This is a genomic window from Leclercia sp. UBA5958, assembly GCF_002430365.1.
Taxonomy (GTDB): Bacteria; Pseudomonadota; Gammaproteobacteria; order Enterobacterales; family Enterobacteriaceae; genus Enterobacter; species Enterobacter pneumoniae.
Genome location: NZ_DJCE01000012.1, coordinates 57,672 through 114,164, shown reverse-complemented (window position 1 = coordinate 114,164; position 56,493 = coordinate 57,672). Strand labels below are relative to the sequence as shown.

Genomic DNA, 56,493 nt, shown 5'->3' with positions numbered 1-56,493 from the left:
TGCGCCCCGTTGCCCGGATAGCTCAGTCGGTAGAGCAGGGGATTGAAAATCCCCGTGTCCTTGGTTCGATTCCGAGTCCGGGCACCACTATTTAGAAGAACCCGCCTATGGCGGGTTTTTTGCTTTCTGAAAGCGGACTCTCCCCTTCGGAACCAGTGCGACAGGCACGCGATTCCACGCTTTCTACATAAGTCCCTGGCAAGCCATCACGAAATACCCATCCTCCCCTCATTCTGCGCTTGCTATAATTCAGCCACACTCACCCGCAGGCTTCCTTATGAATACATACCGTCTAACGCGCGACTGGCGATTGCCCACGGCAGGGTTGCTGGCCTTGATAGTCCTCTTTGCTGGCTTCACGCTGCACACTCACTGGAACGGCTTTATCCAGTGGTGCCTCGCCACCCAAATCACGCTGCATCGTTATCTGGTGATGTATCTGCTGCAACTGAATAACCATCAGTTCAGCGGCGGGCTATGGCTACTGACGGGGGCCTTTTTTTATGGCGTGCTGCACGCTATCGGCCCGGGGCATGGCAAATTTATCGTCACCACCTGGCTCAGCATCAATACCGAGAGCCAGCGGGCATCTCGCGTGGTGCCGTTTCTCGGGAGCCTGATGCAGGGCGTCAGCGCCATTCTGTTTGTGTTCATCCTCGCCGTCGGCCTGAATATGGCGTCTGGCGATCTGAGCACCAGCCGCTGGTACGTCGAGAAAATCAGCGCCGTGATGATCGGTTCATTCGGTGCCTTCATCATCTATCAGGCGCTAAAAAGCCTGCGGCCCCGCAAAATGACCCTCTTTGCCATCAAACCGCTGCACGAACACAGTGACCAGTGCGGATGCGGCCATCACGGCGTAGGGGCCGGGATGACGCAAGGCGACTGGAAAACGCGTCTGGGTGTGATTCTGGCGATTGGTGCGCGGCCCTGCAGCGGCGCCATCATGATTTTACTGTTCTCGAATGCGCTGGGGATTGTCAGTTGGGGAATGGCGGCGGTCATGACCATGTCGCTTGGTACCGCGTTATCCATTATGGGCCTGTCCCTCGCGGTACGTTATGCCCGTGAGCGCACCGTGGCGCTGTTTGATAGCCCTGCGTCGTTGCGCTGGCTGGCGCCCGCAGCCAGGATAGCCGGAGGCGTGGTGCTTATTCTGTTTGCCGTCGTGCTCTTTTTAACGGTGATCCCCATCAGCGCGGACGGCGACTTTATCGCCGCTGGCTGCTAATAAAAAACCCGGCTTGCGCCGGGTTTTTTATTACTCATTAATTCTCGGATGTTGATCAACAAGGCGAGAACGTTTTTTCTGTAACGCCTCGATTTCGGCGTCAATATCTTCAATCTTCTGCTCGACGTTATCGTAATGTTCGCGCAGGATCTCTTTCGCTTCCGCAATATCCGATGCCGCCGGTGTCGCGCCTTTCAGAGGACGGTTCGCCGTCTCCTTCATGGTCAGACCGGTCGCCAGACCAATGACCGCAATCACCATCAGGTAGTAGGCAGGCATCATCAGGTTCTGCGTGCTCTCTACCAGCGAGGCCGCCAGGGTCGGCGTCAGGCCGGCAATCAGCACTGAAATGTTAAACGCTGCCGCCAGTGCGCTATAACGAATATGCGTCGGGAACATCGCCGGCAGAGTGGATGCCATCACGCCAATAAAGCAGTTCAGGATCACCGCCAGCATCAGCAGACCGGCGAAAATCAGCCCCAGCACGTTACTGTTGATCAGGATAAAGGCCGGAATCGAGAGCGCGAACAGAGCAACGCTGCCGAGAATAATGAACGGTCGACGACCGAAACGGTCACTCAGCAGGCCCATAATCGGCTGCACAAACAACATCCCCACCATGATGGCGATGATAATGAGTACGCCGTGATCTTCCGAGTAGTGCAGGTTATGCGACAGATAGCTCGGCATGTAGGTCAACAGCATGTAGTAGGTCACGTTGGTGGAGATCACCAGACCAATACAGGTCAGCAGGCTACGCCAGTGTTTAGTGGCAATCTCTTTAAACGAGACTTTAGGCCCTTCCTGCAATCCTTCGCGATCGCCCTGCTCCAGCTTTTCGACATGCTGCTGGAAAGCCGGAGTCTCTTCAAGCGCGTGACGCAGATAGAGACCAATCACCCCGAGCGGCAGCGCCAGGAAGAACGGGATACGCCAGCCCCACTCCAGGAAGTTCGCTTCACCCACCACGGTGGAAATCAGGACCACGACACCCGCACCCAGCACAAAGCCTGCGATGGAGCCAAAGTCCAGCCAGCTTCCCATAAAACCACGCTTACGGTCCGGCGAATACTCAGCCACAAAGATTGACGCGCCGGTGTACTCACCACCGACCGAGAAGCCCTGGGCCATCTTACACAGCAGCAGCAGGATGGGCGCCCAGATACCAATACTGGCGTACGACGGTATCAAGCCAATACAGAAGGTACTGACGGACATGATAACAATAGTAATCGCGAGTATTTTCTGGCGACCATATTTATCGCCAAGCATCCCGAAGAACAGACCACCCAGCGGGCGGATTAAGAAGGGAACGGAGAACGTACCTAACGCTGCAATCATCTGCAGGCTAGGATCGGCGCCGGGGAAGAACACTTTACCTAACGCGTAGGCCACAAAGCCATACACGCCAAAATCGAACCATTCCATTGCGTTACCGAGCGAAGCCGCGGTTATCGCTTTGCGCAATTTACCGTCGTCAATGATAGTGACGTCACGCAGGGTGATGGGTTTAACCTTTTTCCTTTTAAGCATTGCTAACCTCGTAGACTAAGCCCTGTCCTTACCACAGTGCTTTAAGAGCACCTTGTGGACCCGGGAAGCGCATCGTGCGCATTCTCCTCTTTCAAGCGTAGCAGGTTTACTTACACTGACGTTCAAAGTCAGTACAACCGAACCTGTTGACGCCTGTCTGGGCAGTTAATGACCTCCTTACCCTACCAGCGTTTATATTTGTGATCAACTTCACATATATATTTAGCGACCTTAAGCCTACGTAATGAAAGGTCAATTTTCTCAATTGAGATACGTCTCAACCCCCACCTCTTAAATATCATTCCTTAAGTTATTATTCACACGAAAACAAAAAATAAACGACATTTCTTCACATCCAATTTACAGCAATTTTAATAATCAAAAGGGCGCCGATCGGTTTCCGAAAAATATGTGATCCAGATAACTAAAACACTGTTTTATTTTCATTGAATCGCCATTCCATCGATCGCATCATAAGTCTGGTCAACAGGGTTTAAATGCTTTCAGTCGAAGGCCAAAACCCAAACCGAATTATGTTTGCTGTATGAATAACGGATTGCCAGGCGCACAAAGCCCTCAATGCGTTGAATTCATTAAATTATTGGTTTCTAACTTGTCCGCCGGCGATGCGTGATGAGATGCGAGGGTACACGATGAAAATTAAAGCCGCGATTGAGCGCATTCCCGGTGGGATGATGTTGGTTCCGCTGGTGCTGGGTGCCATTTTAAATACCTTAGCGCCTAACACCGGGGCTTATTTCGGTGGATTCACTAAAGGTATGATTACCGGTACGGTGCCGATCCTGGCGGTATGGTTCTTCTGTATCGGTGCTTCCATTAATTTACGTGCAACCGGAACGGTATTACGTAAGTCCGGCACGCTGGTACTGACTAAAATTGCCGTTGCATGGATTGTGGCGATGCTCTGCGCGATGTTCATCCCAGAGAATGGGATCCAGACGGGCTTCTTTGCGGGTCTCTCCGTACTTGCCATCGTCTCTGCCATGGACATGACCAACGGCGGTCTCTACGCCAGTCTGATGAACCAGTATGGCACCAAAGAGGAGTCCGGTGCTTTCGTTCTGATGTCGCTGGAGTCCGGCCCGCTGATGACCATGCTGATCCTCGGCTCTGCAGGTCTGGCCTCGTTTGAAGCGCACCATTTTGTTGGCGCCATCCTGCCATTCCTGATCGGTTTCGCCCTCGGTAACCTGGACCACGACCTGCGTGACTTCTTCAGCAAAGCAACGCCGGTACTGATTCCCTTCTTCGGTTTCGCCCTGGGTAACACCATCAACCTGAACGTGATCCTTCAGACCGGCCTGCTGGGTATCGTGCTGGGCGTGGCGGTGATCATCATCACCGGTATTCCGCTGATTATTGCCGACCGCGTCATTGGCGGTGGCAACGGGACTGCGGGGGTGGCGGCATCATCCGCCGCGGGCGCTGCGGTGGCTAACCCGGTCATCATCGCGCAGATTAACCCGGCCTTTGAACCGGTTGCCGCATCCGCTACCGCACTGGTTGCGGCCAGCGTGATCGTCACCGCGATTCTGGTGCCAATCATCACTGCACTGTACGCCAGACGCTTCGGTAACATCCCGGCGCCGGAAGCTGAAGAACAAAGAGTGGAATCGCTGCACCACTAAGTGACTGACCCTCTCCCACGGGAGAGGGTTTTTACTCTGCGAAGACCTCTTCTACCATGGCTTTCGCCAGTCTTGTCGCCGAACAGAGTCTCGGCATCCCCAGCGCCACGTTTTGCCAGCTTTGCGTCACCGACCAGCAGACCGGATGACGGTCCACATCACACCAGTCGCCCAGCCAGCCCAGCATATCTTTATGATCGATCAGACCCGGAGACGCCGGTGTGGCAAGCCATTGATGGTAAAAATGGCGCGTGGCTGGTGCCGCATTAATGCCCAGCGCCAGGTAGTTCGCCACCTGATTTTGCAGCTCATCTTTCAGCATGGCGCTCACGTCGGCATTGGCCAGCCGGCAGGCGTCGCCAAACGCTCCCCAGCGCAACTCTTCCAGCGCCACATAACCGCGCCCGGCCAGGGACCAGCCGTCGTAATGGCCGGCCCGCCAGCGGGTAAAGATCTGTTCGGTATGCTCACCGGCCTGCACCGTTAAGCCGCGCTGGCCTAACGCTTTGACTTTCCAGACTGCACGCTGCTGGAAATGAGAAGAGAGGGTATCGTACTGCTGCAACAAGCCTGGCGGGGGCGCATTGCGCAGACCCGTGTGCTGGCGTAATGCGTCCAGTTTCTGTGTCATGCGGGTAAGCGCAAGATGGCCGGGATCAAACATGCCCGCCAGTTTCTCTGCCAGCCCAAGCCGCAGCGCAGCATTTTCGCTGAACATTCCCGCCATCGCCCATGGACGAAGCTGAGTCTGCGTCATGATCTCCTGGGTTAAACGTTCACGAAACTGCTGTTGCTGTGGCACGAGCGGGGTTTGACGCGTGGCATCCACCCCTTGCACCAAATCGACCATAAATTTGGGATGGATACACTCCAGCGTCCGCCCGGGACCGTCCAGTAGTTGTTTTGTCATGGTTGCTCTGCCGCGAATAGAGTTTGAATATCATCGCGTAACAGTCGGGTATCTTCCTGAATCCACGTCGCGGTGGAGATACACTGTGAAAGCAGCTGAGTGAGCGACCGGGTAGCATGCTCATTCTGCTGGCGCACCGCGAGGCTATCACGCAAGCTTTCTTGTAATCCTGCAAGACATAGCGAAAATTCCGCAAAGAAAGTCGCCATGCCTGCCGTAACAGAGACATCGACCTGCGCGGCCAAAGCTTTACGGATTTGTGCACAAAACTGCTCAATATGGTGATTAATTTTGTCATGCAGCTCAGCCACGTTGATCACGTAACGGGTATGTGTCACGACGTAGTCATCCCAACCCCAGCCAGGATTATTCAGCCAGCGAGAGACCGTTTCACGCACGCTACTCGTGCCTGCCACCTGGCTCGCAGGAAGGTTCTCACGGGCAATCACGTCGTTAAACAGGCCGCGGGTATTAAAGTTAAGCTGGCTGGCCTGGAAGGCCGGGAAGCTGATCCGCGCCCGGAAACCGGCGTGGCTTAACTCTTCTTTGATACGTGTCTCAATGGGGCGCATGGCATCATTCAGCGAGCGCGCCAGGGTGGATTCAAGCTGATCGAAACGCAGAGCCAGTTCACGGCTGATACGCTCTTGCGCCGCCAGCAGAATCATTTCGCATGAGGAGCGGATTTTACTGAGCACAATCTGCGCCTGGCCTTCATCTTCCAGCACCAGTAGCTCCGCGGCTGCAGGATCATCACTACGCAAACGCAGGTCATAGCCGGTTAGATCGCGCAGATTATCGCTGCTGAAGACCTGACTTATCGCCTGCTGGATTTGCCCCTTCTGCTCGTTAATAAACCCCTCTGCCGTGCAGAGCGCCTCTTCGACTTCATGCCTCACCTCATCGCTGACCGACTCCTGACGACGCTGTAACAGGGCCATGTCCTCTTCCAGACGGGTGATATTGAGCTGTAGCTCATCAAAGGCTACCGTCAGCCCCTGATAGCGAAAATCGAGATATTCACGGGCATTTTGCGCGTAGTTTAATAACTTATGCGATGCAGAACGCAGGGCATACAGCGAAGCATTAGCATAAGCGGCATAAATCAGCTTGCGGATCGGCTGTTCAAACAGGGAATCTTCCCACAGCAGATCGGCAGAGTGACGAACATGCTCAATGTCGTCGAGATCGGCGGTGCGCCAGCGGCGGCCAAGCGCCGCTTCGGCAAAATCCTGTACCCAGCGCTGGCTCTGGTGATCCGGCAATTTACCGCGTTGATCCAGTTCGTGACGCGCACGGTTTGCCAGATATCCCCACATGGAAGAGACCGGGTAAATCTGCCCCGGAGAGATATACCCTTTCATCAGGGTGCCGGAGATCATTGCCCGCACCTGCTCTTCGTCATCGCTATTACGATCTTTCTGATCGAATTTATTGACCAGCGCATAGAGCGGCACTGATCTCCCTGCCGCCGAAATGGCCTGACGCACCTCTTCGTCGGAGATCGACTTAAGTTGGGTGTAATCCATCACCGCCAGCACCGCCGAGGCGCGGGAGATCTGTTCTGCCAGCATCTTCTGCAGATGCGGTTGCCCGGCCTCGTTCGGCCCGGGGGTATCAAGAAGTGTTAAGTGTCCGAGATGCGCATCCAGCCCGGCCAGATGAACAAACTCCACCTCAATCACCGGAATGTGTTCGATAGCTGCATATTCAGAGAAGGGAAAGTCGGTTTCCAGCGCCTGGGAAAGGCGCACCAGATCATTTAAGTTTTTCAGACAATAGAAGATGGGCTGGGCGCCAAGATAACGTTTTTCAAACGCCTCCCCTTTTTCAATACGCCCCAGCAGGGCATTCATGTCTTTATCAATTTCCAGCTGTTGCGCCAGCTTGCCGCGATCGCAATTACTCAGCTTTATTTGCAGTTGCTTAATTAAGGTATCGATCGGCGCGACGTGCGAAAAGTTCAGCACTGGCTCCTTCTGGCCCGGCGTATGACGAATAAGCGTGGGGAGGGCCGTCATCGGGCGGTTGCGGTTTGGCAACACCTCCGTACCGACGATGGCATTGATGGTGGTCGATTTCCCGGCCTTCATGGTGCCAACAATCGCCAGCACCATCTCCAGCCGGGTAATTTTGCGCAGTTCATTGTTCAGCATCGACTGCTGGGCGTCTAAACCCCGGGCGCTGAAATGCAGCGGCAAGACATTATTGCTTTCACCCGTCAACGCCGTGGTAGTACTGTCCATTATCGCGACAGGCATCGCTTTTAAGGTTTCAAGGTTTTGCAAAGAGAGTTGCAGTAGCCGTTCCGCTTCCTGGCTCAATTCAAATATTGTTTGTGTGTGCATGCAATAACTTCCCTTAACGCAAATTTCTTAATTTTATTAAACCGAATAATTTTAATAATGAAGGATCGGTTTTATTGATTACATGTGGAAAATATCCCCACTAAAATATAAGCGATTGATGCTGTTGAAATTTTATATTTAAAAAATGCATTAACAACGGAGCGAGCCCCTCGGTCAGGGAAACCGAAAGAGTAAGAGCGTAGCTCAAATTTAAGAAAGGTCAGGATATATCATTATTATTTCCCCTACCCAAAATGAGAGGGAGGAGAGCCCTACCCAAACAAAGTGTGGGTAGTTCGGGAAATCTAAAAAATAGCAAAGCTGCTCTTACCTTATCCGAAATGGCAGTACGTAGCAATTTGCCGCAATAAAATTCTGATTAATTCAATCATGGCCGTTACTCCGTTGGATGTGGGAGTTAGCATCGCTTAATTGACTGACAGAAAATGTCATCCGCCATACTTTTTTTAAATTTCTTGATAAAAACAATGTCACCGACAACAGTAAGGTTTTACGTTATACTTGCCGCCTTTTTCGACAATACGTCGGTTTTTGGCGGGCACACTCCCGCCGCTTCGCACTATTTCAGGAGTCCATCATGCAGCTACCTCATTGCCCGAAATGCAATTCCGAGTACACCTACGAAGACAACGGTCTGTTTATTTGCCCGGAATGCGCCCACGAGTGGAACGATGCCGAACCGGCACCAGACAGTGACGCACTGATCGTGAAAGATGCGAACGGCAACCTGCTGGCCGATGGCGATAACGTTACCGTAATTAAAGATCTGAAAGTAAAAGGCAGCTCTTCCATGCTGAAAATCGGCACCAAAGTGAAGGGCATCCGTCTGGTTGAAGGCGATCACAACATTGACTGCAAAATCGACGGCTTTGGCCCTATGAAATTGAAATCTGAGTTCGTCAAAAAGAACTGATTTCTCCGCCCGGTGAGGCTTCGCTTACCGGGCGGACGAAAACGACACGTAACGGGCTTCTCTTACCTGAGGTAACGATTATGCCGTTACGTCCCTCCCTCTCCTTCGCCGGCACTTGTGCAGAGGCAATCGCCTGTCATCGCCATCGCTTCAACTCTTCAAACTCCCGCAACCAGTACTTAACCTAAATGTCACATTGATCCGCCAGCATGAGGCCACATTTATCGTGAGGCCCGACACATGCACACTGTCATTCGCGTCGAAAAACTGAGTAAGTCTTTTAACCATAATAAGGCGCTGCATGCCGTTGATCTGACCGTCCAGCAGGGCGAAATGGTGGCGCTGCTGGGGCCTTCCGGTTCAGGAAAGTCGACCCTGCTGCGCCATTTAAGCGGCCTCATTGCCTGCGATAAAACGCCGGAAAGCCACGTCGAGCTGCTGGGTAACACCGTCCAGCGCGCCGGCCGCCTGGCGCGTGACATCCGTAAAAGTCGCGCCCAGACAGGCTACATCTTCCAGCAGTTCAACCTGGTGAACCGCCTGACGGTGCTGGAGAACGTGCTGATTGGCGCGCTCGGCAGCACCCCGTTCTGGCGCACCTGTCTGCGCTGGTTCTCCCCTTCCCAGAAACAAGAAGCCCTGCAGGCGCTGACCCGCGTCGGCATGACCCACTTCGCCCACCAGCGCGTCTCCACCCTCTCCGGTGGACAACAGCAGCGCGTCGCCATTGCCCGTGCCCTGATGCAGAAAGCGAAAATCATTCTGGCCGACGAACCCATCGCCTCGCTGGACCCCGAGTCGGCGCGCATCGTGATGGAGACCCTGCGCGACATCAACCAGAACGACGGCATCACCGTGGTGGTCACGCTGCATCAGGTGGACTATGCCCTGCGCTACTGCGAGCGCATCGTCGCCCTGCGTCAGGGACATATCTTCTTTGATGGCGCAAGCCATCAGTTCGATAACGAACGCTTTGACCATCTCTACCGCAGCATTAACCGCGTCGAAGAGCGCACGCAGGCTGCTTAATTCACCCGATCCGAGGAAAGTACATGAGCTACAAAACCGTTGCCGCGCTGGCCTTCACCAGCCTGTTCAGCATCAGCACCCTGTTAAGCCCGGCGTATGCCGAGGAGCAGGAGAAAGCGCTGAACTTTGGCATTATTTCGACGGAATCACAGCAGAACCTGAAACCTCAGTGGGAACCGTTCCTGAAAGATATGGAAACCAAACTGGGGATCAAAGTGAACGCCTTCTTCGCCCCGGACTACGCGGGCATCATCCAGGGGATGCGCTTTAACAAAGTCGACATCGCCTGGTACGGCAACCTCTCCGCGATGGAAGCGGTAGACCGCGCCAACGGCCAGGTCTTTGCGCAGACCGTGGCGGCAGATGGCTCTCCGGGCTACTGGAGCGTGCTGATCGTGAACAAAGACAGCCCGATCAATAACCTCAACGACATGCTCGCCAAACGTAAAGAGCTGACCTTTGGCAACGGCGATCCGAACTCCACTTCCGGGTTCCTGGTGCCGGGCTATTACGTCTTCGCCAAAAACAATATTTCCACCAACGAATTCAAACGCACCGTCAACGCCGGGCACGAAACCAACGCCCTGGCCGTGGCCAACAAGCAGGTGGACGTGGCAACTAACAACACCGAAAACCTCGACAAGCTGAAGACCTCCGCGCCGGACAAGCTGAAAGAACTGAAGGTGATCTGGAAATCACCGCTGATCCCGGGCGACCCGATCGTATGGCGTAAAAACCTCTCAGAAAGCACCAAGGACAAGGTGTACGACTTCTTTATGGCCTACGGCAAAACGCCGGAAGAGAAAGCCGTTCTGGAGAAGCTGGGCTGGGCACCGTTCCGCGCCTCAAGCGACCTGCAGCTGGTCCCGATTCGCCAGCTGGCGCTGTTTAAACAGATGCAGGGCGTGAAGGACAACAAGGGTCTGAAGGAGGAAGAGAAGAGCAGCAAATTGTCTGAAATTCAGGCACAGCTGGACGATCTCGACCGCCTGACCGCCGCGCTCGGCGCGATGACCAGCGTGAATAAAGCGGTGCAATAAATCTTTTCTCCTTCTCCCTGTGGGAGAGGGTAAAAACCGCACCGGACAGTCCCCTCTCCCTTGAGGGAGAGGGTTAGGGTGAGGGGGAAATGCACACGCTGATGCCCTCACCCCGGCCNNCTCCCACAGGGAGAGGGAGAACAGATTAAGGAGTCGCCATGCAAACCATCACTCTCCCACCGCCAAAGCGCAGCTGGTTCTCGCTGATCAGCTGGGCCATCCTGCTGGCGGTGCTTGTTATCTCCTGGAAGGGCGCGGAAATGGACCCGCTGCTGCTGGTGAAAGATTCCGGCAACATGGCCACCTTCGCCGCCGACTTCTTCCCGCCGGACTTCAGCCAGTGGCAGGACTACCTCGGCGAAATGGCCATCACCCTGCAAATCGCCGTCTGGGGCACCGCCCTCGCGGTCATCCTCTCCATCCCGTTTGGCCTGATGAGCGCCGAAAACATCGTGCCATGGTGGGTGTACCAGCCGATGCGCCGCCTGATGGACGCCTGCCGCGCCATTAACGAAATGGTCTTCGCCATGCTGTTCGTGGTCGCCGTCGGTCTCGGCCCCTTTGCCGGCGTAATGGCGCTGTTTATTCACACCACCGGCGTGCTCTCCAAGCTGCTCTCCGAGGCGGTGGAAGCCATCGAGCCTGGCCCGGTCGAAGGCATCCGCGCCACCGGCGCCAACAAAATTGAAGAGATTCTGTATGGCGTGTTGCCGCAGGTGATGCCGCTGTTGATCTCCTACTCCCTCTACCGCTTTGAATCCAACGTTCGCTCGGCCACCGTGGTCGGCATGGTTGGCGCAGGCGGTATCGGCGTCACCCTGTGGGAAGCGATTCGTGGTTTCCAGTTCCAGCAAACCTGCGCCCTGATGGTACTCATCATCATCGCCGTCAGCCTGCTGGATTTCCTCTCTCAACGTTTGCGTAAGCACTTCATCTGAGAAGCGAGGCTTTGATTTCTATGCACTTATCCAGACATCCGACCAGCTACCCAACCCGTTGGCAAGAGATTGCGGCAAAGCTCGAAGTGGAACTTCGCACCCACTACCGCTGCGGGGACTATCTGCCCGCCGAGCAGCAGCTTGCCGACCGCTACGAAGTGAATCGCCACACCCTGCGCCGCGCCATTGACCAACTGGTGGAGCGCGGATGGGTACAGCGCCGCCAGGGCGTCGGCGTGCTGGTGCTGATGCGCCCGTTCGACTACCCGCTTAACGCGCAGGCGCGCTTTAGCCAGAACCTGCTCGACCAGGGCAGCCACCCCACCAGCGAAAAACTGCTCTCAGTATTACGTCCGGCCTCCAGCCACGTGGCGGACGCACTGGGCATTACCGAGGGTGAAAACGTTGTACACCTGCGCACCCTGCGCCGGGTCAACGGCGTGGCGGTGTGCCAGATCGACCATTACTTTGCCGACCTCTCCCTCTGGCCGGTGCTGCAACATTTCGCCAGCGGCTCGCTGCATGACTTTCTGCAGGAGGCCACGGGCATCGCGCTCAAGCGCACCCAGACGCGCATCAGCGCCCGCCGCGCGCAGGCAAAAGAGAGCAAGGTGCTGGAGATCCCCAACATGGCCCCGCTGCTCTGCGTGCGCACCCTCAACCACCGTGACGGCGAGATCAACGCGACGGAGTACTCCGTCAGCCTGACCCGCGCCGACATGATTGAATTCACCATGGAGCACTGAATGCACTTCGATACCGCCACCCGTCAGCACTGGATGCGCGTCCTGGCACATAGCGACCCCGGGGCGTTGCAGGCGCGCGTCTCTGCCCTTGCCCTCACGCCGACCTATGAACTGATCCGCGCACCGGAGAGTGGCCTGGTGCAGATCCAGGCGCGCATGGGCGGCACAGGAGAACGCTTTTTTGCCGGTGACGCCACCCTCACCCGTGCTGTTGTGCGCCTGTCCAGCGGTACTCTGGGTTACAGCTATCAGCTGGGGCGTAACAAACATCATGCCGAGCAGTGCGCCGTTATCGACGCCCTGCTGCAAGAACAACCCTATTTCCAGTCATTGATGGAAACCTTGATTACCCCGCTGGAAGCTGACCGCGCCGCACGCCTTGCTGCGCGTCAGGCTGAAATTAACACCAGCCGGGTCGACTTCTTTACGCTCGTTCGCGGAGATAACGCATGACGCTTCAACCCGCTTTTACCCTCGCCGTCCAGGATGCCCAACAAAGTTTTCGTCGCCTGCTGAAAGCCATGAGCGAGCCGGGCGTCATCGTCTCGCTGCATCAGCTTGCGCAGGGCTGGTTGCCGCTGAACCTCGCCACCACCAGCGTGCTACTGACGCTGGCCGACAACGATACCCCGGTGTGGCTCTCCGGTGCGCTGACCAACGATATCGCCTGTCAGAACCTGCGTTTTCACACCAACGCGCCACTGGTTGAACAGCCCCAGCAGGCGGTCTTCGCCGTGGCCGACGAGCAGATCAGCCACGAGCAGCTCAACGCCCTGAGCGAAGGCACTGCCGTGGCGCCAGAGGCCAGCGCCACGTTGATTTTGCAGGTCACCAGCCTGAGCGGTGGCCGCATGCTGCGCCTGACCGGGGCAGGCATTGCCGAGGAGCGCATGGTCGCCCCTCAGCTGCCGGAGTGCATTATTCATGAGCTGACCGAGCGTCCGCACCCGTTCCCGCTGGGCATCGACCTGATCCTCACCTGCGGCGAGCGCCTGCTGGCCATCCCGCGAACCACCCACGTGGAGGTGTGCTGATGTACGTTGCCGTCAAGGGGGGCGAGAAGGCGATTGCCGCCGCCCACATGCTGCAAGAGCAGAGACGACGGGGTGATGAACAGCTTCCCGAGCTGAGCGTCGCCCAGATAGAACAGCAGTTAAACCTCGCTGTCGATCGGGTGATGACCGAAGGGGGCATCGCAGATCGCGAACTGGCGGCGCTGGCGCTGAAGCAGGCCAGCGGCGATAACGTCGAAGCGATTTTTCTGCTGCGCGCCTACCGCACCACGCTGGCGAAACTGGCGGTAAGCGAGCCGGTGAGTACCCCGGAGATGCGTCTGGAACGCCGCATTTCGGCCGTTTATAAAGATATTCCCGGCGGCCAGTTGCTTGGCCCTACCTACGACTATACCCACCGCCTGCTCGATTTCACCCTGCTGGCGAACGGCGACGCACCGTCGCTTGCCACCTCCGATGCCGCGCAGGAAGCCTCTCCGCACGTCTTTAGCCTGCTGGCGAAGCAGGGCCTCGCAAAAGCGGAAGAAGATTCCGGCACGGTGCCTGACGACATTACCCGCACGCCGCCGGTCTATCCGTGCTCACGATCGTCGCGCCTGCAGCAGCTGATGCGCGGCGACGAAGGGTATCTGCTGGCGCTGGCCTACTCCACTCAGCGCGGCTACGGGCGCAACCACCCGTTCGCGGCGGAGATCCGCAGCGGTTACCTCGACATCGAAATCGTGCCGGAAGAGCTCGGTTTTGCGGTGAACATCGGCGAACTGCTGGTCACTGAGTGTGAAATGGTTAACGGCTTTGTCGCACCGGAAAACGACGACCCGCACTTTACCCGTGGCTACGGGCTGGTGTTCGGCTTGAGCGAGCGCAAGGCAATGGCAATGGCGCTGGTTGACCGCGCCCTGCAGGCACCGGACTACGGTGAGCACGCCGCCGGCCCGGCGCAGGACGAAGAGTTCGTGCTGGCCCACGCGGATAACGTCGAAGCCGCAGGCTTTGTCTCGCACCTCAAGCTGCCCCATTACGTCGACTTCCAGGCCGAACTGGAACTGCTGAAACGCCTGCAACGGGAGCGCAGAAATGGCTAACTTAAGCGGCTATAACTTTGCCTATCTGGATGAGCAAACCAAACGCATGATCCGCCGCGCCATCCTGAAAGCCGTGGCCATTCCGGGCTATCAGGTGCCGTTCGGCGGCCGCGAAATGCCGATGCCCTACGGCTGGGGGACCGGCGGCATTCAGCTCACCGCCAGCGTGATTGGCGAAGCGGACGTGCTAAAAGTTATCGACCAGGGGGCGGACGACACCACCAATGCGGTGTCGATTCGCAACTTCTTCAAGCGCGTCACGGGCGTGAACACCACTGAAAAAACCGAAGACGCGACGCTGATCCAGACCCGTCACCGCATCCCAGAAACCCCGCTCACCGAAGATCAGATTCTGATTTTCCAGGTGCCGATCCCGGAGCCGCTGCGCTTTATCGAGCCGCGTGAAACCGAAACCCGCACCATGCACGCGCTGGAAGAGTACGGCGTGATGCAGGTGAAGCTGTACGAAGATATCGCCCGCTTCGGCCATATCGCCACCACCTACGCCTACCCGGTGAAGGTGAACGGGCGCTACGTGATGGACCCGTCGCCGATCCCGAAATTCGATAACCCGAAGATGGACATGATGCCCGCCCTGCAGCTGTTTGGCGCCGGGCGCGAAAAACGCATCTATGCCGTCCCGCCGTATACCCGCGTGGAGAGTCTCGATTTTGACGACCACCCGTTTACGGTGCAGGCCTGGGACGAGCCGTGCGCTATCTGCGGCTCGCAGCACAGCTATCTGGATGAAGTGGTGCTGGACGACACCGGTAAACGGATGTTTGTCTGCTCCGACACCGACTACTGCCGCCAACAGAGCGAGGCGAAAAGCCAATGAAACCGCTGCTTTCGGTTAACAACCTGACCCACCTTTACGCGCCGGGCAAAGGCTTTAGCGACGTGTCATTTGAACTCTGGCCAGGGGAAGTGCTGGGGATTGTCGGCGAGTCCGGCTCCGGCAAAACCACCTTGCTGAAATCGATCTCCGCGCGCCTGACGCCGCACAACGGCGACATTCTCTACGAAGGCGCCTCGCTGTACGGCATGAGCGAGGCCGAGCGCCGCCGCCTGCTGCGCACCGAGTGGGGCGTGGTGCATCAGCACCCGATGGACGGCCTGCGCCGTCAGGTTTCGGCGGGGGGCAATATCGGCGAACGGCTGATGGCGACCGGCGCGCGCCACTACAGCAACATCCGCGCTACGGCGCAGCACTGGCTGGAGGAGGTGGAGATCCCCGCCTCGCGCATCGACGACCTGCCCACCACCTTTTCCGGTGGGATGCAGCAACGGTTACAGATCGCCCGCAATCTGGTGACCCATCCGAAGCTGGTGTTTATGGATGAGCCTACGGGCGGGCTGGACGTCTCGGTACAGGCGCGCCTTCTCGACCTGCTGCGCGGCCTGGTGGTGGAGCTGAACCTGGCGGTGGTGATTGTCACCCACGATCTGGGTGTTGCGCGCCTGCTGGCGGACCGTCTGTTGGTGATGAAACAGGGTCAGGTGGTGGAAAGTGGGTTAACCGACCGCGTACTTGACGATCCCCATCATCCGTACACCCAGCTGCTGGTGTCATCGGTATTGCAGAACTAAGAGGCCAACATGATCCGCGTAGAAAACGTGAGTAAGACCTTTGTGCTCCACCAGCAAAGCGGCGTGCGCCTGCCGGTACTGCAACACGCCTCGCTGGAGGTCAGCAACGGCGAATGCGTGGTGCTGCACGGCCACTCCGGCAGCGGAAAATCGACCCTGCTGCGCTCCCTGTATGCCAACTACCTGCCGGACGAAGGCCACATTCATATTCGCCATCACAACGAGTGGGTGGATCTGGTGCAGGCTCCGGCGCGCAAAGTGCTGGAGGTGCGTCGCTCAACGATCGGCTGGGTCAGCCAGTTCCTGCGGGTGATCCCGCGGATCTCAGCCCTGGATGTGGTGATACAGCCCCTGCTGGATCTGGGCGTGCCGCGTGAAACCTGCGCCGCTAAAGCCGCCAGCCTGCTAACGCGCCTGAACGTGCCGGAGCGCCTGTGGCACCTTGCCCCCTCGACCTTTTCCGGCGGCGAACAGCAGCGCGTCAACATTGCCCGGGGGTTTATCGTCGATTATCCCATTTTGTTGCTCGACGAACCCACCGCCTCGCTCGACAACAAAAACAGCGCAGCGGTAATTGAACTGATCGAACAGGCCAAAGCGCGCGGCGCAGCGATCGTCGGGATCTTCCACGACGACGCCGTACGCGATCGCGTCGCAGACAGATTGCACCCGATGGGGACCCACGCATGATTATTAATAACGTCAAACTGGTGCTGGAAAATGAGGTCGTTGATGGCTCGGTTGAACTTCAGGAGGGCATCATCCGCGCCTTTGCCGAAACCCAGAGCCGCTCCCCGGAGGCGATGGATGGCGACGGCGGCTGGCTGCTGCCGGGGCTGATTGAGCTGCATACCGATAATCTGGATAAATTTTTCACCCCGCGCCCGAAAGTCGACTGGCCCGCCCATTCGGCGATGAGCAGCCACGACGCATTGATGGTCGCCAGCGGCATCACCACGGTGCTGGACGCGGTGGCAATTGGCGACGTGCGCGACGGTGGCGATCGTCTTGAGAATCTGGAGAAGATGATCAACGCCGTGGAAGAGACCCAGAAACGCGGCCTGAACCGTGCCGAGCACCGTCTGCATCTGCGCTGCGAACTGCCGCACCACACCACCCTGCCGCTCTTTGAAAAGCTGGTAGAGCGCGAGCCGGTTTCGCTGGTCTCGCTGATGGATCACTCGCCCGGCCAGCGTCAGTTCGCCAATATTGAAAAATACCGTGAGTACTACCAGGGCAAATATTCTCTGAACAACGAAGAGATGGCCCGCTACGAAGAAGAGCAGCTTCAGCTTGCAGCACGGTGGTCTCAGCCGAATCGCCTCGCCATAGCCGCATTGTGCCGGGATCGTCACATCGCGTTGGCCAGCCACGACGACGCCACGCCCGAGCATGTACGCGAATCTCATCAACTTGGCAGCGTGATCGCCGAATTTCCTACCACGTTTGCAGCAGCAGACGCCTCGCGCCAGCACGGCATGAATGTGCTGATGGGGGCACCTAACATCGTGCGCGGCGGCTCGCACTCCGGCAACGTGGCGGCCAGCAAACTGGCATCCCTTGGCCTGCTGGATATTCTCTCTTCCGATTACTACCCGGCGAGCCTGCTGGACGCGGCTTTTCGCGTGGCGGATGACGAAGGCAATAGTTTCACCTTGTCTCAGGCCATTCGCCTGGTGACAAAAAACCCGGCAACGGCGCTCAATCTTCACGATCGGGGCGACATTGCCGAGGGCAAACGGGCGGATCTGGTGCTGGCGCATCGCAAAGGCGAGCACATCCATATCGACCACGTCTGGCGTCAGGGTAAACGGGTGTTCTGATGGGACGACTTATCTGGTTAATGGGCCCCTCGGGCTCCGGTAAAGACAGCTTATTGTCGGCGTTACGGCAGCAAGAACATACCCAACTGCTGGTGGCGCATCGCTACATTACTCGCGCGGCCAACGCCGGGAGTGAAAATCATATTGCCCTCAGCGAGCAGGAATTTTTTACCCGCGCCGGGCAAAATCTGCTGGCGCTGAGCTGGCACGCCAACGGCTTCTATTACGGGGTCGGAATTGAGATTGACCTGTGGCTGCATGCCGGGTTTGACGTGCTGGTCAATGGCTCACGCGCCCACCTGCCGCAGGCTCGTGCCCGCTATGAAGCGGCGCTGATGCCCGTCTGCCTGCAGGTGTCGCCAGAGATTCTGCGTAGCCGACTGCAAAGCCGGGGACGCGAGTCGGATCATGAGATAGAGCAGCGACTGGCGCGCGCGGCGCGCTATACCCCAGCGGACTGCCATCTCCTCAATAACGACGGAAGTTTGCTACAGTCAGTCGGTACCTTCTTATCGCTTATCCGTCAAAAGGAGAAACTGCATGCCTGACTGCCATCTTCGCCCCGCCGCCGCCGACGACGCCCAGACGGTTTACGCCCTGATCTGCGAACTGAAGCAGGCCGAGTTCGATCACCAGGCGTTTCACGCCGGTTTTCTTGCCAATCTTCAGGATCACAATATGCGCTATCAACTGGCCGAACTGGACGGGCATGTCATCGGCATGATCGGCCTGCATATGCAGTTTCATCTGCATCACGCCCGCTGGATCGGCGAGATCCAGGAGCTGGTGGTGATGCCGCAGGCGCGCGGCCTGAAGGTGGGCAGTCAGCTGCTGGCCTGGGCCGAGGAGGTTGCCCGCCAGGCGGGAGCGGAACTGACAGAGCTCTCCACCAGCGTGAAGCGCACCGACGCTCACCGTTTTTACCTTCGTGAAGGCTATACGCAGAGCCATTTTCGCTTCACCAAACCGCTGTAGAGAGGGTGAGTGATGAGTTTGACGATTACGTTGACAGGCACCGGTGGTGCCCAGCTGGTACCGGTGTTTGGTTGCGACTGCATGGCGTGTCGTCGGGCGCGCTTGCAAGAGGAGTACCGCCGCCGTCCCTGTAGCGCGGTGGTCAAATTCAACGACGCAGTGACCTTGCTGGATGCGGGGATCCCGCAGCTGATGGATGACTGGCCCGCGGGCAGCTTCCAGCAATTTCTCCTCACCCATTACCATATGGATCACGTTCAGGGGCTGTTCCCGCTTCGCTGGGGCGTGGGCGCGACCATACCGGTCTACGGCCCGCCGGACGACGCGGGCTGCGACGATTTGTTTAAACACCCTGGACTGCTGGATTTTAGCCATACGCTTGAGCCCTTTGTGGTTTTTGAACTCCAGGGGCTGCGGGTCACGCCCCTGCCGCTTAACCACTCAAAACTCACGTTTGGCTACCTGCTGGAGAGCGCCCATAGCCGCGTAGCGTGGCTTTCGGATACCAGCACGCTGCCCGAGAAAACGGTCAAGTTCTTACTCAATAACCAACCGCAGGTGATTATCATCGACTGCAGCCACGCACCGCGCGATGAAGCGCCGCGCAACCACTGCGATTTAAATACCGTGATTGCGCTAAATGAGGTCATTGGCTGTCCGCAGGTGATCCTCACCCACATTAGTCATCAATTCGACGTGTGGATGATGGATAACCCGCTACCGGAAGGGTTTGAAGCAGGGTATGACGGGATGGTGCTGGCGCTGGACTAGTTTTCTCCCTCTCCCCGTACGAGAGGGTTGGAACGGTTTTCCTCCCTCTCCCCGTGGGAGAGGGTCGGGGTGAGGGCATCAGACCGCACAATGTCACCGGTCATAATCCTCTTCCAGCCTGCGCTCATCATCCTCTAAGCGACGCCTGTCATCATCAAGCTGGCGCTGACGCTCATCCAGGCGCTGGCGACGATCCTCTAGCTGCCTGCGGCGCTCGTCATACTGACGGCTGTCGCTACGCCGTCTCTGATCATAACGATCGTCGTCATCATTGTTGCGGTTGCTATTAGGGTTATAGGCGTCGTTGATCGCCTGCTGAATATTGCCAATGGCGTCATCAACAATATCGGCATGCGCCAGCTGACTGGTGAAAGACAGCAGGCAAAATATCAGGGCGGTAGAGTAACGTTTCATAGAGCCAGTCTCGCAAAGGGGCTGGCTTTACGGTAATGAAAGGCCGATAACGCGAGTAGCGGAGGAATCTCAATTCAGCGTCACCTTCCGCAGCGCCTGTGCCAGTTGAGCGCGGGTAAAAGGTTTACGCAACAGCTCCACGTCGGGCAGCGCAGGGTTATGGGCTGGGCGCAGATCCTGGCCGCTCATCAGCAGCAGCGGCAGGTGGGGGAAATGGACGCGAACATGGTTGATCACCTCTGCGCCGCTTAACGCGCCAGGCAGCATTAAATCACTGATAAAGATCTCAATATCCGGCGAGGCCTCCAGCATCTGCAGTGCCTGCTGGCCGGTTTCAGCCTCCAGGGTCAGATAACCCAGTTGATGCAGCTGTTCGCACAACGTCTGACGCACATCGGCTTCGTCCTCCAGCACCAGTACCAGCTGGTCACTGTGCGGTGCCGCTTCAGCATGCGTCGTTTCGCTGTGGATCGCTGCCTGCTGGGTAGCCCGTGGCAGCTGCAGCCTGACGACGGTGCCCTGGCCCGGCGCACTCTCGATCTCGACCCGCCCGCCAGACTGACGCACAAAGCCATAGACCATCGACAACCCCAGCCCGCTGCCGCTCCCGGTCTGTTTGGTGGTGAAGAAGGGCTCAAATACCTGGGCTTTGATCGCCTGTGACATGCCGCAGCCATGATCGATAACCTCCAGCGCCACCATGTCCTGTCGCCGCCCGTCGCTACGGGTCACGCGCTGGTTCCAGGTGCGGATCTTAATCACGCCACTCTGCCCCTCCATCGCATCGCGTGCGTTCATCCCCAGATTGATGATGGCGTTTTCCAGCTGACTGACGTCGATCCACGCCGGCCATGCCGGGCTCTGGGCTTCGATGTCCAGCGAAAGCGTGGCGGGCAGCGAGTGGCGCATCAGCTCCCCCAGGTTTTCCAGCATCGGTTTCATCTCTATCGCCCGTGGATGCAGCGACTGCTTACGCGAAAAGGCCAGCAAGCGCTGCGTGAGGAGCGCCCCGCGCTCCGCCGCTTTCAGGGCGCGCCCCACCCGTGACGCCTCTGGCGATGCAGGGTCAATCAGCTCCAGGCTGCCAATAATCACCGCCAACAGATTGTTAAAATCATGCGCCAGTCCGCCCGTCAGTTGCCCGACGGCCTTCATCTTCTGGCTATGCAGCAGCGCCTCTTCCAGCCCCTGACGTTCGATACGGTCAATCTCCATCTGGCCACTCTTCTCCTTCAGCAACCGGGTCGTGTGCTGCAGAGAGGCGGTATTTCGGGCAAAGACGCTGAACGAACGCGCCAGTTCCCCCAGTTCATCCCGGCGTTGCAGACCGGGTACCGACACCTCCTGCTCACCATGAGCAAGGCGTGACATCGCCCGGGAGATCGCCGTCAGGTTCGACCCCAGATTGCGATAGATGTACCAGCCGGCAAAACCGGTGATCACCAGCGCCAGCAGGGCAAACGCCGTGATAAACAGGCTGATTGAGCGCAGCTCCTGGTGGCTCTGGCGAGTACGCAGTTCGGAGGCCGCCGCCACCTGCTCCACATAGAGATTAATGTCGCTGTTCAATATCGCTACCAGCGCCTTGATGTGGAACATATACCAGCTAATGGCCAGATCGCTCTCCTCCAGTTGCCTGGATAAGGGAGCCAGTCTGCGTAACTCGGCGTTAAAGTCCGGCAGCACGAAATTAACCAGAGGCTGTGCGGCGGTGTGCGGCAGCGAGGCCATCACCGCTTCCAGTTGCTGTATGGTCGCCCGGGGAGAGGGGGTTTCGATGGCCGCGATCAGTAACCGCGCCATCTCGCTCAGTAACTGCCCATCCGGCTGGTTACCGCCAAAGCGGCGGTTAATATCCTGCAGGTGTCGTAAATAACTCTGGCTCTGCCAGAGTGCGCTCAGTAACGCATTGCGCTCCAGATGGCGGCGCTGGCCGCGCTCCAGCATCCCGGTGACGCTTTGCTGCAACGCATTGCTGCGCTCAATAATTCGCGCCACCAGCGCAGGCTCTTTGCGGGCCAGCGGCGCCGCTGCCAGCGTCTCCAGCGAGCGGCGCAGCGCCGTTTGCGTCTGCTTCAGCCGTTCCGCTTCGCTTTTGTACTCCAGCGCGCCTACCACCTGCGATAAACGTACTGCGGAGGTGGTCACATTCGCCGTCTCCCGCGCCAGATTCATGCTGCCGGTCATGTCGTCCAGCGTCTGCTGCTGCACCTGTTCCTGAATCTGGCTGGCGTGGCGAAACCCGAGTATCGCCACCCCGCTTACCATCAGCGTTACCGCGACGACCAGTAGATTGAAGATCAGCAGGCGGCCGCGGGCGCTGGCAAAAAACGAGGGGCGGCGTGATGACATAGGGTTAGGTTCCTCGGCGTTTTTTGTCCCCTCACCCCGGCCCTCTCCCCAGAGGGGCGAGGGGGAAAGGCATGCACCGTGCGGTCCCCTCTCCCCTGCGGGGAGAGGGTTAGGGTGAGGGGAAATGTGATCCACATTACTTATTCATAACTATGACAAATATGAATGGCTTCTGACATTTTGCATTTATCAGGGTGTGATGAAGTGCGGATATCTACCCCCTCAGGAGAGCCGCCATGAGCAGGACCCCGGTCTTAGAGATGCGCAACATTGCCAAAACCTTTGGCAACTTCCATGCGCTTAAGGGTGTGGATCTGACGGTTTTCCCCGGCGAAATCCATGCCCTGATGGGCGAAAACGGCGCCGGGAAGAGCACGCTGATGAAGATCCTCGCAGGCGCCTATACCGCCACCAGCGGTGAGATCCTGATTGATGGTCAGCCGTTTCATATCAAAGGGCCGAAGGATGCGCTGGCCGCAGGCATTACCCTGATCTACCAGGAGATGCAGCTGGCCCCCAACCTCACCGTGGCGGAAAACATCTTCCTCGGTAGCGAACTGTCACGCGGCGGGTTAGTGCAGCGCAAAGAGATGGCCGCCCAGGCGCAGGCGGTAATTGACCGTCTCGGCGCCCAGTTCAAGGCCACCGACCTGGTGATGAGGCTGACCATCGCCGAGCAGCAGCAGGTGGAGATTGCCCGCGCCCTGCACCGCAATAGCCGCATCCTGGTGATGGACGAACCCACCGCCGCCCTCTCCTCACGCGAAACTCACCGCCTGTTCGAACTCATTATGCGCCTGCGCGATGAAGGGATGGCGATCATCTACATCAGCCACCGCATGGCAGAGGTGTACGAGCTTTCCGACCGCGTCAGCGTGCTGCGCGACGGGCAATACGTAGGTAGCCTGACCCGCGACAGGCTTAACGCCCCGGAGCTGGTGCGCATGATGGTGGGCCGGCCTCTCAGCGATCTGTTTAACAAAGAGCGGGATATCCCTCTCGGCAGCCCGCGGCTCAACATTCATCACCTGACCGACAGCGGCAAAGTACAGCCGTGCAGCCTGCAGGTAAGATCCGGAGAAATCGTGGGACTGGCCGGGCTTGTCGGGGCGGGGCGTTCCGAGCTGGCGCAGCTGATCTTCGGGGTGCGCAAGGCCACCGGCGGCATGATTGAGGTGGACGGCGAGCCGGTGGTCATTCACTCCCCTCGCGCGGCCATCGACCATGGCATCGGCTTTTTAACCGAAAACCGCAAAGAACAGGGGCTGTTCCTGGAACTGGCAGCCCAGGAGAACATCACCATGGCGACGCTCGAGCGCGATGCCAGTTGGGGAATGTTAAACCGCAAAAAAGCCCAGTCGATCTCGGACGATGCCATCGCCCTGCTCAATATCCGCGTCCCCCACTCACAGGTGCGGGCGGGTGGCCTGTCGGGCGGCAATCAGCAAAAACTGCTTATCTCCCGCTGGGTCGCTATCGGCCCGCGCATTTTGATCCTCGATGAACCTACGCGCGGTGTGGACGTCGGCGCCAAAAGTGAGATCTACCGGATCATGAACCAGATGGCCCGCAAAGGGGTGGCGATCCTGATGATCTCCAGCGAACTACCCGAGGTGGTGGGAATGAGCGATCGGGTGTATGTCATGCGTGAAGGCAGCATTGCGGGTGAGTTGCACGGCGGGGATATCACGCAAGAAAACATCATGACGCTGGCAACCGGCGTTAACGACTCTCATCAACGGGCGGTATAACCATGACGCACTCCAACACTCCGCAGCAGGTGGCCAAATCGGCCTCCGCCAAAAAAATGCTAATGGGCGATCTGATGCAAACCATCGGCATTTTGCCGATTTTGATTCTGATCGTGGCGGTATTTGGTTTTATCGCCCCCAACTTCTTTACCGAGAGTAATCTGCTGAATATTACCCGCCAGGCGTCGATCAACATCGTGCTGGCAGCGGGAATGACCTTCATTATTTTGACCGGCGGCATTGACCTCTCGGTGGGCTCGATTCTGGGTACCACCGCGGTAGCGGCGATGGTGGTCTCGCTAATCCCGGAGTTCGCCATGTTGTCGGTGCCGGCGGCGCTGATGCTCGGCATGGTGCTGGGGCTGTTTAACGGCGCGCTGGTGGCCTTCGCCGGACTGCCGCCCTTTATTGTCACCCTGGGTACCTATACCGCGCTGCGCGGAGCGGCCTATCTGCTGGCCGACGGTACGACGGTGATCAACTCCAATATCAACTTCGAATGGATCGGCAATAACTATCTCGGCCCGGTGCCCTGGCTGGTGGTGATCGCGCTGGCGGTGATCGTCGTCTGCTGGTTTATTTTGCGCCGCACCACCCTGGGGGTACACATCTACGCAGTCGGCGGCAACATGCAGGCGGCGCGCTTAACCGGCATCAAGGTATGGATGGTGCTGTTGTTTGTCTACGGCATGAGCGGCCTGCTCTCTGGCCTGGGTGGCGTGATGAGCGCTTCCCGCCTCTACAGCGCCAACGGCAACCTGGGCACCGGCTATGAGCTGGACGCCATCGCGGCGGTGATCCTCGGCGGAACCAGCTTTGTGGGGGGCATTGGCACCATCACCGGCACTCTGGTGGGGGCGCTGATTATCGCCACGCTTAATAACGGCATGACCCTGATGGGGGTCTCTTATTTCTGGCAACTGGTGATCAAAGGGGCGGTGATCATCATTGCAGTGCTGATCGATAAATACCGTACCCGACACCATCAAAGTGCATAACAACAATACCCTACGAATCGAGGAAAAAAGTATGCGTTTAAAACCTCTTGTTACCGCGCTCTGTGCCGGCGCACTGCTTGCCGCAACGCCGTTTGTGCAGGCGAAAGAACTGAAGTCCATCGGCGTGACGGTAGGTGACCTCGCCAACCCGTTCTTTGTACAGATCACCAAAGGCGCCGAGCTGGAAGCGCGCAAACTGGCGGGGGATAACGTGAAAGTGACGCTGGTCTCCAGCGGCTACGACCTCGGTCAACAGGTGTCGCAGATTGATAACTTTATTGCGGCGAAGGTCGACATGATCATTCTCAACGCCGCAGATTCTAAGGGTATCGGCCCGGCGGTGAAGCGGGCAAAGGAGGCGGGCATTATTGTGGTCGCGGTTGACGTGGCGGCAGAAGGTGCCGACGCGACCATCACCTCCGATAACACCCAGGCGGGGGAGATGGCCTGCAAATACATTACTGATCGCCTGAAAGGCAAAGGCAATGTGGTGATCATCAACGGGCCGCCGGTCTCTGCGGTACAAAACCGCGTGGAAGGCTGCCAGACCGAGTTCAAGCGTCATCCGGATATCAAAGTGCTTTCCGATAACCAGAACGCCAAAGGGAGCCGCGAAGGCGGGCTGGAGGTGATGACCTCCCTGCTGGCGGCTAATCCGAAGATTGATGGGGTCTTCGCGATAAACGATCCTACGGCGATCGGCGCCGATCTGGCAGCAAAACAGGCACAGCGTAAGGAGTTCTTTATCGTGGGGGTGGATGGCAGCCCGGATGCGGAAGAGGCGCTGAAGCGGGAGAACTCGCTGTTCGTGGCAACCCCGGCGCAGGACCCGCAGGTGATGGCGGCCAAAGCGGTCGAGATTGGCTATGACATCCTGCAGGGCAAACCGGCACCAAAAGAGCCGGTGCTGATCCCGGTCACGATGATTGATAAGAACAGTGTGGGTAATTACAAAGGCTGGACGGTGAAGTAACCGTTGTGCGGCCTGTTTCCCCTCACCCTCTCCCGCCTGAAGGCCGCGGGAGCTTTCCTCCCTCTCCCTTGAGGGAGAGGGTCGGGGTGAGGGGGACAGCACATCATTCAAGGAGTCCCCATGAAACGCTCCGACATAAACGAAATCCTCGGCCACACGCGGCAATTTTTCTCTATGCACAATGTGCATTTACCCCCTTTCGCCAGCTTTCCCCCCACCCAGTGGCAACAGCTGGATCGCCACGCCTGGCGTGAAGTATTTGACCTGAAACTGGGCTGGGACGTGACAACCTTTGGCAGCAATAACTTTTACGCCCAAGGGCTGACGCTGTTTACCCTGCGCAACGGTTCACCCAACGGCGTGCCTTATGAGAAGTGCTACGCCGAAAAAATCATGCACGTCCGCGACGGGCAAGTTACCCCCATGCACTTCCACTGGCGAAAACGCGAAGACATCGTTAACCGCGGTGGGGGAAATTTAATTATCGAGCTGTGGAATGCGGACGGGCACGAAGAGACCGAAAACACCGACGTGACGGTGGTTATCGACGGCAACATCCAGACTCATGCACCGGGAAGCCAGCTACGCCTGACGCCTGGCGAGAGCATCTGCCTGACGCCGGGTTTGTATCACAGCTTCTGGGGCGAGCGCGGCTTTGGCGATGTGCTGGTTGGCGAGGTGTCATCGGTCAATGACGATGAACACGATAACCACTTTTTGCAGCCATTAGCCCGCTACAACCCTGTCGAAGAGGACGAGTCCGCCGTGCTGGTGCTGTGCAACGAGTACAACCTGTTTCGCCTGTAAGGAGTGAACCATGCCATTAATCTCTCTCGCCGACGGGCTGGCTCACGCCCGTGAGCATCGCTATGCCCTGGGGGCGTTTAACGTTCTCGACTCCCATTTCCTGCGGGCGCTGTTTGCCGCCGCCAGGCAAGAAAACTCCCCGTTTATTATCAACATCGCCGAAGTGCATTTTAAGTATCTCTCCCTCGACTCGCTGGTGGAAGCGGTAAGGTTCGAAGCTGCCCGACATGATATCCCTGTGGTACTTAACCTCGATCATGGCCTCCATTTTGAGGCGGTAGTGCGGGCATTGCGCTTAGGATTCAGTTCGGTGATGTTCGACGGCTCCACCCTCAGCTACGAGGAGAATATTCGCCAGACCCGCGAAGTGGTGAAAATGTGCCATGCGGTTGGGGTGTCGGTAGAGGCCGAACTGGGAGCCGTGGGAGGCGATGAAGGGGGCGCGATCTACGGTCAAGCGGATGAAGCATTCTTTACCGATCCGCGGCTCGCCCGTGATTTCGTCGATCAAACCGGTATCGATGCCCTGGCGGTGGCGATCGGCAATGCGCACGGCAAATACAAAGGTGAGCCGAAGCTGGATTTCGCCCGGCTCGACGCCATTCGCCAGCAGACCGGTCTGCCGCTGGTGCTGCATGGGGGTTCCGGTATTAGCGATGCGGATTTCCGCCGTGCCATCGAACTGGGAATTCATAAAATCAATTTCTATACCGGTATGTCGCAGGCGGCGTTGACCTCGGTAGAGCAGCGGATGGCCAACCGACAGCCGATTTATGACGAGTTCGCAGAGTTGCTGCTGGGCATTGAAGAGGCGATCGCCGACACCGTGGCTGAGCAGATGCGTATCTTCGGCAGCGCGGGGCAAGCCTGATGGAACGCAAGGGCATTATCGCCGCAGGCAATATGCTGGTGGATCATGTTCACCAGGTCGTCAACTGGCCAGAGCGCGGCTGGCTGGCAGAGATCACCCACAGCGAGCGCGCCACCGGAGGCGCTCCGCTCAACGTCCTTCTTACGCTGGCAAAAATGCACACAGGCCTGCCTTTGCAGGCGGTGGGGCTGATTGGCGAAGATAACGACGGCGATTACATTATGGCGATGCTCGACCAGTATCACGTCAACCGCCAGCGGGTAGAGCGTACCAGCTTTGCCCCCACATCCATGTCGCAGGTAATGACCGACCCTAGCGGCCAGCGCACCTTTTTCCACTCTCCCGGCGCCAATCGTCTGCTGGATCTTCCGGCCTTCGAGCGGCTGGACGACAGCCTGAAAATCTTTCACCTCGGTTATCTGTTGCTGCTGGATAGCCTGGACATGCCGGACGCGTCGTTCGGTACCCGCGGGGCTCGCCTGCTGGCGCAAATGCGCGATCGGGGCTTCAAAACCTCCCTCGACCTGGTCTCCCGCAAGGGCGACCCACGCTATCAGCCGCTGGTGCGCCCTGCCCTGCGTCACGTTGATTATCTGGTCATTAACGAGCTGGAAGCGGGGGAGTTCAGCGGACTGGAGATGCGCGACAGCCAGGATACGCCCGATCTGGCCAATATCGCCCAGGCGGCCGCGCGGCTGCTGGCGGCAGGGGTCAACGAGCGGCTGGTAATTCACTGCCCGGAAGGCGCATGGGGGCAAGAGCCCGGTCAGGAGGGGCGCTGGATCCCCTCCTGGCGGCTGTCGCAATTAGAGATCATCGGTAGCGTGGGGGCGGGCGACGCGTTTTGCGCCGGTTTTTTATACGGTTGCCATGAGTCGCGGCCGCTGGAGGAGAGTATCCTGCTGGCCCACGCCTGCGCTCGCGCCAGCCTGCTGGCGGCCAATGCTATCGACGGTGCGAAAACGTTGCCGGAGTTACAGCAGTTTATTGATGAGCATCGTCAGGGGTTAAGCGGCGCGGTCGCCGTCCAGCACATCGGCTGAAAAGACATAGCCCAGCCCGCGGATGGTTTTAATGAGCAGCGGCTGATGTGGATTTACCTCAATTTTGCGCCGCAGACGCATAATCAGCACATCGATGGTGCGGTCAAACACGTCGGCGCTTTCGCTATGCGTCAGCTCCAGCAGCTGTTCACGGCTCAGCACACGGCGGGCGTTTTGCGTCAGCGCCAGCAGCAGGCTGTACTCTCCCTGGGTAAGCGGCACTACGCTGCGCTGGGCGTCGCTCAGTTCGCAGCGTTGGGTATCCAGCGTCCAGCCGTTAAAGCTGATACCGCCGTGACGAACGGCGACCGGCTCGGCGGCCAGCGCCCCGGTACGACGTAACACCGCTTTGACCCGGGCCACCACCACCCGGGGATTGAAAGGCTTACCGATGTAGTCGTCGGCCCCCATCTCCAGCCCCACCACCACATCCGATTCGCTGCCTAAGCCGGTAAGCATGATGACCGGAAGCGCCGGACGCTGTTTTTGTAGCTGCTGTAAAACCTGCAACCCGTTGATGTCAGGCAACATCATATCCAGCAGCACCAGCGCGATGGAGGCGTCGCTCTGCGCCAGGCGCAGGGCTTCATGGCCGGTATGGCACACATGCACCGTAAAGACATGCTCGTTCAGCACATCCTGCAGCAGTTCGCACACGGCGGTATCGTCATCGACGACCAGGATCGCGGGTTTCATCGCACAGTTCCGTCAGGGAGGTCACTTTCAGTCTGGCCGATTCTGCCACTGGCTCCAGCCGTTTCGACTTTTGTGTATCGAAATTTCAGGCGACATCACATCCCGCAGGGGATTTTGTCGAATGACTGTTTTCTATCAGGGTATTGACCAGGGATCCGCCGTAAAGTCAGGGTATTTCCACAATAAAAATAGGTCTTATGGGCCTGCATAATAACCATGAATTCGATTATCTGGAGCGATACCGATGAAAAACGTCATCACGGTTTGCCCCTATTGCGCCTCCGGTTGCAAGTTAACGCTGGTGGTCGATAACGGCAAAATCGTTCGGGCCGAGCCCGCACAGGGTAAGACCAATCAAGGAACGTTGTGCCTGAAGGGCTACTACGGCTGGGACTTTATTAACGATACCGGGATCCTGACCCCGCGGTTAAAAACCCCCATGATCCGCCCTGTCCGCGGCGGTAAGCTCGTCGCCGTAAGCTGGGACGAGGCGCTGGACTATGTTGCCCGGCGCCTGAGCGCCATCAAAGAACAATACGGGCCGGATGCCATCCAGACGACGGGCTCGTCTCGCGGTACCGGGAATGAAACCAACTATGTGATGCAGAAATTTGCCCGCGCCGTTATTGGCACCAATAACGTCGACTGCTGCGCGCGCGTCTGACACGGCCCCTCGGTTGCAGGTCTGCACCAGTCGGTGGGTAACGGCGCCATGAGCAATGCCATCAATGAGATCGATAATACCGATCTGGTCTTTATTTTTGGCTACAACCCGGCCGATTCACACCCGATCGTGGCGAATCACATCATTCAGGCGAAACAGAACGGCGCGAAAATTATTGTCTGCGATCCCCGGCGGATAGAGACTGCCCGCATCGCCGACCTGCATATCGCGCTGAAAAATGGTTCGAATATCGCCCTGCTCAATGCTATCGGGCAGGTGATCATTACCGAGAAATTGTATGACGCGAGCTTTATCGCCGCACGAACGGAAGGTTTCGACGAATATCGAAACGTTGTCGAAAACTATTCGCCGGAGTCGGTAGAAGCCATCACCGGCGTCAGCGCCCGGGATATCCGTCAGGCCGCGCGGATGTATGCCGGGGCAAAAACCGCCACCCTGCTGTGGGGCATGGGGGTAACGCAGTTCTGGCAAGGCGTGGAGACTGTACGTGCCCTCACCAGCCTGGCGATGCTGACGGGCAATCTCGGCAAGGCGCACGTGGGCGTTAATCCGGTACGTGGGCAAAATAATGTTCAGGGGGCCTGCGATATGGGCGCCCTGCCGGATGTCTATCCGGGCTATCAGCCGGTAACCGTCGCGGCAAATCGCGAAAAATTTGCCCGGGCCTGGGGCGTTGAGCATCTGCCCGAGCGGCCCGGCTATCGGATAAGCGAGCTGCCGCATCGCGTTGCGCAGGGTGAGGTGCGGGCCGCGTACATCATGGGCGAAGACCCCCTACAAACTGATGCCGAACTGTCGGCGGTGCGTGAAGCTTTCGCGGCGCTGGATCTGGTCATTGTGCAGGATATCTTTATGACCAAAACGGCCGCCGCCGCCGACGTCATACTGCCGTCTACGTCCTGGGGCGAACATGAAGGGGTCTACACCGCAGCAGATCGGGGATTCCAGCGTTTTTTCAAGGCGGTGGAGCCCCAGTGGGATTTGAAAACGGACTGGCAGATCATCAGCGAGATCGCGACCCGAATGGGTTATCCCATGCACTATAACAACACGCAGCAGATCTGGGATGAACTGCGCTATCTCTGCCCCAACTTTACCTGCGCCACCTACGAAAAAATGGGCGAGCTGGGGTATATCCAGTGGCCGTGCCGGGATGAGTCCGCCCACGATCAAGGAACCTCCTGGCTCTTTGCCGAATCCTTCGATACCCCGAACGGGCTGGCACAGTTCTACACCTGCGACTGGTCGGCACCGATAGATACGCTGAGCGCTGCGTATCCGATGGTGCTCTCTACCGTACGCGAGGTAGGCCATTACTCCTGCCGCTCCATGACCGGTAACTGCGCCGCCCTCTCTGCCCTGGCGGATGAACCCGGCTATGTGCAGATCAATACCGCCGATGCCGCCCGGTTAGGCATTGAAGATGAGGCGCTGGTCTGGGTGCAATCGCGCAAAGGACGCGTAATGACCCGGGCGCAGGTCAGCGAACGGCCAAACCGAGGCGCGGTATATATGACCTATCAATGGTGGATTGGGGCCTGCAACGAACTGGTGACGGAAAACCTGAGCCCGATAACAAAAACGCCGGAATATAAATATTGTGCCGTAAGGGTTGAGCCGATTGCCGATCAGGCGGCGGCCGAACGCGATGTACAAGAGGAATATAAGCAGCTTAAAAACCGACTTCGTGAAAGCGCTGCGGGATAGTTTATTTATCCCGCTTTTATAATATTCACAGAAACTCATTTCTGTGAATATTATTATGCGGCCTTCCTTCCAGAAAAATGTAATTAACCCGATATGTATTTACATCTTTGCTTTTTATTTCATACGAATAAGAATAACGGCGGGTGCTTAAGGCTTTCTGTCTTAAGCCGTGTTGAGAGACAGAAAGTGAAAAGCCCCGGTAATGTTTCCATTAACCGAGGCTACCTTCTCTCAACTCCCAACAAATTGAAGGTAGCCTCTTATTCTTTTATTTGCAAGGAGTAAAAGGCATGACGCCATTAAAGTATGTGTTGGGCATCCTGGTAATTATTTGCCTGACAATTGTGTTATTCACCTTTATTAATCGCGGTGCATTATGCGAACTCACAATAAAGAGTGGGCAACATGAAGTGGCGGCTAAATTAGCCTGCGGTGCAGGCTAACTTCAGCGGGCGGGGTTTCCCGCCCGATTGTGGGATGTTGTGCCTTAACGCACCCTTTTTTTTCTTCTCGTACCCCGCTTATACTGCGCGCAATCTCCTTAAAAGAAATGAACAGATGAAACATCTTCTCTACCTGCTGCTGCTCTCCTCTTCCCTGGCCTGCGCCGATGAGATTGGTAGCCAGTACCAGGCTCAGGCCGAGGCGGGCGACAGTCGCGCCCAGTATCTTCTTGCAGAGACCTGGTACAGCTCCGGTAACGATAAACAGGCTGAGGTGTGGGCCGAAAAAGCGGCCACCGGCGGCGATGTTGATGCCATGGCGCTGCTGTCGCAGATCAAGTTCAAGCACGGCGATTACCCGCAGGCAAAAGGGCTGGCCCAGCAGGCAATGCTGGCTGGCAGTATGCCCGGCACCGTGATGCTGGCGCGCCTGCTGGTCAATACCGAAGCCGGAACCCCCGACTATCCGCAGGCGCTTACCTTGCTGCAAAAAGCGGCAGCCAATACCGAAGATGACGCCGCCGTGGATGCCCAACTGCTGCTGGGGCTGATCTACGCGAACGGCGTGGAAGTGGCGCAGGATGATGTTCAGGCTGCAGATTGGTTTAAGCGCAGCTCTACCCTTTCGCGCACCGGTTATGCCGAGTACTGGGCAGGGAAGGTATTTCAGCAGGGAGAGAAAGGCTTTATCACGCCAAATAAACAGAAAGCGCTGTACTGGTTTAATCTGAGCTGTACTGAAGGGTTTGATACCGGCTGCGAAGAGTTTGAGGCGTTAAGCGGGGAGTAAATTCCGCCCTCGCAAGAGGGCGGAAGCGGCATTACCGATCGGCAGTCTTATCAAAACGGCCCAGCACCTCGCGTTCATACGCCAGCGCTTTTTTATGGTCGAATTTGTGTTCCCATTTAGAGATAACCAGTACCGCCAGAGCATTCCCCACCACGTTCAGCGCGGTACGCGCCATGTCGAGAATACGGTCAACACCGGCGATAAACGCCAGTCCTTCCAGCGGGATCCCCACGCTTCCCAGCGTGGCCAGCAACACCACAAAGGAGACGCCCGGCACGCCCGCGATCCCTTTCGAGGTCACCATCAGGGTCAGTACCAGCACGATTTCCTGCCACAGCGAGAGGTCGATACCGTACAGCTGGGCGATAAAGATCGCGGCAATACTCTGGTACAGCGTTGAGCCATCGAGATTAAAGGAGTAGCCGGTCGGCACCACGAAGCTGGTAATCGACGCCGGTGCGCCATAGGCTTCCATCTTCTCGATGATACGCGGCAGTACACTCTCGGAGCTGGCGGTAGAGTAGGCCAGAATCAGTTCATCTTTCAGGATACGAATCAAAATCCAGATGCTTAACCCGCACAGACGCGCCACGATGCCCAGCACCACCAGCGCGAAGAACAGGATGGCGAAGTGTACCAGGATCACCAGCTTCGCCAGCGGCCACAGGGAGGCAAAACCGAAGTTGGCCACGGTGACGGAGATCAGCGCGAACACCCCTACCGGCGCATAACGCATCACCATGTGGGTAACTTTGAACATGGTTTCGGAGATGGAGCGGAACACGGTGACCAGCGGCTCGCGGTGGGTAGAAGGCAGCGATGCCAGACCCAGGCCAAACAGGACGGAGAAGAAGATAATTGGCAGCATTTCGCCCTTCGCCATGGAGGCCACGATATTGGTGGGAACCAGCGCGAGGATCGTGCCCATCAGGCCATGGGAATGGCTTTGCACGTCGGCCGTTGTGCTTTGGTATTTCGAAATATCCACCGTTGCCAGCTGCGACATATCAATACCCGCACCAGGCTGGAATACGTTTGCCAGCGTGATGCCAAGAATGATAGCCACCGTAGTGATCACTTCGAAATAAAGGATGGTTTTTGCCCCGATACGTCCCAGCTGTTTCGCATCACCCACGCCCGCAATACCTACCACCAGCGTCGAGATAACGATTGGGACCACAATCATCTTGATCAGATGGATAAAGATATCGCCTGCCGGCGACAGCAAGTTGGCGATCAACCATTCGCGGCTGTCACTGTGATAATGCAGATAACTACCCAACAAGATACCCAGCACAAGGGCCAGCAAAATTTGCCAGGCCAGGCTGACTTTCAAATTTTTCATAAAAACAGACTTCCTCAATGAAGTGATCGGCCTCGCGAAAGCGTGAGGACGACACATACTGAAAGGGTATGAATTGTGTTGCGTTCATTTATGGGGTTTTTTAACGCGGCGTATCAGTATCATTTGCATGCCATGCTGCGCAAGCCTTTAAGAACGAGGCATTTGACTGACAAAATGCTTTATGACGCTAATTTCCACCAGTGATGATTAATAACCTTTTGTTATAAAAACGCTTTTTTATCCATAAATGTAAATAATCATTGAGGGCAATTATTTTAAGATAAAGTGTTATTCGGTCGTTTTTTGAACTCCTGAATTATTGCGTGATCTGTCGCCCAAATAGTAAACAAAGCTGGCAAAGCCCCTACTATTAACGTTTTTGCGACATATTATTAACATCTTACAAGGAGAAAAAAAGCCATGAGCCAAATCCACAAACACGACATTCCCGCAAACATTGCGGACCGCTGCCTGATCAATCCGGAGCAGTACAAGGAGAAGTACCAACAGTCTGTCTCCAGCCCTGAAATCTTTTGGGGTGAGCAGGGAAAAATCCTCGACTGGATGACCCCTTATCAGAAGGTAAAGAACACCTCCTTCGCGCCGGGTAACGTCTCGATTAAATGGTATGAAGACGGCACCCTGAACCTGGCCGCGAACTGTCTCGATCGCCATCTCGCCGAGCGCGGCGACCAGACAGCCATTATCTGGGAAGGCGACGACGCCTCGCAGAGCAAAAACATCACGTACCGCGAACTGCATCGCGACGTATGCCGCTTTGCCAACGTGCTGCTCTCTCAGGGCATCAAAAAAGGTGATGTGGTCGCTATCTATATGCCAATGGTACCCGAAGCTGCGGTTGCCATGCTGGCCTGCGCCCGCATCGGTGCCGTGCACTCCGTGATTTTTGGCGGTTTCTCGCCGGAAGCGGTTGCCGGCCGCATTATCGACTCCAGCTCAAAACTGGTGATCACCGCCGACGAGGGCGTACGTGCCGGCCGTACCATTCCGCTGAAAAAGAACGTCGATGACGCCCTGAAAAACCCGAACGTCACAAGCGTAAGCAACGTAGTGGTGTTCAAACGCACCGGTAGCAACATTGAGTGGCAGGCGGGCCGCGATCTCTGGTGGAGCGATCTAATTGAGCAGGCCAGCGACCAGCATCAGCCTGAGGAGATGAACGCGGAAGATCCGCTGTTTATCCTTTATACCTCTGGCTCCACCGGCAAGCCGAAAGGGGTACTACATACCACCGGCGGCTACCTGGTGTATGCGGCGACCACCTTTAAATATGTCTTTGATTACCATCCGGGCGACATCTATTGGTGTACTGCTGACGTAGGCTGGGTCACCGGCCACAGCTATTTGCTGTATGGTCCGCTGGCCTGTGGCGCCACCACGCTGATGTTCGAAGGGGTGCCAAACTGGCCGACCCCGGCGCGCATGAGCCAGGTGGTGGATAAGCATAAAGTGAATATTCTCTACACCGCCCCTACCGCGATTCGTGCCCTGATGGCAGAAGGCGATAAAGCGATTGAAGGGACCGATCGCTCCTCCCTGCGTATCCTGGGCTCCGTGGGTGAACCCATCAACCCGGAAGCGTGGGAGTGGTACTGGAAGAAGATTGGTAATGAAAAATGCCCGGTCATCGACACCTGGTGGCAGACCGAAACCGGCGGTTTCATGATCACCCCGCTGCCGGGTGCGACCGAACTGAAAGCGGGTTCTGCCACGCGTCCTTTCTTTGGCGTCCAGCCTGCGCTAGTGGATAACGAAGGTAATGCGCTGGAGGGGGCTACCGAGGGCAACCTGGTGATCACCGACTCCTGGCCAGGCCAGGCGCGTACGCTGTTTGGCGATCATGACCGCTTCGAGCAGACCTACTTCTCTACCTTTAAAAATATGTATTTCAGCGGTGACGGTGCCCGTCGCGATGAAGACGGTTACTACTGGATCACCGGCCGCGTGGATGACGTACTGAACGTCTCTGGCCACCGTCTGGGTACCGCTGAAATCGAATCGGCGCTAGTGTCGCATCCGAAGATCGCGGAAGCCGCTGTCGTCGGCATCCCCCACAATATTAAAGGCCAGGCGATTTATGCCTATGTCACGTTAAATCATGGCGAAGAGCCAACGCCGGAGCTCTATGCCGAGGTGCGCAACTGGGTACGTAAAGAGATAGGCCCGCTTGCCACGCCGGATGTGCTGCACTGGACAGACTCCCTGCCGAAAACCCGCTCCGGCAAGATTATGCGCCGCATTCTGCGCAAAATCGCCGCAGGCGATACCAGTAATCTTGGCGATACCTCAACGCTCGCGGATCCTGGCGTGGTGGAAAAACTGCTCGAAGAGAAGCAGGCCATCGCAATGCCTTCATAATTTTCTCCCTCTCCCCGTGGGAGAGGGGCGGGGTGAGGGCATCAGACCGCTCCTTCCTTCACTCTCACCCTCTCCCTCAGGGAGAGGGAACAAAAACAAACCAACCTTACCTTTGGAGACTCTGTGATGAATGACCATATTTGTCAGCAGATAGAAAATAGTGCGCACTACAGGGAGCTCGTGGAAAAACGGCAACGGTTTGCCTTCATGCTGTCCATCATTATGCTGATTATCTATGTCGGCTTTATTCTGCTGATTGCGTTCGCGCCGCACTGGCTCGGCACGCCACTGCATGCGGGCACCAGCGTCACGCGCGGGATCCCGATTGGCATTGGTGTGATTGTGATTTCGTTTGTGCTGACGGGCGTCTATGTCTGGCGCGCTAACGGCGAATTTGACCGTCTGAACAAGGCCGTACTGCGCGAGGTAAAAGCATCATGAAGAGAGTTCTGACGGCGCTCGCCGCCACCCTTCCCTTTGCGGCAAACGCTGCGGATGCCATTACCGGTGCGGTTGAACGCCAGCCCACCAACTGGCAAGCCATTGTGATGTTCCTTCTTTTTGTGGTGTTTACGCTCTACATCACTTACTGGGCATCAAAACGCGTTCGCTCCCGTAACGACTACTACACCGCAGGCGGTAACATTACCGGCTTCCAGAACGGGCTGGCGATTGCCGGTGACTTTATGTCTGCCGCCTCCTTCCTCGGGATCTCCGCGCTGGTGTACACCTCCGGCTACGACGGGCTGATTTACTCTCTCGGCTTCCTGGTCGGCTGGCCGATTATTCTGTTCCTGATCGCCGAGCGTCTGCGTAACCTCGGGCGTTATACCTTTGCCGACGTGGCATCCTATCGTTTGAAGCAAGGTCCTATCCGCACGCTTTCCGCCTGCGGCTCGCTGGTGGTGGTCGCCCTTTACCTCATTGCCCAGATGGTGGGTGCCGGTAAGCTTATCCAGCTGCTGTTCGGCCTCAACTACCACATTGCCGTGGTGCTGGTGGGCGTACTGATGGTGATGTATGTACTGTTTGGCGGCATGCTCGCCACCACCTGGGTTCAGATCATCAAAGCCGTGCTGCTGCTGTTTGGTGCCAGCTTTATGGCCTTTATGGTGATGAAGCACGTTGGATTTAGCTTCAATAACCTGTTTACCGAAGCGATGGCGGTCCATCCGAAAGGGGAAGCGATCATGAGCCCCGGCGGGCTGGTGAAAGATCCGATATCCGCCCTGTCGTTAGGGCTGGGGCTGATGTTTGGTACCGCAGGCCTGCCGCACATCCTGATGCGTTTCTTCACCGTGAGCGATGCACGTGAAGCGCGTAAGAGCGTCTTCTACGCCACCGGCTTTATGGGTTACTTCTACATCCTGACCTTTATCATCGGTTTTGGTGCGATCATGCTGGTGGGGGCGAACCCGGCCTTCAAAGACGCGGCGGGCGCGCTGATTGGCGGCAACAACATGGCGGCGGTGCACCTGGCCGATGCCGTGGGCGGTAACTTGTTCCTCGGCTTTATCTCCGCCGTGGCCTTCGCCACCATTCTGGCGGTGGTCGCCGGCCTGACGCTGGCGGGCGCATCTGCGGTTTCTCACGACCTGTATGCCAACGTCTGGCGTAAAGGGGCGAGCGAGCGCGATGAGCTGAAAGTGTCCAAAATCACGGTACTGGTGCTGGGGGTGGTTGCCATCCTGCTGGGGATCCTGTTCGAGAACCAGAACATCGCCTTCATGGTCGGCCTGGCCTTCTCCATCGCAGCGAGCTGTAACTTCCCTATCATTCTGCTCTCCATGTACTGGTCAAAACTGACGACGCGTGGCGCGATGATTGGCGGCTGGCTTGGCCTGCTGACGGCGGTGATCCTGATGATCCTTGGCCCAACCATCTGGGTACAGATCCTCGGACATGAAAGCGCCATCTTCCCGTATGAATATCCGGCGCTCTTCTCTATCGCGGTGGCCTTCATCGGTATCTGGGTCTTCTCTGCCACTGACAACTCAGCGGAAGGGAATCTTGAGCGCGAGAAATTCCGCGCCCAGTTTATCCGTTCACAAACCGGTCTCGGCGTTGAGCAGGGCCGCGCACACTAAAATGGCTCCCCGGCCTCTGGTCGGGGATCACAGTTTTCCCCTCTTCAGGTGACGTTAATCACGTCACCAAAACAAAAAAAGCCGACCCACTTCACAGGCTTTATCTCTGTTTCGTAAAGGCCATCACACTTTTCCCGTTTTTACCTCAACCCCCCCCCTTTCCCTCTGAGGCCAGTACAGACAACCCTGGCCACAGTTTTTATGCTTTAACGCAAGCTTTCGGCAAATTGCGTGAGACGCGCCGGGCTAAGCAGGAGCGGCAGGAACAGCGGCCCGCCGGCGGGAGGATGCGCCAGCCAGTGCGCCAGCGTCTCGGCGTATTCGTGCAGATGTTGTTGGTGTCGCTGCAGGGTCGTCGCGGGCAGGCTGTTTGCACCGTAATGGTCAAGCCACAGCACATCGGTGACAGCCGCCGCCACGCGGGAGAACATCTGGCTGTAGATTTCTGCGCTACGCCAGGCGGCCAGCAGGATCTCCAGGGTGTCGTTCGGGCAGGCGATACGCGGCATCAACTCACGCAGGTTTTGCACCGTGCGCGACGCGATAAAGCAGGCGGCCTCTTTTTCCAGCGCGACCCGCTCTCGCTGCTCTTTGCCAAGCGCGGGATCGTCGGCTGGCATCAGCGGTTGCCAGGCATGCAGCCAGTTGGCACTGCGGGTGTCCATATGCAGCAGTTGCTGCGCCTGGGCCACGCTCTCCGGGATTTGGCTTTGATAGTGCAGTCGCCGCCCAAGGAAGTTTGGCGTCTTACAGAGCCAGTCGTAGCTGGCATGCAAAATGGCCGCGAGCTGATGCTTTTCCTGCAGGGAGCGAAAACCGAGCTGCTGTTGCTCTGCCCAGCGCTCAAACGGCGTGGTCCGTGCGGCATCGTCCTGCTGGTTTGCGGCAGACAGACCGAAGAGATTGATGGCGTTAGCCGAGTCCATCACCCGGCTATCCGGCAGCCACTGCCAGCTCACCCGTGAGGTAATGGCTTCGATTTCGTTTTCAGCCGCGCTTAGCGCCCAGCTCAGGCGCCCACTGATCTCATCGGCCAGATAGCAAGGCAGCGCGGTCCAGCCATATCCGGTGCCGAAAAGATCGTATTCGATCCACTTTTTATGCCCCGGCAGCGTGGCGATGTGGGGATGGTTGGCAAAACCGGGGTGGTAATCCAGCTCCGTGGCTTTAATCGAGGCGCGTACATCGTCTGATAAACGGGCCAGGATGCCGGACAGCTGCTGTCGCGGCCAGCTGTCATCAATGAAATCACGCAAGATCAGTTTCTTGCCCTGCCCGCGCAGTAGGCTCCAGACATCATGCAGGCTCTGCTGCCAGCGGGTGGTCTGAAAATCGGGGGTGGTGAGGCTAAGAATCAGGCCGCTGAGATGGGGCAAAGAGGCTAATAACGGATGCAGAATTGACGCATAGAAAGGGTGCCAGAAATCGGGCGTGCTTTTTTCATCAAAGCTCAGTTCAGGAAATTTACGCTTAATAATGTCGTCGTTCGGCGCGGCCTCTCCCTGAAGCCAGAACGTTAAATTATTTTCCGCCAGGTAACGATCGACACGTTTTAAATATTGCAGCGCGTAATTTTGCTGATGAATTAAGTTCTCGACGTTAAGTTTCGCGCTTAACGGCGAGGGCGTCGCAAGAAGAGAGAGCAGTTCCTGTTGGTGCAGGATGATGCCGGTGAAACCATGCTGCTTTGCGCTTGCCACTCCCTGAATAAACCAGGGCCAGTGCCAAATAAAGGTGCTATTCAGCTCCATCAATTGATGTGGAATACGTTTCATTGCGCCACCTTGCTGATATTTATTTTCTTATCTTAATCGAGGATGCCATGAAAAAATATGCGCTGGTCGGAACGGGAGGTCGTGCGGGTTTATATATCTCTGCCATTGGGGGAGCCTGGCGTGAAAATGCCAGGATGGTCGCGTTTTGCGATACCAACCAGACGCGCATGGACTATGCGAACCAGTTACTCCAGAACGAAGGGGCCGCGCCGGTCTCTACCTGGAAAGCGGAGCAGTTTGAAGAGATGATCCGCGAAACCCGCCCGGACAGCATCATCGTGACCACAATGGACCGCACCCACGATGACTATATCGTTCGCGCCCTGCACGCCGGGTGCGATGTGATCACTGAAAAGCCGATGACCATTGATGAGAAACGTGCGCTGCGCATTCTTGATGCCATTGAGGAGACGGGCCGCAGCGTGCGCGTGGCCTTTAACTACCGCTACGCGCCGCACCACAGCAAAGTGCGCGAGCTGCTGATGCAGGGGGTGATTGGCAAAGTCACCTCCGTTCACTTCGAATGGCTGCTTAACACCGAACACGGCGCGGATTATTTCCGCCGCTGGCACCGCGAAAAGCGCAACAGCGGTGGCCTGCTGGTGCATAAATCCACCCACCACTTCGACCTGATGAACTTCTGGCTGGGCAGCTATCCGGAGCGGGTCTACGCCGAAGGTAGCCTGCAGTTCTACGGTAAAGAGAACGCAGAAAAACGCGGCGTGACCCGGTTCTATCCCCGCGCCCACGGCTTCGCCGAAGCGAAAGACGATCCGTTCGCGCTGCATATGGCAGATAACGCCCAGCTTAAAGCGCTCTATCTGGATGCCGAACATGAAGATAACTACTTCCGCGATCAGAGCGTATTCAGTGATGGCATCACCATCGAAGACACTATGTCGGTGCTGGTGAAGTATCAGAATCAGGTCCAGCTTACCTATTCACTGAACGCCTATCTGCCCTGGGAAGGGCTCAACGTGGTCTTCAACGGCACCGAAGGTCGTCTGGAGATGAAAATCATTGAGAAATCTTACGTTAACGCCGGGGGTAAACGCGAAAACGAGGGGAGTCTGGAGCAGTGCGACATCACCGTCTTCCCGATGTTCGCCGAGCCGTGGAAGGCAGAATTCAGCCTGGGCGAAGGGGGGCACGGCGGCGGCGATAACGCCATGCTGGCCGATCTGTTTGGCGAGCCGGGCAACGATCCCCTGCAGCGTGCAGCCGATCACCGCGCCGGGGCGATGTCTATCCTCACCGGCATTGCGGGCAATCTCTCTATGCAGCTGCAGCGACCGGTGAACTTTACGGAGTTTGAGCTGGTCTCTCGTCTTACTAAATCTTAAGTGCTTCTCAACGGCGCGGCAGGACGCTGCGCCGAAACTGCTGGTCAGTATTGTGCAGTTACTCACCTGTTTAATAACAATAATGCTGCCTCTGTCCCGGAGACAAAAATGAATAAACTCGTATCAGGTGTCATCGCATCGCTGTTATTTTCCTGTACTTCCACCTGGGCGCAACAGCCCGTTGAATTACGTATGTCCTGGTGGGGGGGCAACAGCCGCCATCAGGCCACGCTGAAGGCGCTGGAAGCCTTCGAGAAAACCTATCCCCATATCCACGTGAAGGCCGAATACACCGGCTGGGACGGGCACCTCGCGCGCCTGACCACGCAAATGGCCAGCGGCACCGAACCGGACGTCATGCAAACCAACTGGCCGTGGCTAAGTATCTTTTCTAAAAACGGCGAAGGGTATTACGACCTCTATAAACTCAAAGATACGCTGGATTTAGGTCAGTATTCCGCCAACGATCTCGCCTCCACCACGGTGAAAGGCAAACTTAACGGCTTGCCTATCTCGGTCAACGCGCCGGTCTTTTACTACAACGACGTCACCTGGCAAAAGGCCGGGCTGGCTTATCCCAAAGACTGGGATGCGTTTTTTGCCGCCGGAAAAGTGTTCCAGCAAAAATTGGGCAATAACGCCTATCCCTACGCGATGGTGGATCAGGATGTCATCTTGCTGCTGAATACCTGGATGATGCAGAAGTATCAAAAACCGATGTTTAACCGCGACGGGTCGTTCGGCTGGGACGATGCCCAGTGGGCGGAAGCGTTTAGCTTTTTGAAGCGCTTAAGTGACGAGCATGTCCTGCCCTCGCCAAAAACGCTCTCTGCCTACGGCAAGGGGAATCTCTATGAGATGAAGCCCTGGATTAACGGCGAATGGGGCGGCCTGTTCACCTGGAATATCACGATCCGGATGTTTGCCAACAACATGACGCCACCGGCGAAGCTGGTGCTGGGAGATTACGTAATGCAGCCTGGCGCAAAAGAGTCTGGCGCTTACTTTAAAACTGCGCAGATGCTGTCGGTGGCGAAATCCACAAAACATCCGAAAGAGGCCGCTTTACTGATCAATTTCTTGCTCAACGATCCGCAGTCGGTGGAAGCACTGGGGCTGGAGCGCGGTATTCCGCTGAACAAATCGGCAGAAACGCTGCTCACCGGGAAGGGAATTATTGACCCGAACGATCCGGTGATTGCCGGTTTGCGCCAGGCCCAGGCGCTGCACACCACCGTGGTCGCCACTCCGTATATTGAGGATTTACAAATCATCGATCAGTTCACCTCGGCGCGTGAAAAGCTAGACCAGGGCCAGCTCACGCCTGCCCAGGTTGCGGCCGAGTTTCGCCAGCAGGTTGAACGCATTGTGCGCCGTCTGAATCGCTAATCCAGCAGGCCGCTGGCAACGGCGGCCTAAAACATCACCCACGCCACCAGCGGCGCAATCAGTACCATCACTACGCCAGAGAGCATCATCACCAGACTGGCGACCACCCCCTCCTGCGGACCCAGCTCATAGGATCGGGCGGTGCCCGCCCCGTGGGAGGCGGCACCGAAGCCGGCCCCTTTCGCCATCCCCTCGCGGATGGAGAGGCGTAAAAACAGCATATCGCCTACCGCCATGCCAAACACCCCAGTGACGACAACAAACAGCGCCACCAGATCGGGCTGTCCGCCGAGCGGTTTCGCCGCGGCCAGAGCAAAAGGGGTCGTGACCGAGCGCACCGCGAGGCTACGCTGGATCTCGTCAGAGAGCGTGAACAGCCGCGCCAGCCAGACTGAACTGGTGACGGCCACCACCGTCGCGGTGATGACGCCCGCGGTGAGCGACATCCAGTGGCGCTTAATCACCGCCAGGTTGTCGTAAACCGGTACCGCAAAAGCAATAGTCGCCGGCCCAAGCAGCCACAGCAGCCAGTGCGATTCGCCAATATAGTTTTGCCAGGAGATATGGCCCAGGATCAGCATCAACACCAGCAGGATCGGCGTGAAGACCAGCGGCATTAGCGGCAATTTATGAAAGCGGCGATAGAGGCGTTTATTGGCGAAATAGATCACCAGCGTAATCACCAGACAGAAGAGGCTTATCTGAAAATTACTCATCTTTCAGCCTGCTGACCTCAAAGCGATAGACCCTGTCTACCACCCACGCGGTGGCGCCCAATACCATCAGCGTACTGAGGGCAATCACCGCAAAGATACGCCAGCCGTCCACCATCAGCAGTTGGGCATAATTCACCACCGCCACCACCGCAGGGACAAAGAAGAGGAGCATCTCCGCCAGCAGCCAGCGGGCCCCCGCGCGTACCCACTTCAGGGGGAGAATGCGACAGAGGATCAGGGCCAACATCAGTAACATGCCCACCAGGTTGGCGGGCAGCGGCAGATGCAGCCAGTTCACCAGATACTCCGCAAAAACGAACAGCGCGGCATACAGCAGCACCTGTACGGGCACCTGGAGTCGTTGCACAACGGCAGGCGTAACACGACTTAACGCCACGGCCATGGCTTATTCCTCAAAAATGAGACGGAGCGCCAGTATAGTGAGCACACCTAATCCACTGAAATGAATTAAAATCATCGAATGTATAGTTTCGAGGAATAGTTATGGACATCAGAACGCTGCGCTATTTTGTCGAAGTGGTACGCCAGCAGAGTTTTACTCGCGCAGCGGAAAAGTTGTTTGTCACCCAACCCACCATCAGCAAGATGCTGAAAAACCTCGAAGATGAACTCAACTGTAATTTGCTCATTCGCGACGGACGCAAGCTGCTGCTCACTGATACCGGCCGGGTGGTGTTCGAACGTGGGCTGGCGATTCTGGCCGAGTTTCGGCAACTCGAAGCTGAACTCAGTGATATCAACCACCTGAACAAAGGCTTACTGCGTCTGGGCATTCCGCCGATGGTCGGGATGATGATGGCCGGGCCCATCAGTCTGTTCCGTCAGCGCTATCCGGGCGTGGAGCTTAAAATCGCCGAGTTTGGCGGGCTAACCGTGCAACAGGCGGTGATTAACGGCGAGCTGGATCTGGCGATGACCGCCCTCCCCGTTGAAGAGGAGAGCGGCCTCGCGACCCTGCCGCTGTTCAGCCACCCGCTGTGCGTACTGGTGCCACGCTCGGGTGACTGGCTTAAGATTGACAAGGTTAAACCGGAGCTGCTGGCCGGGCATCCACTGCTCATTTATAACGAAGACTTCGCCCTTAGCCGCCAGTTAATGCAGCTCTTTAATCAACACGACGTGAAGCCTCGCATTGCCGTGCGCAGCGGGCAGTGGGATTTTCTGGCCGCCATGGTGCAGGCCGGGGTAGGCATTGCGATTCTGCCGCAGCCCATCTGCGAGCGGCTGGACAAAAATACGCTGCGCTGGATCCCGCTGGAGAGCGATCTCCACTGGCAGTTGGGGATGATTTGGCGTGAAGGGGTCTATTTATCCCACAGCGCACGGGCGTGGCTGCAGTGTTGCGAAGGATTCTGGAGCCCCTCACCCTGAACGGATGAGGGGCAAAAGACTACGGGTTCTCAACCAGCAGCGCTTCCAGCAAATCGAGGTCGTGGAGCATCTTTTGCAGCGTTTCGTTACTGATCTCGCGCGTGGCGCGCAGGTGGTACAGCTCAGCACGCTCTGAACGCAGCGCCGCCAGACGGAATCGACGTTCCAGTCTCTCTTCCTGCATTGAGCTCTCTACATCGTTACGGCCATCGGCGCGGCGACGCAGATTACCAATGACGCGAGAACTCACCTCGGTGAGCAGTTGAGTATCAATATTCTCTTCGGTATCTGCCGCCAGGCGCTCTTCCATCTTCTGGATCGCCACGATAGCGACCTCGGCGATGGCCGCACGGGCAATACGCTCTTCTTTGTGCTGCTGAACGTGGTCAGCCACCTCCATGTGTTGCAGCAGAATAGGCAGCATCACCACGCCGACAAACAGCGAGAACAGAATTACCCCAGCCGCCAGGAACACCAGCTCATAACGCGCCGGGAAGACATCGCCGGTGGGCAGCAACAGTGGAATAGAGAGCACACCGGCGAGGGTGATCGCCCCACGTACTCCGGCGAAGGTCGAAATCAACAGTTCGCGCGTGGTCCATGAACCGAACTCCATCGGTTTTTTATTCAGGAAACGCACGCTAAACCGTTTCATGGTCCACAGCCAGCCAAAACGTACCAGCATCAGCGCGGCGTAGATCAGCACGATATCGGTAAAGAGCATCCAGGTTTCGACATTAGGGTCCGCCTCTGCCGCCACCAGCGAGGATTCAAGAATGCCCGGCAGCTGTAGACCCAACAGCAGAAAGACCATGCCGTTAAAGACAAATTCCAGCATCGACCAGGTGCTGTTAGCACGCAGACGCATCGCCAGCGGCGCCCGGCGCATCACGCCGGCGCGGGTGATGGTCATCCCCGCCGCCACGGCCGCCAGGATGCCCGACACGCCGATGTGTTCGGCAATCAGGTATGAGGCGAAGGGCAGCAGGAACAGCAGCACAATCTGCGTTGCCGGCTCATCCCCGCCCCAGCGGCTGAGGAAGCCCAGTGAACGGCCATAAAGCCAGCTGACCACGAAGCCCGCCAAAATACCGCCAATCGCCACCTTGAGGAACTCCATGGTCGCGCCGCCGACGGTAAAGATCATGGTGCCCATCGCTACGGCGACGGCAAATTTCAGCGCCACCAGGCCAGAGGCGTCGTTCATCAGCGCCTCGCCCTGCAAAATGCCCATGATTTTCTTTGGAATTCGCCCTTCGCCGACGATCCCTGACAGGGCCACGGCATCGGTGGGTGAGAGCACGGCCGCCAGCGCGAAAGCCGGAATCAGCGGAATACCGGGGACTACCCAGTAAATCAGGAAGCCAATACCCACGACGGTGACCACCACCAGCGCCAGCGCCAGCCCTAAAATCTCGCGACCGTGTTCCAGGAACTCACGGGTCGGGGTTTTCCAGCCGTCGGCAAAGAGCAGCGGCGGAATAAAGAGAACCAGAAACAGCTCAGGATCGAACTCGACGTGCAGCCCAAACGTGGGCCACGCCAGCAGCGCACCGATTGCGATTTGCATCAGCGGCAGCGGTAACTGGAAGGGTAATACGCGGGTTATTACCCCGGAAAGTGAGACCACAAGGGTCATGATCAATATGGTGAAGAAAATTTCCATGCGTTCCCTGTTTGCGATGTGTCTGTTTTAGTCAATCGTAAGGCGTCGTGCCTTAAGTCTATCTTCTTCAGAGTAACGCAATTGACAACGCGATGGGGTCCGAAAATAAAAAACGGGCGGCCTGAGCCACCCGTTTTAGCAAGAAAGATCAAATTAGATGGCCCAGCCACCCGCATAGAAGGTCACCAGCGCCACGGCGATCACCACGGTACCGATGTTCAGCTTACGCCACTCTCCCGAGACCAGACGGCCAATCACCAGCGAGGCGAAACCGATCATGATGCCGGTCACGATGTTGCAGGTCAGCACGATGAAGACGGCAGTAATCAGCCCCGCCATGGCATCCACGAAATCGGCAAAGTCGATTTTCGCGACGTTGCTCAGCATCAGCAGACCTACATACATCAGCGCTGGCGCCGTTGCGTAAGCCGGTACCAGGTAAGAGAGCGGAGAGAGGAACAGGATCAGCAGGAAGAGCACGCCCACGGTAATGGCCGTCAGGCCGGTTTTACCGCCCGCCGCCGTACCCGCTGCGGATTCGATATAAACCGCCGCCGGAGCCGCCCCCACCAGGCCTGAGAAGACGCTGCTCAGGGAGTCGGTGGTCAGCGCCTTGCCGCCATCGATAATCTGACCGTCTTTATCCAGCAAGTTGGCCTGGCCCGCTACGGCACGGATGGTACCGGTGGCATCAAACACAGCGGTCATGACCAGCGCCAGCACGCTTGGCAGGATCACCGGATTCAGCGCGCCCACAATATCCAGGCTACCAATCAGGGAGTTACCTTTGTCATCACTCAGGGATGGCATGGCGAAAATACCGGAGAAGTGCACCGTCGGGTCGAAAATCAGCCCCACAATGGAGATACCGATAATGGTCAGCAGAATGCCGCCCGGCACTTTCAGTTTTTCCAGACCAATGATCACCGCGAGGCCAATAAGGGACATGATCACCGGGAAGCTGGCGAAGTGGCCAAGCGCAACCGGCAGGCCGTCCAGCGGGTTCTTGATTACCAGACCCACGCCGTTCGCGGCGATGAGCAGCAGGAACAGGCCGATACCGATACCGGTGCCGTGCGCCACGCCCTGCGGCAGATTGCGCAAGATCCAGCTACGAATACCGGTGGCGGAGATAACCGTAAAGAGCACCCCCATCAGGAACACGGCACCCAGTGCTACGGGAACGCTAATCTGCTGTCCCAGCACCAGGCTGAACGCGGTAAAGGCGGTCAGTGAAATGGCGCAGCCAATCGCCAGCGGCAGATTGGCCCACAGCCCCATCACGATGGAGCCAACGCCCGCAACCAGACAGGTCGCCACGAAGACCGCCGCCGGCGGGAAGCCCGCTTTGCCCAGCATACCCGGTACCACGATGACGGAATAAACCATCGCGAGGAAGGTCGTCAGACCGGCCAGAACCTCCTGACGCACGGTGCTGCCGCGAGCAGAAATTTTAAACATGGCGTCAAGCGAACCGCCATTACGCGCAGATGGCGTAGACATAGAAAACATCCCCTGAAGATTTTTTTATCGTTCGTTGTTAAGCGTGGTGGACACTCCACTGCCAGCGAAACGTCATATCCTTGTGCTGCGTTTGCGACGAAAAAAGGGGCGTCACAAAAAAAGCAAACGTTTAGCTCCGCGCTTAAAAACGGGTGGTGAAATTAAGGCAAACGATTATCCAGCCTAAAGACCGGGCTTTTCAACTGAACTTTGCTGTTTTTCGCTAAAATTCACTTTTGACGATGAAGAAATAACCAGCGGATGCGCAAACGTTATCGTTTATGCGCAATAGGGTTACAGGTTTACGACTCGCCAGGGAGTTCGAACGGGCCGCCTTGTTGAATGGCGCGCTGCCAGGCCGGTCTCATTTCAACTTTTTTCTTCCATGCCTGCAGATGCGGGAGATCTTTAATACCGCCGCGCGCCAGCAGCGCCATGACCGGAAAACTCATCTGAACATCAGCCATGCTAAGGCGATCGCCGGCAAACCAGCTGTTATGTGCCAGACACGACTCCAGATACCGGGCGTGGGTTTCGAGCTGTTTATTGAGATACGCTTTCTGCACCCCTTGTCCCAGCACTTTTCCCAGCGAACGCAGCCCAAAGGGCACCGGCGGTTTACCGAGGCTGGCAAACACCAGCTTCATTAATAGCAGTGGCATGAGCGAACCTTCCGCATAATGCAGCCAGAAGCGGTAGTTCAGTCGCTGCTCGGGGTTGTCAGGCTTGAGCTGCGACGCGCTGTCATAGGTTTCCTGCAGATACTCCAGAATCGCGCCCGATTCTGCCAGAATCAGACCGTTATCTTCCACCACCGGGGACTTGCCCAGAGGGTGGATTTTTTTCAACGCGGGCGGCGCCAGCATGGTTTTCTCACGCTGATAGCGAACAATCTGGTAAGGCAGAGAGAGCTCCTCAAGAGCCCAAAGTACCCGCTGTGATCGGGACTGGTTTAGGTGGTGAACCGTAATCATGGGCAGCTCCTGATATTCATACAAACTAACTATAGAAAATTGCACAACCTGGCGAAAATATTTCGCCGAGTTTTTACCCTTTTACGCTGGCGAAGCTCCCGCCCCTGGATACACTTAAAGTGTCAGCACAAACCGGAACCTCGCAACGGCTCGACTGAGGGGTGTTGATGTCGGGGGAAACCCCCCTGTGAAATAAGCGGGATAGAGAGAAAGACAAAGACCGGGAATAAACTAAAGCGCCTTTATGGCGCTTTAGTTTTTTTACAGACCCTGCGGATCCTCTTCCAGCAGTCGTGCGCCGGTACCCTGTTGGCCCAGTTTGTCGCCAGGGTTACGCAACGGACAATCGCTTCGCGACAAACAACCACACCCGATACAGCCGTCCAGCTCATCGCGCAGCGCGACCAGCGTATGAATGCGTCGATCCAGTTCATCACGCCACTGGGAGGAGAGCGCTTTCCACTCCTTCGCGCTCAGCGTATGCCCTTCCGGCAGCACGCCTAACGCATCACCAATCGTTGCTAAAGGGATGCCGATACGCTGAGCAATCTTGATGATCGCAACGTAACGCAACACATCACGCGTATAGCGCCGCTGATTCCCGGCGTTCCGGATGCTTTTAATTAACCCTTTGCTTTCATAGAAATGGAGCGCTGATACCGCCACCCCGCTACGCTTCGCCACTTCACCTGGCGTCAATAGCGCTTTAATACGCGGTAATTTCTTTTCCATAAAACCCCTTTACCTCAAGTTAACTTGAGGAATTATACTCGCCCGCAGACAAAACGACGAATCAACAGATACAGGTGTATCCAGAGAGAGGCAGCTTTATGTCGCATCAACAGATTATTGAGACACTTATTGAATGGATTGATGATCACATCGACCAGCCATTAAACATTGATGTGGTAGCCAAAAAATCGGGTTACTCGAAATGGTACCTGCAGAGAATGTTCCGCAATGTTATGCGTCAGACGTTGGGTGAGTATATCCGCCAGCGCAGATTGCTGATGGCCGCGCAGGCACTACGCACCACTCAGCGGCCGATTTTTGATATCGCGATGGATCTCGGATATGTGTCGCAGCAGACGTTTTCCCGCGTTTTCCGCCGGGAGTTCGATCGTACCCCCAGCGACTATCGCCACCAGCTTAACTAACAGGCCGGGCAACCAGCCCCGCAATAGGCTGCTGTTGCCAGGTCATAAACTCGTGGGGTGGCATCGCCTTTGCGAAGTGCCAGCCCTGGCAGTATTGCACCCCGCGTTTGTGTAGCCAGGCGACCTGCTCTGCCGTCTCCACCCCTTCGGCGATGGTCTTCAGACGCAGGCTTTGTGCCATTTCAATAATGTGCTCGGCAATCAGATGGCTGGTACTGTTGGTGGTGAGAGTGTCGATAAAGGTCTTATCAATTTTGAGAATATCGACATTCAGCGAGTAGAGATTGTGCAGGTTAGAGTAACCTGTACCGAAATCATCGATCGCCACCTCGTAACCCGCCTGCCGGAAGGCCTGTATCACCGGGGTCGTTTTGGGCACGTCGATAAAACCACGTTCGGTCACTTCAATTTTAATTTGCTGCGCGCGTACGGAATAGTGGCGAGCCTTGTCGCTAATCATGGCGATGAGCCGTGAGGAGTGGAAATCTGACGCCGAGAGGTTAATGGTGACGTAGAGGTGCGGTCTGGACGCCAGAAAATGGCCGAGATCGTTAAAGACCTCTTCGACCACGTAGTCGGTGATGCGCTCGATCATCCCCTCTTTTTCTGCCAGAGGAATAAATTCCGCCGGGCTCATCACCGGGCCGCTAAAACCGGGCCAACGCAGTAACGCTTCCGCGCCTACACACTCGTTATTTTTGATATCGATAATTGGCTGATAATGCACGCAAAGCTGGCGATTATTTAACGCCCGGTGCAATAAACGCCCCGGCGAATTTAATTCACGGCGAGTTCGCGACCAGACTAATAATATGATGACGCTACAGATCATTCCCAGCGGCAGCGTTAATGTGGCTTCATGGTAAAGCACATCGTAGAAACGTTGATTGGTAGTTGAAACAATTGCCGCAACGGGGCGCTTTTCTGAATGAACGATGGTGTAAAAACGGCCATCCTCCTGAAACGTGGTTTCCTTATCGCCAGTCAGCGTTTTTAATAAATTTTTATCCGCGTTTTCACTGACCGAGAAAAAAGCATTGGTGACCGTATCAAATATACCCCACGCCAGGGAGTGATCGGTTGACATTACTTCACTGTATGAGAGCGGATTCACCACCACCACATAATTGCCGCGCTGCATATACGTCATTTTATATCCCGCAAAGAAGGGCGTATCGCGGAAATAATATATAGCCACATCAGGCTTACGCGTGTAATTGGCGTGTGGGATGGTATATGCTGTGGCGGGCGTCAATACGGTGGAACAGCGAAATTCACGCCCTTCGGCATAGATTAAATCAGCAATATAGAGACGCCCGCGAACAATATTCAACATATACTGGCGGTGAGCAGGCGAGCAAACATTACCCTGATAGTGTTCAGCGGCATTGCGCGCTAAATCCACTTGATGAATGACGAGTTCAGTTTTATCTAAGGCAAGCTGTGCGAAAGAGCGCAATTGATTACGGGTTTCTGAAACAGCACGTAGTTGGGCAAACCAAAGCGCAAGCATCACCGGTAGTAAAACTACCATGATGATCCCCACACCTCTCAGCACCTTGCCGCGCGCGCTATGATTCATTTCCGCCCTATATCCCTGCTTTTAATGTGCCTGTAGTATTGAAGGCCGGATGCTTTGATAAACAGGTGATTACGTTGCATGAATCATGCGAAGTTAGCAACTGACTTTTATCATCAAAATCCTAATATTTGGTTATGACGATAATATTTGTCCGTAAGCCAAACTAAAAGTATGCGTTCAGTTTTTATTAAGTTAAATAATTTTCCAGCACCGACGGCAGATTTTTTCGATTACGCCACAGCGGATCGCTGATTAAGTCAAACTACTGACAGCATGAAAAAAGCACAATCGGGTGATGTCGGTTCTGGCTATTTACCCATTCGACAGAGTTGAGTGATTTATAAATAATCAACGGCGACGATTGTTTTTCCTCTTCCTGCCCGCTTGGCATCATAAAGTGCTTTATCGGCGCGAATGAGTAATGAGGAAGTATCATGCCCACCGCCCATCACCTCTACTATCCCCGCACTGAAGGAGAGCGTGAGCGCCCTGTTGCCCACCTGTAACGGCCGGGTCAACAGCGTCTGATGCAGCATGAGTGAGAGCTGCAGCGCCGCGTCGCTGTGCGTGCCTGGCATCAAGAGCAGAAATTCTTCTCCGCCTACCCGCCCGAGTGCGGCGTCGGCCGGGGTCATCTCGCGGATGCGTTCGCAAAAGTGTACCAGCGCCCGATCGCCGACCAGATGGCCCCATTGATCGTTGATTTGTTTAAAGAAATCCAAATCAAACATCACCACGCAGAAGGGGGTTTCGGCTGCGAGACCATGACTGACCTCCAGCGCGGTGGTGAGCTGCTGAAGAATAGCCGATCGATTAAAGCAGCCGGTCAAATCATCGGTGGTCGCCTTTTTCTCAAGCTGTTTCTCGACGCGCTTACGCTCAGTAATATCCAGCCCAATGTTAAGGATTGAACCGTCCGGCAATAGGATATTCGACCAGAGAATGGTCAGCTGTGCCCCATCCCGGCGTACCGGGTGCCATTCGTACATATCATTGAGCGGGACCGTATTGACGGATTCACGCACCCGCCGGCGAACCTCAGGATCGGGATAGAAGAGCGCCAGCGGATCGGCATGCTCATTGAGCTCGGCCATTTTCCAGCCAAAGACCTTTTCACACTCGGCGTTCCACAGCACGCAGCGGCTACGGCGATCGAATGAATTCATCAGCACCGGGGCACGTTCGAAAAGGGTTTGGTATTGGGTGACGACCCGCTGCATCTCAATGGCGGTACGTTCGCGCGCAATAATTTCGACAAAATAGTCTTTCAGCTTTTCCACCAGGATCACCACGATATCTTTCAGCACAGAGAGTGGCGTCTGCGGATCAGAAAAACCGAGGAAAAAATAGCCGCTACAGAGGTGACCGTGAGGGGTGATTTTGCAAAGTACGCCGCTTTGCAGCTGGGTATAACCGGGATGACGGTCAGAAAAGAGGTGTTTACCCATGTTGTCTTTCCAGTAAATGACACGCCACGCGCGGTGATGTCGCTGCAACAGGGTGCTCGCCAGAAAATTGCCGACCTCCAGTGAATGACAGGTGAGCTCTCCGGCACTGACTATCTGCTGAAGGCCGTTCTCATCATCGACGGTAATCCAGCTCAGGCGGGCACCAAAGGCGTGGTTAATTGTCTCAAGCAACTCCAGCAACGTTGATTGCGAAGACAACTGGGGCATAAGTTTTGCCAGCGTGCGCAGGGCCACCGTACTGTCATTAACGATCTCGCGATATGATTCATTCATCGTTTATTCGCGCTCATTAAATAAGAGAGAATGACCGCAACGAATAAGTCAGGATTGGAAAAGCAATACCATGATTATTTGCTTTTCGATGCCATTTAAGGACGCGTGTGTATTTAAAAAATAACAGTTAAATAATAAAAGCCAGAAAATTCAAATACCTGAGTTATTTATTACGAGTAAATTTTTTTGTCCGTTCAAGCATAATCCATAGTTTAATGCCTGTAAATATTGCACAAATTGCTTATTCATGTGCAAGTTTATCTATCATGATGAATTCGCTGGAAACGCCTGTGAAACAGGTCCCTTAGCAAGCGAAGATATATTTATTTGGTCCTAATAACCACGCAATTAAAATGGCTAAAAAGATGCCGTTTTTTTGCGCTCCGCTACTGGCGAATAAAAGAACAAATGTGATATAGTTCACACATCTTGTGTAACGAGAAACGCTGTTTCATTGTTGTGTGTCTAAGTCTGCCGATAGCCAGTTTGCCACCTCTGTGAGCAATATCGCTATTTCCGGCGACGTTCATTTTGAGGATCGGTTTTATGGCAACCCTTACTACCGGCGTAGTGCTTTTGCGCTGGCCGCTGTTTAGCGCTGTACTGATGTTTCTGGCCAGCACGCTGAATATCCAGTTCCGGAAAGCAGATTACGCGGGGCTGGCGGTGATTAGCACCTTCCTGGGTGTCGCTGCTGCCTGCTGGTTTGCGACGGGGTTACTGGGTATCACGCTGATCGATGCGGCAGTGATCTGGAATAACGTAAAAGAGATCATGGTAGAGGCAATGAGCCATACCCCGCCAGACTGGCCGATGATGTACACCTGATGCTGAAAATAAGCGATAAAAAACCCAGACATGGTCTGGGTTTTTTTATGTGCATCGCAAATGCGGATAATCAGAACGGAATGTCGTCGTCAAAATCCATTGGCGGTTCGTTAGACGGTGCCGGAGCAGATTGCTGCTGCGGACGGGACTGCGCGCCGCCGCTGAACTGGTTTCCGCCCTGCGGCTGCTGAGGCTGACCCCAACCGCCCTGCTGCTGGTTCTGACCGCCACCCGCCGGTGCGCCGCCGCCCTGACGGCCACCCAGCATCTGCATGGTGCCGCCCACGTTCACCACCACTTCAGTGGTGTATTTTTCTGCGCCGGACTGATCGGTCCATTTGCGGGTACGCAGCTGGCCTTCGATGTAGACCTGAGAACCTTTACGCAGATATTCGCCGGCCACTTCTGCCAGCTTGCCAAACAGCACGACACGGTGCCATTCGGTCTGCTCTTTCATCTCACCGGTCGCTTTATCACGCCAGGATTCGGAAGTAGCCAGCGTAATGTTGGCAACTGCACCACCACTCGGCATGTAGCGTACTTCCGGGTCCTGGCCCAGATTACCGACGAGAATCACCTTGTTTACGCCTCTGCTGGCCATGATCGTGTCTCCTGAATACGTTTCTTAATAGTGTAAACGCGCGAGTGTACCATTTCCACGCGTCAATTTGCATAGTTGCGTGGCGGGTCCAGAAAACTCTCGCGAGCTCGACATTGTTACACAACCCGCCGGAATTTGCATTCCAATACTGTATATTCAAACAGGTTAATTTGTGTCATAATTAGCCGTTTATGCCGGTTGTCCTTCAAACAAACCAGGCATTCCGTGTTCCAACCGGGAAAGGTGAATGGATAAGATCGAAGTTCGGGGCGCCCGCACCCACAATCTCAAGAATATCAACCTCGTCATCCCTCGCGACAAACTGATCGTCGTGACCGGGTTGTCGGGTTCTGGCAAATCTTCTCTGGCTTTCGACACCTTATATGCCGAAGGGCAGCGTCGTTACGTTGAATCACTCTCAGCCTATGCGCGTCAGTTCCTGTCGCTCATGGAGAAGCCGGATGTAGACCATATTGAAGGGCTATCGCCGGCCATCTCAATCGAGCAGAAATCTACCTCGCACAACCCGCGTTCGACGGTAGGGACAATCACGGAAATCCATGATTACCTGCGTCTGCTGTATGCCCGCGTTGGTGAGCCACGCTGCCCGGACCACGACGTGCCGCTGGCCGCGCAAACCGTCAGTCAGATGGTGGATAACGTACTGGCGCAGCCAGAGGGCAAACGCCTGATGCTGCTGGCTCCCATTATCAAAGAGCGTAAAGGCGAGCACACAAAAACGCTGGAAAACCTGGCCAACCAGGGTTACATCCGCGCCCGTATTGACGGAGAAGTGTGCGATCTCTCCGATCCGCCAAAGCTAGAGCTGCAAAAGAAACACACCATCGAAGTGGTTATCGACCGCTTTA

The 56,493-nt window shown here is 56.5% G+C and carries 52 protein-coding genes and 1 tRNA gene (1 of these 53 cut by a window edge); 36 read left to right on the top strand and 17 right to left on the bottom strand.

Features of this window, described 5'->3' with window-relative positions:
• Positions 1-11 precede the first annotated feature (11 nt).
• Both B2Q93_RS18850 and B2Q93_RS18845 read left to right on the top strand, forming a co-directional pair.
• A tRNA-Phe gene (locus tag B2Q93_RS18850) sits at positions 12-87 on the top strand.
• Between the two features lie 190 nt (positions 88-277).
• Entirely contained in the window at positions 278-1,231 is a 954-nt protein-coding gene (locus tag B2Q93_RS18845) for a nickel/cobalt transporter (protein ID WP_286934062.1), read from the top strand.
• 30 nt (positions 1,232-1,261) lie between these two features.
• On the opposite strand, the gene proP is transcribed toward B2Q93_RS18845, so the two are convergent.
• Positions 1,262-2,764, bottom strand: a complete 1,503-nt coding sequence (gene proP, locus B2Q93_RS18840; RefSeq protein WP_046885497.1) for a glycine betaine/L-proline transporter ProP — start codon at positions 2,762-2,764, stop codon at positions 1,262-1,264.
• Between the two features lie 653 nt (positions 2,765-3,417).
• On the opposite strand from proP, the gene kdgT reads away from it, so the two are divergent.
• Complete coding sequence (gene kdgT, locus B2Q93_RS18835) at positions 3,418-4,413, top strand: 2-keto-3-deoxygluconate transporter (RefSeq protein ID WP_040077550.1); 996 nt, start codon at positions 3,418-3,420, stop codon at positions 4,411-4,413.
• Between the two features lie 31 nt (positions 4,414-4,444).
• Here the strand turns inward: kdgT and B2Q93_RS18830 are convergent, their stop codons facing one another.
• Both B2Q93_RS18830 and crfC read right to left on the bottom strand, forming a co-directional pair.
• Positions 4,445-5,323 (bottom strand): diguanylate cyclase regulator RdcB family protein, encoded by an 879-nt coding sequence (locus B2Q93_RS18830; protein WP_046885498.1) that lies wholly within the window; start codon positions 5,321-5,323, stop codon positions 4,445-4,447.
• A complete protein-coding gene (gene crfC / locus B2Q93_RS18825) occupies positions 5,320-7,671 on the bottom strand; it encodes a clamp-binding protein CrfC (RefSeq protein ID WP_212478526.1) in 2,352 nt (783 codons plus the stop codon). Before crfC ends, B2Q93_RS18830 begins: the two co-directional genes overlap by 4 nt.
• A gap of 598 nt (positions 7,672-8,269) precedes the next feature.
• On the opposite strand from crfC, the gene B2Q93_RS18820 reads away from it, so the two are divergent.
• The 15 genes from B2Q93_RS18820 (at position 8,270) to phnP (ending at position 19,615) form a co-directional block, all read left to right on the top strand.
• Complete coding sequence (locus tag B2Q93_RS18820; RefSeq protein WP_040077554.1) at positions 8,270-8,605, top strand: zinc ribbon domain-containing protein YjdM; 336 nt, start codon at positions 8,270-8,272, stop codon at positions 8,603-8,605.
• A 240-nt stretch (positions 8,606-8,845) separates the two neighbouring features.
• Entirely contained in the window at positions 8,846-9,634 is a 789-nt protein-coding gene (gene phnC, locus B2Q93_RS18815; protein WP_286934061.1) for a phosphonate ABC transporter ATP-binding protein, read from the top strand.
• A 23-nt stretch (positions 9,635-9,657) separates the two neighbouring features.
• Positions 9,658-10,674, top strand: coding sequence for a phosphonate ABC transporter substrate-binding protein (gene phnD / locus B2Q93_RS18810; protein ID WP_286934060.1), 1,017 nt, complete (start codon positions 9,658-9,660; stop codon positions 10,672-10,674).
• 158 nt (positions 10,675-10,832) lie between these two features.
• On the top strand, positions 10,833-11,612 hold the full coding sequence (phnE, locus tag B2Q93_RS18805; protein WP_286934058.1) for a phosphonate ABC transporter, permease protein PhnE: 780 nt from the start codon (positions 10,833-10,835) through the stop codon (positions 11,610-11,612).
• 20 nt (positions 11,613-11,632) lie between these two features.
• A complete protein-coding gene (gene phnF, locus B2Q93_RS18800; protein ID WP_046885503.1) occupies positions 11,633-12,358 on the top strand; it encodes a phosphonate metabolism transcriptional regulator PhnF in 726 nt (241 codons plus the stop codon).
• Positions 12,359-12,811, top strand: coding sequence for a phosphonate C-P lyase system protein PhnG (gene phnG / locus B2Q93_RS18795; protein WP_046885504.1), 453 nt, complete (start codon positions 12,359-12,361; stop codon positions 12,809-12,811).
• Complete coding sequence (gene phnH, locus B2Q93_RS18790; protein ID WP_040077560.1) at positions 12,808-13,392, top strand: phosphonate C-P lyase system protein PhnH; 585 nt, start codon at positions 12,808-12,810, stop codon at positions 13,390-13,392. The genes phnG and phnH overlap by 4 nt, the downstream gene beginning before the upstream one ends.
• Positions 13,392-14,456 (top strand): carbon-phosphorus lyase complex subunit PhnI, encoded by a 1,065-nt coding sequence (locus B2Q93_RS18785; protein ID WP_286934056.1) that lies wholly within the window; start codon positions 13,392-13,394, stop codon positions 14,454-14,456. The genes phnH and B2Q93_RS18785 overlap by 1 nt, the downstream gene beginning before the upstream one ends.
• Entirely contained in the window at positions 14,449-15,294 is an 846-nt protein-coding gene (gene phnJ, locus B2Q93_RS18780) for an alpha-D-ribose 1-methylphosphonate 5-phosphate C-P-lyase PhnJ (protein ID WP_040077562.1), read from the top strand. The genes B2Q93_RS18785 and phnJ overlap by 8 nt, the downstream gene beginning before the upstream one ends.
• Positions 15,291-16,046 (top strand): phosphonate C-P lyase system protein PhnK, encoded by a 756-nt coding sequence (phnK, locus tag B2Q93_RS18775; RefSeq protein ID WP_046885507.1) that lies wholly within the window; start codon positions 15,291-15,293, stop codon positions 16,044-16,046. Before phnJ ends, phnK begins: the two co-directional genes overlap by 4 nt.
• Before the next feature lie 9 nt (positions 16,047-16,055).
• Entirely contained in the window at positions 16,056-16,736 is a 681-nt protein-coding gene (gene phnL, locus B2Q93_RS18770) for a phosphonate C-P lyase system protein PhnL (RefSeq protein ID WP_046885508.1), read from the top strand.
• Entirely contained in the window at positions 16,733-17,869 is a 1,137-nt protein-coding gene (gene phnM / locus B2Q93_RS18765) for an alpha-D-ribose 1-methylphosphonate 5-triphosphate diphosphatase (protein ID WP_286934054.1), read from the top strand. The genes phnL and phnM overlap by 4 nt, the downstream gene beginning before the upstream one ends.
• Positions 17,866-18,417: a ribose 1,5-bisphosphokinase gene (phnN, locus tag B2Q93_RS18760; RefSeq protein WP_154298836.1), complete on the top strand. Its 552-nt coding sequence runs from the start codon at positions 17,866-17,868 to the stop codon at positions 18,415-18,417. The genes phnM and phnN overlap by 4 nt, the downstream gene beginning before the upstream one ends.
• Positions 18,410-18,844, top strand: coding sequence for an aminoalkylphosphonate N-acetyltransferase (gene phnO, locus B2Q93_RS18755; protein WP_286934052.1), 435 nt, complete (start codon positions 18,410-18,412; stop codon positions 18,842-18,844). The genes phnN and phnO overlap by 8 nt, the downstream gene beginning before the upstream one ends.
• 12 nt (positions 18,845-18,856) lie before the next feature.
• Entirely contained in the window at positions 18,857-19,615 is a 759-nt protein-coding gene (phnP, locus tag B2Q93_RS18750; RefSeq protein ID WP_040077570.1) for a phosphonate metabolism protein PhnP, read from the top strand.
• Positions 19,616-19,708: 93 nt separating this feature from the next.
• On the opposite strand, the gene yjdP is transcribed toward phnP, so the two are convergent.
• Positions 19,709-20,029, bottom strand: coding sequence for a DDRRRQL repeat protein YjdP (gene yjdP / locus B2Q93_RS18745; RefSeq protein WP_040077571.1), 321 nt, complete (start codon positions 20,027-20,029; stop codon positions 19,709-19,711).
• Positions 20,030-20,098: 69 nt separating this feature from the next.
• Positions 20,099-22,381: an ATP-binding protein gene (locus B2Q93_RS18740; RefSeq protein WP_286934050.1), complete on the bottom strand. Its 2,283-nt coding sequence runs from the start codon at positions 22,379-22,381 to the stop codon at positions 20,099-20,101.
• Positions 22,382-22,617: 236 nt separating this feature from the next.
• On the opposite strand from B2Q93_RS18740, the gene B2Q93_RS18735 reads away from it, so the two are divergent.
• From B2Q93_RS18735 to B2Q93_RS18710, 6 genes are all read left to right on the top strand, one after another.
• Entirely contained in the window at positions 22,618-24,132 is a 1,515-nt protein-coding gene (locus B2Q93_RS18735) for a sugar ABC transporter ATP-binding protein (protein WP_046885512.1), read from the top strand.
• A gap of 2 nt (positions 24,133-24,134) precedes the next feature.
• Positions 24,135-25,130, top strand: coding sequence for an ABC transporter permease subunit (locus B2Q93_RS18730; protein WP_040077573.1), 996 nt, complete (start codon positions 24,135-24,137; stop codon positions 25,128-25,130).
• 31 nt (positions 25,131-25,161) lie between these two features.
• Complete coding sequence (locus B2Q93_RS18725) at positions 25,162-26,103, top strand: ABC transporter substrate-binding protein (RefSeq protein WP_046885513.1); 942 nt, start codon at positions 25,162-25,164, stop codon at positions 26,101-26,103.
• A gap of 120 nt (positions 26,104-26,223) precedes the next feature.
• Positions 26,224-26,910 (top strand): D-lyxose/D-mannose family sugar isomerase, encoded by a 687-nt coding sequence (locus B2Q93_RS18720; RefSeq protein WP_286934047.1) that lies wholly within the window; start codon positions 26,224-26,226, stop codon positions 26,908-26,910.
• A 10-nt stretch (positions 26,911-26,920) separates the two neighbouring features.
• Positions 26,921-27,781, top strand: coding sequence for a ketose 1,6-bisphosphate aldolase (locus B2Q93_RS18715; RefSeq protein WP_286934045.1), 861 nt, complete (start codon positions 26,921-26,923; stop codon positions 27,779-27,781).
• On the top strand, positions 27,781-28,824 hold the full coding sequence (locus B2Q93_RS18710) for a carbohydrate kinase family protein (RefSeq protein ID WP_286934043.1): 1,044 nt from the start codon (positions 27,781-27,783) through the stop codon (positions 28,822-28,824). The genes B2Q93_RS18715 and B2Q93_RS18710 overlap by 1 nt, the downstream gene beginning before the upstream one ends.
• Here the strand turns inward: B2Q93_RS18710 and B2Q93_RS18705 are convergent.
• Positions 28,789-29,520 (bottom strand): response regulator, encoded by a 732-nt coding sequence (locus B2Q93_RS18705; RefSeq protein WP_040077577.1) that lies wholly within the window; start codon positions 29,518-29,520, stop codon positions 28,789-28,791. The genes B2Q93_RS18710 and B2Q93_RS18705 overlap by 36 nt on opposite strands.
• Before the next feature lie 244 nt (positions 29,521-29,764).
• Here B2Q93_RS18705 and fdhF point away from each other — a divergent pair, with 244 nt between their 5' ends.
• The 3 genes from fdhF (at position 29,765) to B2Q93_RS18690 (ending at position 33,145) form a co-directional block, all read left to right on the top strand.
• Positions 29,765-31,912: a formate dehydrogenase subunit alpha gene (gene fdhF, locus B2Q93_RS18700; RefSeq protein WP_286934041.1), complete on the top strand. Its 2,148-nt coding sequence runs from the start codon at positions 29,765-29,767 to the stop codon at positions 31,910-31,912.
• Positions 31,913-32,202: 290 nt separating this feature from the next.
• Positions 32,203-32,355: a Hok/Gef family protein gene (locus B2Q93_RS18695; RefSeq protein WP_046885518.1), complete on the top strand. Its 153-nt coding sequence runs from the start codon at positions 32,203-32,205 to the stop codon at positions 32,353-32,355.
• Between the two features lie 115 nt (positions 32,356-32,470).
• Positions 32,471-33,145: a tetratricopeptide repeat protein gene (locus B2Q93_RS18690; protein WP_046885519.1), complete on the top strand. Its 675-nt coding sequence runs from the start codon at positions 32,471-32,473 to the stop codon at positions 33,143-33,145.
• A 31-nt stretch (positions 33,146-33,176) separates the two neighbouring features.
• Here the strand turns inward: B2Q93_RS18690 and gltP are convergent, their stop codons facing one another.
• The gene (gene gltP, locus B2Q93_RS18685; protein ID WP_046885520.1) at positions 33,177-34,490 is read right to left on the bottom strand and encodes a glutamate/aspartate:proton symporter GltP; all 1,314 of its coding nucleotides are present in this window, start codon (positions 34,488-34,490) and stop codon (positions 33,177-33,179) included.
• 420 nt (positions 34,491-34,910) lie between these two features.
• On the opposite strand from gltP, the gene acs reads away from it, so the two are divergent.
• The 3 genes from acs (at position 34,911) to actP (ending at position 38,956) form a co-directional block, all read left to right on the top strand.
• Positions 34,911-36,869: an acetate--CoA ligase gene (acs, locus tag B2Q93_RS18680; RefSeq protein ID WP_212478540.1), complete on the top strand. Its 1,959-nt coding sequence runs from the start codon at positions 34,911-34,913 to the stop codon at positions 36,867-36,869.
• Between the two features lie 126 nt (positions 36,870-36,995).
• Complete coding sequence (locus tag B2Q93_RS18675; protein WP_046885522.1) at positions 36,996-37,310, top strand: DUF485 domain-containing protein; 315 nt, start codon at positions 36,996-36,998, stop codon at positions 37,308-37,310.
• Positions 37,307-38,956: a cation/acetate symporter ActP gene (actP, locus tag B2Q93_RS18670; RefSeq protein ID WP_046885523.1), complete on the top strand. Its 1,650-nt coding sequence runs from the start codon at positions 37,307-37,309 to the stop codon at positions 38,954-38,956. The genes B2Q93_RS18675 and actP overlap by 4 nt, the downstream gene beginning before the upstream one ends.
• 206 nt (positions 38,957-39,162) lie before the next feature.
• On the opposite strand, the gene B2Q93_RS18665 is transcribed toward actP, so the two are convergent.
• Positions 39,163-40,731 (bottom strand): hypothetical protein, encoded by a 1,569-nt coding sequence (locus tag B2Q93_RS18665; protein ID WP_233803227.1) that lies wholly within the window; start codon positions 40,729-40,731, stop codon positions 39,163-39,165.
• A 47-nt stretch (positions 40,732-40,778) separates the two neighbouring features.
• On the opposite strand from B2Q93_RS18665, the gene B2Q93_RS18660 reads away from it, so the two are divergent.
• Both B2Q93_RS18660 and B2Q93_RS18655 read left to right on the top strand, forming a co-directional pair.
• Positions 40,779-42,074, top strand: coding sequence for a Gfo/Idh/MocA family protein (locus tag B2Q93_RS18660; protein ID WP_046885563.1), 1,296 nt, complete (start codon positions 40,779-40,781; stop codon positions 42,072-42,074).
• Between the two features lie 108 nt (positions 42,075-42,182).
• Positions 42,183-43,463: an ABC transporter substrate-binding protein gene (locus B2Q93_RS18655; protein WP_207292815.1), complete on the top strand. Its 1,281-nt coding sequence runs from the start codon at positions 42,183-42,185 to the stop codon at positions 43,461-43,463.
• Between the two features lie 26 nt (positions 43,464-43,489).
• On the opposite strand, the gene B2Q93_RS18650 is transcribed toward B2Q93_RS18655, so the two are convergent.
• Both B2Q93_RS18650 and B2Q93_RS18645 read right to left on the bottom strand, forming a co-directional pair.
• A complete protein-coding gene (locus B2Q93_RS18650) occupies positions 43,490-44,179 on the bottom strand; it encodes an LrgB family protein (RefSeq protein ID WP_286934039.1) in 690 nt (229 codons plus the stop codon).
• On the bottom strand, positions 44,172-44,582 hold the full coding sequence (locus tag B2Q93_RS18645) for a CidA/LrgA family protein (protein ID WP_286783919.1): 411 nt from the start codon (positions 44,580-44,582) through the stop codon (positions 44,172-44,174). Before B2Q93_RS18645 ends, B2Q93_RS18650 begins: the two co-directional genes overlap by 8 nt.
• Before the next feature lie 101 nt (positions 44,583-44,683).
• Here B2Q93_RS18645 and B2Q93_RS18640 point away from each other — a divergent pair, with 101 nt between their 5' ends.
• Positions 44,684-45,571: a LysR family transcriptional regulator gene (locus B2Q93_RS18640; RefSeq protein ID WP_046885528.1), complete on the top strand. Its 888-nt coding sequence runs from the start codon at positions 44,684-44,686 to the stop codon at positions 45,569-45,571.
• A 19-nt stretch (positions 45,572-45,590) separates the two neighbouring features.
• Here the strand turns inward: B2Q93_RS18640 and B2Q93_RS18635 are convergent, their stop codons facing one another.
• From B2Q93_RS18635 to soxR, 4 genes are all read right to left on the bottom strand, one after another.
• A complete protein-coding gene (locus tag B2Q93_RS18635; RefSeq protein WP_046885529.1) occupies positions 45,591-47,237 on the bottom strand; it encodes a Na+/H+ antiporter in 1,647 nt (548 codons plus the stop codon).
• 153 nt (positions 47,238-47,390) lie between these two features.
• On the bottom strand, positions 47,391-48,740 hold the full coding sequence (gene ghxP / locus B2Q93_RS18630) for a guanine/hypoxanthine transporter GhxP (protein WP_040077592.1): 1,350 nt from the start codon (positions 48,738-48,740) through the stop codon (positions 47,391-47,393).
• 302 nt (positions 48,741-49,042) lie between these two features.
• Positions 49,043-49,714 carry a glutathione S-transferase family protein gene (locus tag B2Q93_RS18625; protein WP_286934038.1) on the bottom strand — a complete coding sequence of 224 codons (672 nt, stop codon included), beginning with the start codon at positions 49,712-49,714 and terminating at the stop codon, positions 49,043-49,045.
• Between the two features lie 261 nt (positions 49,715-49,975).
• Positions 49,976-50,446 (bottom strand): redox-sensitive transcriptional activator SoxR, encoded by a 471-nt coding sequence (gene soxR, locus B2Q93_RS18620; protein ID WP_040077594.1) that lies wholly within the window; start codon positions 50,444-50,446, stop codon positions 49,976-49,978.
• A gap of 98 nt (positions 50,447-50,544) precedes the next feature.
• Here soxR and soxS point away from each other — a divergent pair, with 98 nt between their 5' ends.
• Complete coding sequence (gene soxS / locus B2Q93_RS18615; RefSeq protein WP_040077595.1) at positions 50,545-50,871, top strand: superoxide response transcriptional regulator SoxS; 327 nt, start codon at positions 50,545-50,547, stop codon at positions 50,869-50,871.
• On the opposite strand, the gene B2Q93_RS18610 is transcribed toward soxS, so the two are convergent.
• A complete protein-coding gene (locus B2Q93_RS18610; protein ID WP_046885531.1) occupies positions 50,864-52,453 on the bottom strand; it encodes an EAL domain-containing protein in 1,590 nt (529 codons plus the stop codon). The two genes, soxS and B2Q93_RS18610, sit on opposite strands and share 8 nt — an antisense overlap.
• A gap of 338 nt (positions 52,454-52,791) precedes the next feature.
• Positions 52,792-54,195: a sensor domain-containing diguanylate cyclase gene (locus B2Q93_RS18605; RefSeq protein WP_286934037.1), complete on the bottom strand. Its 1,404-nt coding sequence runs from the start codon at positions 54,193-54,195 to the stop codon at positions 52,792-52,794.
• A gap of 546 nt (positions 54,196-54,741) precedes the next feature.
• On the opposite strand from B2Q93_RS18605, the gene B2Q93_RS18600 reads away from it, so the two are divergent.
• On the top strand, positions 54,742-55,023 hold the full coding sequence (locus B2Q93_RS18600; RefSeq protein ID WP_207292810.1) for a YjcB family protein: 282 nt from the start codon (positions 54,742-54,744) through the stop codon (positions 55,021-55,023).
• 70 nt (positions 55,024-55,093) lie between these two features.
• Here B2Q93_RS18600 and ssb1 read toward each other — a convergent pair whose 3' ends face one another.
• Entirely contained in the window at positions 55,094-55,624 is a 531-nt protein-coding gene (gene ssb1 / locus B2Q93_RS18595; RefSeq protein WP_006177466.1) for a single-stranded DNA-binding protein SSB1, read from the bottom strand.
• Between the two features lie 247 nt (positions 55,625-55,871).
• Between ssb1 and uvrA the strand changes: the two genes are divergently transcribed.
• Positions 55,872-56,493: the start of an excinuclease ABC subunit UvrA gene (uvrA, locus tag B2Q93_RS18590; protein ID WP_040077600.1), read on the top strand. 2,201 nt of this gene lie beyond the right edge of the window; only the first 622 of its 2,823 coding nucleotides appear in the window; it begins with the start codon at positions 55,872-55,874; its stop codon lies off the right edge, out of view.

What these genes read in the sequence shown, in the direction of transcription:
- phnM (WP_286934054.1), top strand. Translation starts at nt 16,733, where the DNA reads ATGATTATTAATAACGTCAAACTGGTGCTGGAAAATGAGGTCGTTGAT.
- phnK (WP_046885507.1), top strand. Translation starts at nt 15,291, where the DNA reads ATGAAACCGCTGCTTTCGGTTAACAACCTGACCCACCTTTACGCGCCG.
- B2Q93_RS18660 (WP_046885563.1), top strand. Translation starts at nt 40,779, where the DNA reads ATGAAAAAATATGCGCTGGTCGGAACGGGAGGTCGTGCGGGTTTATAT.
- B2Q93_RS18845 (WP_286934062.1), top strand. Translation starts at nt 278, where the DNA reads ATGAATACATACCGTCTAACGCGCGACTGGCGATTGCCCACGGCAGGG.
- B2Q93_RS18820 (WP_040077554.1), top strand. Translation starts at nt 8,270, where the DNA reads ATGCAGCTACCTCATTGCCCGAAATGCAATTCCGAGTACACCTACGAA.
- B2Q93_RS18655 (WP_207292815.1), top strand. Translation starts at nt 42,183, where the DNA reads ATGAATAAACTCGTATCAGGTGTCATCGCATCGCTGTTATTTTCCTGT.
- phnH (WP_040077560.1), top strand. Translation starts at nt 12,808, where the DNA reads ATGACGCTTCAACCCGCTTTTACCCTCGCCGTCCAGGATGCCCAACAA.
- phnC (WP_286934061.1), top strand. Translation starts at nt 8,846, where the DNA reads ATGCACACTGTCATTCGCGTCGAAAAACTGAGTAAGTCTTTTAACCAT.
- B2Q93_RS18705 (WP_040077577.1), bottom strand. Translation starts at nt 29,520, where the DNA reads ATGAAACCCGCGATCCTGGTCGTCGATGACGATACCGCCGTGTGCGAA.
- B2Q93_RS18785 (WP_286934056.1), top strand. Translation starts at nt 13,392, where the DNA reads ATGTACGTTGCCGTCAAGGGGGGCGAGAAGGCGATTGCCGCCGCCCAC.
- B2Q93_RS18645 (WP_286783919.1), bottom strand. Translation starts at nt 44,582, where the DNA reads ATGGCCGTGGCGTTAAGTCGTGTTACGCCTGCCGTTGTGCAACGACTC.
- actP (WP_046885523.1), top strand. Translation starts at nt 37,307, where the DNA reads ATGAAGAGAGTTCTGACGGCGCTCGCCGCCACCCTTCCCTTTGCGGCA.
- B2Q93_RS18610 (WP_046885531.1), bottom strand. Translation starts at nt 52,453, where the DNA reads ATGAATCATAGCGCGCGCGGCAAGGTGCTGAGAGGTGTGGGGATCATC.
- phnJ (WP_040077562.1), top strand. Translation starts at nt 14,449, where the DNA reads ATGGCTAACTTAAGCGGCTATAACTTTGCCTATCTGGATGAGCAAACC.
- B2Q93_RS18650 (WP_286934039.1), bottom strand. Translation starts at nt 44,179, where the DNA reads ATGAGTAATTTTCAGATAAGCCTCTTCTGTCTGGTGATTACGCTGGTG.
- kdgT (WP_040077550.1), top strand. Translation starts at nt 3,418, where the DNA reads ATGAAAATTAAAGCCGCGATTGAGCGCATTCCCGGTGGGATGATGTTG.
- B2Q93_RS18710 (WP_286934043.1), top strand. Translation starts at nt 27,781, where the DNA reads ATGGAACGCAAGGGCATTATCGCCGCAGGCAATATGCTGGTGGATCAT.
- B2Q93_RS18725 (WP_046885513.1), top strand. Translation starts at nt 25,162, where the DNA reads ATGCGTTTAAAACCTCTTGTTACCGCGCTCTGTGCCGGCGCACTGCTT.
- phnP (WP_040077570.1), top strand. Translation starts at nt 18,857, where the DNA reads ATGAGTTTGACGATTACGTTGACAGGCACCGGTGGTGCCCAGCTGGTA.
- B2Q93_RS18635 (WP_046885529.1), bottom strand. Translation starts at nt 47,237, where the DNA reads ATGGAAATTTTCTTCACCATATTGATCATGACCCTTGTGGTCTCACTT.
- B2Q93_RS18695 (WP_046885518.1), top strand. Translation starts at nt 32,203, where the DNA reads ATGACGCCATTAAAGTATGTGTTGGGCATCCTGGTAATTATTTGCCTG.
- B2Q93_RS18830 (WP_046885498.1), bottom strand. Translation starts at nt 5,323, where the DNA reads ATGACAAAACAACTACTGGACGGTCCCGGGCGGACGCTGGAGTGTATC.
- B2Q93_RS18600 (WP_207292810.1), top strand. Translation starts at nt 54,742, where the DNA reads ATGGCAACCCTTACTACCGGCGTAGTGCTTTTGCGCTGGCCGCTGTTT.
- B2Q93_RS18605 (WP_286934037.1), bottom strand. Translation starts at nt 54,195, where the DNA reads ATGAATGAATCATATCGCGAGATCGTTAATGACAGTACGGTGGCCCTG.
- B2Q93_RS18640 (WP_046885528.1), top strand. Translation starts at nt 44,684, where the DNA reads ATGGACATCAGAACGCTGCGCTATTTTGTCGAAGTGGTACGCCAGCAG.
- ghxP (WP_040077592.1), bottom strand. Translation starts at nt 48,740, where the DNA reads ATGTCTACGCCATCTGCGCGTAATGGCGGTTCGCTTGACGCCATGTTT.
- B2Q93_RS18720 (WP_286934047.1), top strand. Translation starts at nt 26,224, where the DNA reads ATGAAACGCTCCGACATAAACGAAATCCTCGGCCACACGCGGCAATTT.
- soxR (WP_040077594.1), bottom strand. Translation starts at nt 50,446, where the DNA reads ATGGAAAAGAAATTACCGCGTATTAAAGCGCTATTGACGCCAGGTGAA.
- B2Q93_RS18665 (WP_233803227.1), bottom strand. Translation starts at nt 40,731, where the DNA reads ATGAAACGTATTCCACATCAATTGATGGAGCTGAATAGCACCTTTATT.
- phnE (WP_286934058.1), top strand. Translation starts at nt 10,833, where the DNA reads ATGCAAACCATCACTCTCCCACCGCCAAAGCGCAGCTGGTTCTCGCTG.
- gltP (WP_046885520.1), bottom strand. Translation starts at nt 34,490, where the DNA reads ATGAAAAATTTGAAAGTCAGCCTGGCCTGGCAAATTTTGCTGGCCCTT.
- soxS (WP_040077595.1), top strand. Translation starts at nt 50,545, where the DNA reads ATGTCGCATCAACAGATTATTGAGACACTTATTGAATGGATTGATGAT.
- proP (WP_046885497.1), bottom strand. Translation starts at nt 2,764, where the DNA reads ATGCTTAAAAGGAAAAAGGTTAAACCCATCACCCTGCGTGACGTCACT.
- yjdP (WP_040077571.1), bottom strand. Translation starts at nt 20,029, where the DNA reads ATGAAACGTTACTCTACCGCCCTGATATTTTGCCTGCTGTCTTTCACC.
- phnD (WP_286934060.1), top strand. Translation starts at nt 9,658, where the DNA reads ATGAGCTACAAAACCGTTGCCGCGCTGGCCTTCACCAGCCTGTTCAGC.
- crfC (WP_212478526.1), bottom strand. Translation starts at nt 7,671, where the DNA reads ATGCACACACAAACAATATTTGAATTGAGCCAGGAAGCGGAACGGCTA.
- B2Q93_RS18730 (WP_040077573.1), top strand. Translation starts at nt 24,135, where the DNA reads ATGACGCACTCCAACACTCCGCAGCAGGTGGCCAAATCGGCCTCCGCC.
- B2Q93_RS18715 (WP_286934045.1), top strand. Translation starts at nt 26,921, where the DNA reads ATGCCATTAATCTCTCTCGCCGACGGGCTGGCTCACGCCCGTGAGCAT.
- B2Q93_RS18690 (WP_046885519.1), top strand. Translation starts at nt 32,471, where the DNA reads ATGAAACATCTTCTCTACCTGCTGCTGCTCTCCTCTTCCCTGGCCTGC.
- phnL (WP_046885508.1), top strand. Translation starts at nt 16,056, where the DNA reads ATGATCCGCGTAGAAAACGTGAGTAAGACCTTTGTGCTCCACCAGCAA.
- B2Q93_RS18625 (WP_286934038.1), bottom strand. Translation starts at nt 49,714, where the DNA reads ATGATTACGGTTCACCACCTAAACCAGTCCCGATCACAGCGGGTACTT.
- B2Q93_RS18740 (WP_286934050.1), bottom strand. Translation starts at nt 22,381, where the DNA reads ATGTCATCACGCCGCCCCTCGTTTTTTGCCAGCGCCCGCGGCCGCCTG.
- B2Q93_RS18675 (WP_046885522.1), top strand. Translation starts at nt 36,996, where the DNA reads ATGAATGACCATATTTGTCAGCAGATAGAAAATAGTGCGCACTACAGG.
- B2Q93_RS18735 (WP_046885512.1), top strand. Translation starts at nt 22,618, where the DNA reads ATGAGCAGGACCCCGGTCTTAGAGATGCGCAACATTGCCAAAACCTTT.
- acs (WP_212478540.1), top strand. Translation starts at nt 34,911, where the DNA reads ATGAGCCAAATCCACAAACACGACATTCCCGCAAACATTGCGGACCGC.
- phnG (WP_046885504.1), top strand. Translation starts at nt 12,359, where the DNA reads ATGCACTTCGATACCGCCACCCGTCAGCACTGGATGCGCGTCCTGGCA.
- phnO (WP_286934052.1), top strand. Translation starts at nt 18,410, where the DNA reads ATGCCTGACTGCCATCTTCGCCCCGCCGCCGCCGACGACGCCCAGACG.
- phnF (WP_046885503.1), top strand. Translation starts at nt 11,633, where the DNA reads ATGCACTTATCCAGACATCCGACCAGCTACCCAACCCGTTGGCAAGAG.
- ssb1 (WP_006177466.1), bottom strand. Translation starts at nt 55,624, where the DNA reads ATGGCCAGCAGAGGCGTAAACAAGGTGATTCTCGTCGGTAATCTGGGC.